Raw genomic sequence first — 57,671 nt, forward strand, 5'->3', positions numbered from 1 at the left:
GACTTCGGCCGCCCACCATCACCACGCTGGAAGAACGACGTCCGCAACGTCGCCTGGATCAGATGCAGGAACGAGCGCAAAATCCGGTCCTGGTCCAGGCTGGTGACCTCGTCGAGGTCCTCGTTGATCGCCGCGACCATCTTCTTCGACCACTCCGACCGCGCCGTCTCGGACAGCTGCAGCCGCGGGTCGAAGCGAGCCGTGAAGAGGTCCACGAGCTTCGCCGCGATCGAGGGATAGGCCAGCAGCGTCGTCTCCATGTAGTCCTGCGAGAACACCGTGCTGGCCTGGCGCAGGTACTTCGCGTAGGCCCGCAGGATGACGACCTCGCGCCAGGTGAACCTGGCCTTCAGCACGAGGGCGTTGAAGTTGTCGACCTCGGCCTCTCCGCGCCAGGTGGCGTAGAAGGCGTTCTCCAGATGGGGGCGGACCTCGAGGATCGCCCGCGAGCCGGCCGGCAGTTGCAGGCCGAAGTCGTAGAGGTAGACGGGGCCGTCGGAGCGGACGATCTCGTAGGGCCGCTCGTCGGTGACCCGCACGCCGAGGGAGTGCAGCACCGGCAGGACGGCGGAGAGGATCATCGGCTCGCGGTAGCGGAACACGTTGAACCGGATGTCGCTTTCGGCCTGGCGGCGGCGGTACACGTGCATCACGAGCTGGCCCCGCTCGTCCAGCAGCTCCAGCTTGGCGACGTCCTTCACCGCCTCGGTCGGCGTGTGCTCGTCCTTGTACGTCTCCGAGAGCGCGCCGCCGTAGCGCTGGTGGAGCTGCTTGGCCTGGTGCTCGTCGTTGAGGTTGCGCTCCAGCTCGAGGCGGAAGTCGTCGTCCCACAGCCGGGTGGCGTCGGCGAGGCGCTCGGTGAGGCGGTCGAGGTTGATGTCGCCGGGCGGGTTGCCGGGCTCGGTGCGCACGATGAAGTGCACGCGGGCGAACTTCGACTCGCTCACCCGGGTCGTGTAGTCCACCCCGACGCCGTTGAGCTCGGCGACCAGGATCTGCTGGATGCGCAGCCGGTTCGCGGTGGTGAACCGGTCCCGCGGGAGGTACACCAGGCAGGAGATGAACCGGCCGTACGCGTCACGGCGCAGGAACAGCCTGAGCTGCCGGCGGCCGGCCAGGCGCAGCACGCCCATGACGGCCTTGTAGAGCTCCTCGGTGCCGATCTGGAACAGCTCGTCGCGCGGATACGTCTCCAGCGTCTCCATCAGTTCCTTGCCGGAGTGGGAGCGCGGCGACAGCCCCGAGCGCTCGACCACCTCCGCGACCTTGCGCTTGATCACCGGCAGGTCACGGACGCTGGTGCGGTACGCCGCCGAGGAGAACAGCCCGAGGAAGCGCTTCTCCCCCACGACGTTGCCCTCGTGGTCGAACTGCTTGAAGCCGATGTAGTCCAGGTACGCCGAGCGGTGCACCGTGGCGCGGGAGTTCGCCTTCGTGATGATGAGCAGGCGTTTCTCCAGCGCCTTGGCGTAGGCCTCCGCGGTCATCGAGGACAGCACCCGCGGCTTGGCCTGGTCGGCGCGCAGGATGCCCAGGCCCGAGCCGAGCACCGCTTGCAGCAGTTCCTCCCCCTCGCTCCCCTTGGTCAACCGGTACTCCCGGTAGCCCAGGAACGTGAAGTGGTCGTCCACGAGCCAGCGCAGCAGCTCGACCGAGTCCGTGATGTCCTTGTCCGGCACCGGCAGCCGCTCGCGGCCGAGTTCGTCGGCCAGGACGAGCGCCCGCGTGCGCATCCTCGGCCAGTCCTCGACCGCCTCGCGCACGTCGTCGATCACCCGGGCCAGATCGTTGCGCAGCCCCTCGAGCTCGGCCCCGTCGCCGATACGGTCGACCTCGATGCGGATCCAGCTCTCGACGATGTCCCCCGGCCCGGCGTCCTCCGGCTCCAGGTCGACGAGGACCTCCTCCAGCGCGCCCAGCGGCGCCCGCCGCACGACGACGAGCGGGTGCACCAGCATGTTCACGTCGAGATCGCGCGCCTGCAGCGCACTCGTGACCGAGTCGACCAGGAACGGCATCTCGTCGGTGACGATCTCCACCGACGTACCGCCGGCGGCGCTCACGCCCAGGCGCAGCTTCAGCTCGCCGGGCAGCCGCTGCTGGGCCAGCTCCAGATGCGACTGTGTGGCGGCAACGATCCTCGCCACCGCGCAGCCGGCCAGCTCCTCGTCCGGCACGAGGCGCCAGTAGCGCGCGACCAGCTCGGGGTCGGCGTCCTGGGCGCTCGCCAGGGCCACCGCCTCCGCGACCAGACGCTCCGCATCGGGCACGTGTGGCTCCAGCCCGTCGTCCTCGACAGCGGGTTCGGCGGTGCCGTCGCGCATCCAGGAGGCCATGAGTCGGCTCATCGGTTGTTCTCCCCTCACCCACGAACGCTGAGGGTGGTCCAGCCTCTCTAGCCTCCCGATTACCCGGCCGGGGCCGGGTTATCGGCGGATCTTTGCGCTCAGGGCGAAGAACGTCGCCATCGCCGACGGGCGGTCAGCACCAGGTCGTTCGACCAGGCAGATGCCGCTGTTGCCGGGCGGCGGCCAGAGGGCCGCCGCCCGGTTGGCCATGGCTCAGCTCAACGCGAACTTCTGCGCCGCGCTGCCGTTGCAGTCCCAGATCTGCAGCCGCGTGCCGTTGCCCGTCGCGCCGCTCGGCGAGTCCAGGCATCGGCCCGACTGCGGGTTGCGCAGCGAGCCGTCGGCCTGCTGGACCCAGTTCTGGCCGCCGACCCCGTTGCAGTCCCACAGTTCGACCTGCGTGCCGTTCGCGGTGCCGTTGCCGATGATGTCCAGGCACCGGCCCAGCGTGCGCAGAGAACCGTTGGCGTTGTGGTACCAGTGCTGGTCCACGGCGTAGGACTGGCAGTCCCACAGCTGCACCGCCGTGCCGTTACCACCGTTGTCGTCGCCGGCGACGTCGACGCACTTGCCGCCGGGGCCGAGGATCGCGCCGCCGCCGTTGACGGCGAACTTCTGCGCCGCGCTGCCGTTGCAGTCCCAGATCTGCAGCCGCGTGCCGTTGCCCGTCGCGCCGCTCGGCGAGTCCAGGCATCGGCCCGACTGCGGGTTGCGCAGCGAGCCGTCGGCCTGCTGCACCCACTTCTGGCCGCCCACACCGTTGCAGTCCCACAACTCGACCTGCGTGCCGTTCGCGGTCCCGTTGCCGTTGATGTCCAGGCACCGGCCCAGCGTGCTCAGCGAGTTGTCGGCGTTGTGCGTCCAGTGCTGATCCACCGCGTTGGACTGGCAGTCCCACAGCTGCACCGCCGTGCCGTTACCACCGTTGTCGTCCCCCGCGACGTCGACGCACTTGCCACCGGGGCCCGCGATCGTGCCCGAGGTCGCCGGGCTGCCCGAGGAGCCCCCACCGGTGAACGAGGTGAGGATGATGCCGGCCGAGCGCGGGTCGCCGTCGTTGACGAGCGACTCGAAGTTGCCGACGTCGTCGAACGGGAAGGCATACGCCTTACCGTCGAGCATCTTCGAGTGGATGATCTTCGCGTACTGGTTGGTGGGGTTGTTCTGGTAGAATGCGGCCGCGTTGGTGCTCGGCTGGGTGTCGATCGTGCCCAGCGTCCCGCGGTTCAGGGCCGCGCAGAGCGTCCGGGCGATCGGCCCGACCACCAGATCGTTCGGCGCGGCGAGGTTGCCGGCGCAGCCCCACACGTCGCCGCTCGACGGCCTGCTGAACGAGGCGACCTGCTGGCCCGACCCGTTGGTGAACGTCATGACGGAGCCCGACGTGCGGCCGAAGTACTTCGTGTTCGGCTGATCGCCGAACGGCACCACGGTCAGCGTCTTGGACGCATACGCGTTCCAGGCGGACGTGATGTACGAGTCCAGGTAGGTGGTGCTCAGCTGCCCGGCGTCGGCGGCCTTGCCCGGCGACAGCACCCGCAGCACGGTGCCGTCCGAGCGGGTGTACACCGAACCGCTCCAGCCGGCCTGCGCCTTGATGCCGTTGATGATGGCGTCGCGCCCACCGGAGACGAGCTCCCCGGTGCGGCTCGTGACGCCGCTGCTGCCGGTCACGGTGACGACGTGCGGCACCGCGAACATGTCGACCTGGGAGCTGTTGAGCCACAGCCCGGCGTCGTTGTAGGTGAACTCGCTCCAGTCGAAGAGGATGTCGCGGTTGGCGTCGCCGGACGCCCACGGCGCGGGCTGGACCAGGCCGTCCGGGGTGAGGTAGAAGTTCAGCTTCTGACCGAGCGAGAAGTAGACCCGCCCGGACAGGCCCCGCGGAACCTGGAGGGTGACGGAGCCGCCGTTGCCGGGCCCGCCGATCGACACGTCCGGCGCGGGCGTGGGCGGAATCCCGCCGGCCGGCCAGGCGGTGAAGCCGCCGGCGGCGTTGACGTAGCCGAGCCGGCCGGTGCTCAGGTTGGTGCCGAGCACGTAGAGGTAGACGGCGCCGCTGCGGCCGGTGTTGTTGGTGACCGTCACGGGCAGCGTCGCCGGGCCGATCGCCAGCGCCGCCGTTGCCGCGACGGTCACGGCGGCGGTCGCGGCAACCGGGACGGCGACGGCGAGGGTGGCGGCCGCCGCCAGCAGTTTCATTCGGCTGCGCACGACCGCCAATGTGCGTTCGTGTTGATTCTTCACAGCGATTGGGCCCCTTCTCGAGCACGGGCGGGGAGGTGGGACACGCCCTGCTCATCCCCCACGCGGCGGACGTGAGAGCGCTTTCAGCATGGTCGCCGACTGTAAAGATAGTTGTCAATAGCAAACACTCGAGGGCGTTGATGTTGGAATACGTTGACCGCGCACAGCGCCGAAGGCCCTTCGCCGTGCGGCCGGCAGCGACCGCACGGAAGTCCTGCCCGCATGAGGGGGCCAAGACGGCCGCGCCGGCCGGGAGTACGTCATGCTTGGCCAGGACGGCACTGGAACGCGCACGTACCTCACTCGCGCCGACGGCGGAAGGTGGCAGATGTACCAGCGGAAGAACACCGCGGACGACGGCGTTTCGCGCGAGTTGGGGTCTTTGCTCGATGACGCATCCGTGCTGGAGACGCTGCGGGACCTGGCCGAGGAGTTCTCGCAGTTCATGCTGCACTACAAGTTCGGGCTGGCCGAGGTCGAGACGAAGGTGAAGATCCTCGCCGAGGAACTGGTGCACAAGGGCCGGGACAACCCGATCGAGTACGTCAGCCCGCGGCTGAAGACGCTGGCCAGCATCAGCGCGAAGGCGGCGCGCATCGGCTGTGCGATGACGGTCGAGGGGGTGCGCGCCAGCATCTACGACATCGCCGGCATCAGGATCGTGTGCAGCTTCGTCTCGGACGTCTACACGGTCGCGGACATGCTGACCCGGCAGTCGGACGTGCGCCTGCTGCAGACGAAGGACTACATCGCCGTACCGAAGCCCAACGGGTACCGCAGCCTCCACCTGATCGTGGAGATCCCGGTGTTCCTGTCCGACCGCGTCGTCGCGGTCCCGGTCGAGGTGCAGTTGCGCACGGTGGCGATGGACTTCTGGGCCAGCCTCGAACACAAGATCTACTACAAGTACGACCCGGACATCCCCGCCGCGCTGCGCGAGGAGCTCGTGGCCGCGGCCGGCGACGCGGCCCGGCTGGACGAGCGGATGGAGCGCCTCCATCGGGAGATTCACGGCCCGCACTGAGCCTCCCCGCTCTGTGCGCCGCGCGGGCGTGACAAATTGGACGGTACTGCGGATCGCAGCGCCGGCCGCCAGGAGGGTTCGACGCCTTACAGTCGACACGCCTGAACTCTCGCCTGGAGGCTCCGTGAGCGACTCGTACGCCGTCCCGCCCCGCGTTCTCGCCGATCTGGTGCCGGGTGCCCTCGCCCGCGACGCCGTGCTTGTCGGGCTCGGTGCCGCGCTGACCGGCGGCGCGGCGCAGATCGCCGTGTCCATCGAGCCGATCAGCCCGGTTCCGCTGACCGGGCAGACCCTCGCCGTGCTCCTGGTCGGGGCGGCGCTGGGCCCGGCTCGGGGCGTCGCCTCGATGCTGCTCTACCTCGCCGTGGGCGCGCTGGGCGTGCCGTGGTTCGCCGGCGGCACGAGCGGCGCCGGGTTCGTCTCCTTCGGGTACGTCATCGGCTTCGTCCTGGCCGGCGCCGTGGTCGGCGCGCTGGCCCAGCGCGGCGGTGACCGGACGCCGCTGCGGACCGCGGGCACGATGGTGGTCGGCAATCTGTGCATCTACGCGGTCGGCGTGTCGTACCTCGCGATCGCGGCACACCTGTCGCCGGCGCAGGCGCTCGACGCGGGGGTCGTGCCGTTCCTGGTCGGCGACGTGCTCAAGGTGCTGCTCGCGACGGCGTTGCTGCCGGCGGCGTGGGCCGTGGTGCGGCGCGTGCAGGACGACGGGCGCTGATCCCGCCGGTGCCGACGCTCAGCAGCTGCAGCTTCTCGTAGCTCTCGCTGCCCGGCTGCGCGGTGTGGACGACCAGCTGCTGCGACTGGTCCGGGTCGATCAGCCGCTGGCAGTGCAGGTCGATCGGCCCGACCTCCGGGTGCACGAGCCGGACCGGCCCGCAGTAGCGGCTCGCCACCGGATGCTCGCGCCAGAGCGCGGCGAACTCGGGACTTTCCTCGTGCAGGGCGCCGACCAGCGCGCCCGCACGGGAATCCCGGCCGTCGCGGATGTACGACTCGTGCAGGTCCGCGACGATGAGCGGCCCTTCGGCCGGCCGGAGCAGCCGCGTCGCCGGGTCGGTGAACCAGCGGTAGTGCAGGCTGCGCGCGAGACCGTTGTGGACGCTCTCGTCCCCGATCAGGGCCATGGACAGCGGCGTCTGCAGCAGCGTCTCGCCGAGCGGGCTCACCACCTGCGCCGCGGCATCGCGCAGACCGTCGAAGATGCGCATCATGCCGGGGTTGACGTGGTTGTCGGTGGCGCGGCGCGGGGTGGCGTACCCGGCGAGCCGGAAGAGATGGTCACGCTCCTCCATGGACAGGCGCAGCCCGCGGGCGAGCGCGGCGAGGATCTGCTCCGAGGGATGGGGACCGCGCGGCTGTTCGAGGCGGCTGTAGTAGTCGATCGACATGTCGCAGAGCACCGCGACCTCCTCGCGGCGCAGGCCGTGCGTGCGCCTGCGTCGCCCGCGGGGCAGGCCGACGTCCTCCGGTTGCAGGGCTTCACGACGGGTGCGCAGGTACCCGGCCAGCCGGGCGCGGTCCATGCTCACACCACGCTCACACGGCCGCGAACTGGAGGCCGGCGAGGCGCTGCGAGACGTCCCACAGTCTGGCGGCCGCGGCTTCGTCGCGTGCCGGGCGGTAGAGGTCCAGTTCGGCCGGGCCGCCGGTGAACTGGCCGAACCCGTCCGGTCCGTAGAAGCGGCCGCCCTCCGCCTGGTGGCTGGTGGCCGCGTACAGGGCCGGCAGCAGACCTCGTTCGACGCCCTGGACCAGCACGCCCCAGCTCGCCAGGCGCTTCATGACGGCCTCGATCGGCGAGGGCTTCTCCCGGCCCATGTTCGGCCCGGCGGCGTACAGGCCGGTCAGGGTCGTGCCCGGATGGGCGGCGTTGCTGACGATCCCCAACCCGGCCGCCCGCGAACGCCGGTCGAGCTCGAGCGCGAACATCAGGTTCGCGAGCTTCGACTGGTTGTACGCGCGGATCGGCGCGTACGCCCGCTCGCTCTGCAGGTCCGCCCAGTTCAGCTTGGCGTGCCGCGCCGCGCTGCTGGTCATGGTCGTCACCCGGGCCTCGCCGGCGCTCAGCAGCGCCAGCAGCCGGCCGGTGAGCGCGAAGTGCCCGATGTGGTTGGTCCCGAACTGCAGCTCGAGGCCGTCGGCGGTCGTGTGCCGCGTCGCCGGCGTCATCAGCCCGGCGTTGTTGATCAGGATGTGGATGGGGCGCCCCTCGGCGTTCAGGGTGTCCCCCAGCGCCTCCACCGACCGCAGCGAGGCCAGGTCGAGCCCGCGCAGCGATGCGGCGGCACCGGGCACCTCGGCGCGGATGCGACGCAGCGCGGCGGCGCCCTTGGCCTCGTCGCGGACCGGCAGGAGAACCTCGGCACCGGCCGCGGCCAGGCGGGTCGCCAGGCCGAGTCCGATGCCGCTGCTCGCCCCGGTCACGACGGCGAGCCGCCCGGTCAGGTCGGTGGTGTGCCGCATGGTTACCTTCTTCATGCCTCGACTCTGGCGCCGCGGCCCGTTCGCAGCCATGTATTGGCAGTACAAGCTCAGCGGCCGGGCCAGCCCCGCAGCTTCGCGGGATTCAGGACGATCCACAGGGTCGTGGCCCGGTCCTCGTGGCAGCTGACGGCGATCACGGCCACGGCGGTGCCGGCCCGGCGGATCGCGAGGCCCGCGCTGCCGTTGACGCTCTCGATCGTCAGGTCGTTCCCGGCCAGCAGGGCATGGAGCAGCCAGGCGACCCTGGCCGCTCCGTGCACCGGACGGGTCGCGGCGGGTGCGCGGCCGCCGCTGTCGCACACGGCGACGGCGTCCGGGTCGAGGGCAGCCTCGATCGCCACGATCTCGCCCGTCAGGCAGGCGGCGGCGAGCCGGCGTACGACATCGTCATGAACCCCCGGACGGCGAGCACGCCCGTTCAGCGGCAACCTCCGCTCCCACCGTCCGCAGTCAGGACAGGGCAGGCCCCTGTGTTGTGACAGCGGCCGATGCCGCGAGCTTCTCGGGATTCATCATCCACAGCACCTGGTCGATGCCGGACGCGGACGCGTTGATCGTCACCATGCCGAGCAGCTCGTCGCCGCGCTGCAGCACCGCGCTGGTCTGCCCGTTCGTCGTGACCCACCGCACGTCCACACCCTCCCAGTACCAGGTGGAGAAGGCCGCGATGTACTTCGCCACACGGGCCGCGCCCACGACCGCCTTGCGCGAAACCTGCCGCGCGCCGTTGCCGTCGGAGATGCTCGCCACATCGGCCGCGAACAGCTTCTCCAGCGCCTCCAGATCGCCGCCGCGGGCGGCATCGAGGAAGGCCGCCAGCAGCTGCCGCTGGGCGGTCTGCGGCACCGGGAGCTTGCGCTCACCGGCGACGTGTCTGCGCGCCCGGCTGACCAACTGGCGCACGGCCGGCTCGGTGGACTGCAGGATCGCGGCGATCTGCGCGTACGGGTAGTCGAACGCCTCCCGCAGCACGTACGCCGCCCGCTCGTGCGGCGTGAGCTTCTCCAGCAGCATCAGCACCGCGAGCTCCAGCGCCTCCCCGCGCTCGGCGCCCAGGAACGGGTCGGCGCTGGTGTCGACCGGCTCGGGCAGCCAGGGCCCGATGTACGTCTCGCGGCGCGCCCGGGCCGACTGCAGCTCGTTGATGGCCAGCCGCGTCGTGGTCGTCGCCAGGAACGCGCCCGGGTTGTTGACCACGCCGCGGTCGGTCATCTGCCAGCGCAGCCAGACCTCCTGCACCAGATCCTCGGCCTCGCTGACGCTGCCGAGCATGCGGTACGCGATGCCGAACAACCGTGGACGTACGCCGGCGAAGATCGATGCCGCCTCGTCGAGTTCCTCCGCCACTGTTCCCCCAAGGTGATTCGCGCCTCCCAGGCTAGCGAACCCGTGGGGCCGGCCGCGGCGACCGCGAGCAGCGCTCAGCCACGTCCGTCCCGGGAGTGGCCGTGCGGGGAGTCGCTCTCCAGCGCCTCCACCGCGCCGAGGAGGCTGCGGAGCCCGGCCTCCTCGCGCTGGGCGTCCGCCGGGTCGAACATCCACTCGCTGATCGGCCGGTCCGCCGCCTCTGCCGGGTGGCTCGACTCGACCATGGCCAGTTCCGCCTTGACCATGGACTCGAGCCCGTGCAGTGAGGAGTTGTCTCCGATTGGCGTGCTCATAGTTCCTCCGTACGTAGGTCCGCTCGCCAGTGAAGACAGGACAGCCCTCCGATCTGTGACAGCTCATCCGGTCGCCCCATCACCGACCGCGAGCACGGCGGCCAGCTGATCCCGGCCGGTCACCTCCAGTTGCCGGCAGATGCGGTCCAGGTGGGAGCCGACGGCCCGGTGCGAGATGAACAGGCGCTGGGCGATCTCCTGGTTGCTCATGCCCTGCGACGCCAGGATCGCGATCTGCAGCTCCTGCGCGGACAGCCGCTGGCCGATGGTCGGGTGCCGCCGGGCGCTGGGCTCGCCGGACTCCCGCAGTTGGACACGGGCCGCTTCGGCCCATGGCAGGGCGCCGAGCCGCTCGAACTCGTCGCGGGCGGTGCGCAGCAGGTCGCGGGCGTCGGGGTAGCGGAGCCGTGCACGCAGCCAGCGGCTGTGATGCAGGTGCAGGCGGGCGCGGACCAGCCGGCAGCCGGCCGGAAGCGCGGCCAGCGCGGCGTTGTAGCGCTGCTCCGCTTCGCCATCCGGGGCGAGCACGGCGCTGGTGTAGGCGTCCGCCATCGTCATCATCTCCGAGGGCAGCAGCCGGGCCAGCTCGGGCAGGTCGGCCAGCAGCTTCCGCGCCTGCTCGACGGTGCCCGCGGCAACCGCGGCGTCGGCCAGGTCCGGCGCCACCAGCCAGCGGCTCACCGAGTGGTGATGCGGGTCGGCCGGATCGAAGACGACCGCCAGCATGTCGTACGCGTCGGTGGCGCGACCGGCGAACAGCGCGAGCAGGCCGTCGATCTGCTGCGCCATCACGGTCGCGAACGGCATGTGGGGAAACAGGCTGCCGGCGCGCAGTTCCGCGCCGAGTCGCGCCGCGGCCGCCGTCTCGCCCCGCAGCGTGGCCACCAGTCCGGCCGTGGCCGTCAACCCCAGCAGGGCGATCGTCTCCCCGGTCTCCTTCGCCAGCAGATACCCCTCCTCGGACTCGGCGCGGGCCTGGTCGAGCTGACCCAGGTAGACGCGTGGCCACGAGCCGGCCAGTGCGCGGGCGAGCAGCCCGAGCCGCCCCTGCGATCGCCAGCTCGCGACCGCCCGGGCCAGATACCGGGTGCTGCGCGTGAAATCGCCGAGGACCATCGCGCCGGAGCCGAGGAAGTGCATGATCCTGCCGTCCTGCTGGTCCGGGGCGATGCCGTCGATGCGCGCCAGCACGTCGGCGCCGTGCCGGTACGGTTCGGTGTACGCCCGCACCGCCAGCACGTGCGCCGTGTCCGGGTCGGCGTCCCATCGATCCATCTCGGCGGCCGTCTCGGCCCGGGTCCGCGCGTCGCCGTCCTGGAAGAAGCACCGGGCCGCGGCCCGCCACAGCAGGTTCTCGGCGACGTCCCGGGCCCCGTCGTCGAATGCCCCGGCCGCCGCGCGCACCATGTCCAGGATCCGCCGGCGGGGCTCGTCCGGCTCGAACGCGGCGTTGTCGGACACGAGCAGGAGACGGGCCCGTTCGACCGGGCCCAGCACGCTGAGGTCCGCGCGGGCCAGCAGCATCCGGGTGTGGTGGCGGTCGTTGACGTCGCTGGACAACTCCGCCGCCCGGACCAGGATGCGGGTCCGGCGGCGGATGTCGGTGACCAGGCCCGCCGCCCGGCTCAGGGCCGGAACGGCCGCGGCGACCTTGCCCCGGGCCTGCGAGACGTCGGCGAAGCGTTCGAGCCGGCCGGCCAGCTGCTCGTCGGGGCCGAGGGTCGCCGCCACGAGGTGGGCGAGCTGGCGCTCGGGAACGTCGTCCAGCACCGAGGCCAGGGCGCGGTGAACGGCCAGCCGGTCGGCGAGCGTGGCACGCTCGTAGATGGCGGAGCGCATCAACGGATGACGAAACTCGGGCTTGTCCTCGACGAACGTGACCAGTCCCGCGCCGACGGCCTCGTGCAGCACGTCCGCGGTCACCGCCGAGCCGGCGAGCCGGCGCGACACCTCCAGCAGCCGGCTCAGCGGCGCGGTCGGCTCCGCGGCCACGACGAGGAGCAGGGCGCGGCAGGCGGGGCTCACCTCGTCGGTGCGGGCGGCGAAGGCCTCCTCCAGCCGCTGGGTCAGTGGCAGGTCGTGCGTCCTCTGCTGCGTCCCCCGCACCGCCTTGGGCAGTTCGACCAGGGCGAGCGGATTGCCCGCGGAGCGTTCCAGGATGAGCGCCCGTACCGACGGCGGCAGGCCCGGCGCGCCCGCGTCGAGCAGTTCGGCGGCGGCCGCGCGGCCGAGCGGTTCGAGGTGCAGTTCGGGCTGGGCCATCGCCGCGCGCCAGGCGGTGCCGTCGCTGCGTGCGGCGCCGGCCACCAGGATGGCGTGATCGCGGGCGCGCCTGGCGACGAAGTTCAGCACCTCCCGGCTTGGGGAGTCGAACCACTGCAGGTCGTCGCAGAGCAGCAGGATCGGCTGCCGGTCGGCGGCGTCGGCGAGCAGTTCCAGCACGGCGAAGGCGACCCGGTACGCGTCGGGCTGGCTCTCCACGCCGCCGAACGCACCCCGCAGGGCCAGCCGATGCGTCTCCGGCAGGTCGTCCACGTGGCGGGAGATCGGCTGCAGCAGCAGGTGCAGCGCGGCGAACGGAAACCATCGCTCGGTCTCCACGCCGGCTGTCGACAGGATGATGAAGCCGCGCTGCGCGGCGTCGGCGCCGACGGCACGCAGCAGCGCGGACTTGCCGACGCCGGGGGTGCCGTGGACCAGCAACGCGGACCCTCGCCCGGCCGTCGCGTCGGTGAGCAGCCGCCGCATGGCACGCAGTTCGGCGTCCCTCCCGACCATCACCGGTGCGGGTACCGCCGGCGTCGCCTTGCCGGCCGGTGGCTGGTCCGGCACGGACGGCGGGGAAGCGGCGGCGGTGGTTGTTGTGGTGGTGGTCTTTCCGGTGCGCTGGTGCAGGAGACGGTCGTACGCGTCGAGCAGCTCCGGACCGGGGCTGATGCCGAGTTCATCGCGGAGCCGCCGGCGCAGGTCCCCGAACAGATCGAAAGCCTCGGCCTGCCGTCCATCGGCCGCGAGCGCCAGCACGAGCCGGGCCTGCAGGGCCTCGTCCAGCGGATCCTGGCCGGCCGCCTGGCGCAGCGCCGGGATGACCATCCGCACCTGTCCGGTCCGCAGGGCGATGTCGGCGGCGTCCCGCACCGTGTGGGATCGCTCGGCGTCCATGGCGACGAATGTGGGATGGGTGCGTGAGGCCGGCTCGAGCCCGGCGGCGCACGGGCCCTGCCACAGCGACAAGGCGTCGAGGTACAGGTGCACCGCTCCGCCCGGCTCCGTCGCCTCCCTGGCCTGCGCCACCAGTTCACGGAAGCGCAGCAGGTCGAGCGAGTCCTCGGTGACCCGGAGCTGATACCCGCCCGCCTGCCGGGTGAGGAAGCGGCCGGTGGCCCGGACCGGCAGGGCAGGCTCGATCAGGCGGCGGAGCGCGCCGATGGATCGGTGTACGACGTTGACCGCGCTCGTCGGCGGATCCTCGTCCCAGATGGCGTCGACCAGTTCGGTCACGCTGACGACCGACCCCGTCCGGGCCAGCAGGAGGGCGAGGACGAGTCGCTGCTGGCGGCCGCCGATGTCGACGTCGGTCGTGCCCCGCTGCACTCGCACCGGGCCGAGGATCTTGAACTGCACGGCCGTCATGTGCACGCTGTCCTCCATTCTCCGCTTCGCAAGCCGAGACATGGTGGTGTGCCTGGTTGTGACAGCCTCCTACGTGACCCCGATCACATTCACAGCATGTGGCCAGAATGCCCCGCGCGGCAGCACGGCGGCGCCGGCCCGGCGAATCGCAGGCCGGCGAGCCCGTTGACGCGTCAGCTTTCGGGACCGTCCGCCGGCGTGCGTCGCTCGTCGCGGCTCATCGCCGCAACTCCGGTGCAACGTAGTCGAACGTCGGGCCGGCTACGGTGTCGTCGCCGTCGGGCATCAGCATGAGCTGCTGGGCCTGGGCCTTGAGGGCGTACATGGTGCCGGTCGCGACGGCGAGCATCTTCGGCCGGCCGTTGAACGCCTGCTCCAGCAGGTGCAGCAGGGCGCTGTAGGTGTGATTGAAGTCCTCCTGGGCGTTGCGGATCGGACTGCCCGGCGCGTGATCGGCCAGGCGCGGGTTGCGCCGCATCGGGTGGACGCCGCCGAGGTCAAGCGGGACCGCCTCGCCGGTCGGCCCGGACTGCGGGGTGTCACCGCGCTGGTATCGCCGGCCCAGCTTGAGCTCCTGGAACCGGTAGTAGTGCGCGACCTCGCCCCGGCCGGGATGGAAGACGTCCCGGTCACCGTCCCAGACCTCGCCTCGCGAGGTGCCCTCGCCCTGCTCGACGATCTCCTCCAGGGCGGCCAGCGCCGAATCGAGACCGTCGATCGCGGCCACCAGTCCCCCGCTGTGGCGGAAAGGTCCCGAGCCGACCTGGCGTGCGGGGTCACCGCAGAAGACCTCGCGTTCGCCGAGCGCGGCGCACAGGTGGTGCAGCCCTTCCTCGATCGCGGCGTAGAACTGCCCGATCGTCGCGTAGCTGTCACTCTCGGCCGGGGCGCCGGGCGGTGCCGGTTGTTCGAGGCGGAGGAACATCTCCAGTGCCTCGTCGCCGAAGGGCACCAGCGAGAGCCGCAGCGAGCGGTCGCCGTGGGGCAGGTGCCTCGGATAGCGCGGCAGCATCCGGGGCGTGTCCAGCCGGGGGTGCCCGCCGACGGCGTTGAGCAGGTTCGCGGCCAGCGCCAGGTGGATCATCTCTTCGACGAAGACGCTCCCCACCACCTGGACGGCTTCGGGGTTGCGCGACTCGTCGAGGGAGTACAGCGCGCAGAGGTACGGCGGCAGCGTGGCGTGTTCCAGTTCGATCGCCCATTGCAGGTGCCGGCGAAGACCGTCGAGCGTGTCGATGCGCGCGGCCGACGGGGCCGACGCGGTTCGCCGAGCTGGTGGATTCATGGGTGCCTCACTTTGTCGGCAGCGGGAAGCTGGGATGCGCCGGCGGGGGCGACGACGGCTGACCGCGTGGATCAGCCTGATCCGGACCGTGGTACAGGGCCCGGGCGAGATTCCCGCGACGTTGCGGGAACCTCACCCGGGAACCGGGGGGGTTACGCCGCGACCGCGTCCACGGCCTCGAGAATCGAGGCCGCCACCGCGCCCGGCTGCGAGACACCGAGCGCGTGGGACGCGCCGGGCACCTCGCGGATCCCCTTGGCGCCGGCCCGGTCCGCCATGAAGCGGTGCAGGGCGACCGGGATGTTCGCGTCCCGGTCGCTGAAGACGAACCACGACGGAATCGTCTTCCAGGCCGGGGCGTCCGTCGGTAGGCCGGCCGTGAGGGCGGCCTCCGTGACCGGCCGCTGCGTCGCGCACATCACGGCGGCCCGCGTGGGGGTGACGTCCGCCGCGAACTGGCGGTGGAAGGCGTCCGGCCGGATGGCGAACTCGGTACCGCCGGTCGTGACCGGATAGGCGGTCAGCGCCTCGCCGAGGGTGCTCCCCGGGAACCTGGTCGACAGCTCGAAGGCGGATTCGCCCTGCTCGGGTGCGAACGCGCAGACGTAGACGAGGGCGACGACCTTGTCGCTGCCGGCGGCGGCCTCGGTGATGACGAAGCCGCCGTACGAGTGGCCGACGAGCACCACGGGTCCGCTGATCGCGGCGATCACGTCGCGCAGGTAGGCGGCGTCGCCCGGCACGCTGCGCAGCGGGTTGGCCGCCGCGACGACGTCCGTGGAGCGCTCCTGCAGCCGCTCGACGACGCCTTCCCAGCTCGCGGACTCGGCGAAGGCGCCGTGGACGAGGACGACGGTTGGCTTCCGCTCGGACATGTGTTTCTCCTCTTTTGTAGGTCTGAAAGCGCCGTGCGGGCTACTCCCCCAGGTCGGGTGCCGCGGTGCTCAAGGGGGAGTCGATCTGCATTGCCATGACCGCGCCGAGAAGGCTGCGGAGCCCGGTCAGCTCGCGCTCGGCGTCCGCCCGGCTGAGCAGCCAGTCGGCGACCGGCACCCCGGTGGCGTCGCCGGGGCGGCTCGACTCGGCCATGAACAGCTCCGCCTTGACTCTGCGCTCGCGCTCGCGGAAGGAGTTCTTGTCGGGCAGTCTCATCTCTCTCCTCCAGACGGTGGCGGTACCGGCTAGCGGGTGAACGTGCGGCCGAGCCACTCGTCGAAGCGGGTCCCGGCGAGGCGGGCGCTGCCGTCGTCGGGCACGAGGCTGCGCTCCTCCAGCTCCTGCCCGAAGTAGGGCGCGTGCGGGTCGCTGATCACCGTGCGGGGGTCGTTGCGGGCGCGCAGGGCGATGCGCACGAGCTCGTCGAGCGGGAACCGCTCGGGCCCGGCGAACTCGGCGATGCCGTTCACCGGGGCCGCGACGGCGACCTCGCACACGGCGCCGGCGACGTCCTCGGCCGCCATCGGCTGGATGAGCGCGGGCGAGAGGCGGATCTTGTCGTCCTCGGTCGCCTCGGCGGCGATGCGGTCGACGAACTCGAAGAACTGCGTCACCCGGACGATCGAGTACGGGATGGTGGATTCCCCGATGAGGCGCTCCTGCGCGACCTTCGCCCGGAAGTACGCGTTGCCGGGCGGGCGCTCGATGCCCACGATCGACAGCGCGACGTGATGCGTGACGCCCGCGGCCGCCTCCGCGGCGAGCAGGTTGCGCGTCGAGGTGGTGAAGAACTCCATGACCGCCGTCTCCTCGAAGGACGGCGAGTTCGTCACGTCGACGACGACCTGCGCGCCCGTCAGGGCGGCGGCCAGGCCCTCGCCGGTGAGGGTGTTGACGCCGGACGCGGGGGAAGCGGCGACCACGTCGTGCCCGTGCTCGCGCAGCTTGTTCACGACCTTGCTGCCGATGAGCCCGCTGCCGCCGATCACCACGATCTTCTTCGCGGTCCGGGTGTGCAGCGCCTGGCGCAGCACCGCGATCGCCTGCGCGGTGGCGGCCTTGGCGGCGTTGGTGTCCTTCAGGGGGTTCAGCATCATGAAGTCGTGGCACGTACCGTCGTAGCGCACCGTGGTGATCGGCACTCCGGCGGCGCGCAGCTTGGCCGCGAAGGCCTCGCCCTCGTCGCGCAGCACGTCGGCCTCGTCCACGAGCAGGAAGGCCGGCGGCAGACCCGCGAGCTCCTCGGGCGTCGCCCGCAACGGTGACGCCGTGATCTCGGAGCGCACGGAGTGGTCCGGGGCGTAGCAGTCCCAGAACCACGCCATCGCCTTCGCCGTCAGGTGGGGCCCGTCGGCGAACTCGGCGTAGCTGGCGGTGTCCTGCCCGGCGTCGGTGACCGGGTAGTACATCGACTGGTGCACGAACCTGACGTCGCCGCGCTGCTTGGCCAGGAGCGTCACGGCGGCGGTCATGTTGCCGCCCACCGAGTCGCCCGCGATCGCCAGCCGGGAGACGTCCAGGCCGTACGACGCGCCGTCGGCCACGATCCATCGCGCCGCCGCGTAGATCTGCTCGATCGCCACCGGGTAGTGCGCCTCCGGGGACGGCGTGTACGCCACGAAGACCACGGCCACCCCGGCCCCGACGGCGATCTCCCGGACCAGCCGGTCGTGCGTGCCGGCGTTGCCCAGCACCCAGCCGCCACCGTGCACGTACAGCACCACCGGCAGCACGCCCGTGACACCCTGCGGCCGCACCACCCGTACGCGCACGTCACCGACGGCGGCCGAGACGGTCACCCACTGCTCGTCGACCGGCGGCGCCGCGACCGGCCCGGCCTGCACGTCGTCGAGGGCCTTGCGCGCCGCCTCCGGGGTGAGCTGGTACACGAACGGTGGTGCTGACGCGGCCTCGGCGAATTCCCGAGCGGCCGGCTCGAGCACAACATCGGACACGATGTGCCTCCTCAGTCGGTGTGTCTCTGTGCTCAGGAACGCTAGGGAGACCGAGTGAGGAAGCAGTGGCAAACGAGTGCGTGCGCGCCGTCACTGGCTTACCCACCCGCCGCACACTGCCCACAATGGACATACAGAGGCGATCAACTGCTTGCGCACTGCCCGCTCGTAGCGTCCACGGCCATGAATCCATCACGGGCCACCGGCGTGTGCGACACAGCCGCCGCAACCGAGTCACGGCCCCGGCGACGATCCTGTCCCGGCTCAACACGCTGCTGTGCCGCGCCGACACGGTCACCACCGCCACGGCCGTCATCGCGACGTACCGGCCGCGCACGGGCCGGCTGCGCTGGGCGCGCGCCGGACATCCACCGCCGCTGCTGGCGGACAGCCACCGGGTCACGTGCCTGCCGAACCCGCGGGGGCCGCTGCTGGGGGTGTTCCCGGCGGCGTCGTTCACGCAGCACTCACACCGGCTGCTCCCCGGGCACTCGGTGCTGTTCTACACCGACGGCCTGATCAAGCGGGGCGCCTTGGACGAGGGCATCGGACTGCTCGCCGAACGGATCACCGGCGGGCACCCGGCGGCCGTCCTCGACCGGCTCGACTTCGCCGCCGCCGGTGACGACGCCTGCGCACTCCTGGCGCAGCGCATCGCCTGACCGGCGCCCGGTCGCGCCGGGCCGCGGGGCGGGCGGCTCGGGTCGCGCGCCTGCCGCGGAGCTGTCAGCGGGCGGTGCCGAGCGTCGCGGCCTCGGTCAACGCCCGCAGCGCCGCCGTCGCCTGGCCGGTCGCGTCCGTGGACAGGCCGGCGAAGGCGCGGCGCTCCAGCTCCCGCATGGCGGCGCTGACCTCCGCCGCGGCCGCGACGCCATCGGCGGTCAGCGCGACGAGCTCCTCGTGTTCGCCGGTGCCAGCCTCGCGGGTGACGAGGCCGCGCATCTCCAGGCGTTCGAGGATGCTGGGCACCGCGGCCGGCCGGCACCCGATCGCCGCGCCGAGGGCCGAGGGGGTCGTCGCCGAGCCCGCCGCGGCGAGATTGCCCAGAGCGTTGAGCTCGAACGGGCTGAGCATGCTGAGGCCGTCGAGCTCGGTGGCGAGCCGGATCAGGACGGCGTGCGCGGCCCGCTGCAGGTCGAGGATCACGGCCCGGAGCATAAGCGCCTGAGCCGACCGGCCGCGCGACCGCCTGACGAATGCCAATGATCTGGACAATTCTCGGCGGGAGCAATTGTTTGGCCTGGCGTCTATGTGCTACCTGGCCGAAAGCCTTCTCGCATCAGGCGGGCGGACATTTCTTTTCACATCCCGCAGCACGGCGGCGGAATTGGCGGCGCCGCAAGTCGGCTCCGATTGTTCGGGGGTGTTCTTTGCCACGATGAGAAGCCCTCGGGCCTCGTTCGGGCGCAAAGGGCTATCGGTCGGCGGAGAACACAAAAAATAGGCGTTTCTGACCGCTGCCGACTATCCGCCGTACAGACGAGTGAAATTCAACCGGGCGCGCCAATACGATCGCCGAGCCCCATTCACATCGCGGGTCACCCCCCATTTCCGCAGGAGGCCAGGATTTGAACTCCCGGTTGCCCAGGTATGCCCTTTTCGCCGCGACCGCGGCGACGACTGTCGTGGCGGGCGCAGCGATCGCGCCACTGCCCGCGACGGCCGAAACGATCGGCCCCAAACTCAGCTACGTCGTCAACGCGGTGAGCAACGCTCGGACGGCTGACGCCGCCGCCGCTGTCACCGCGGCCGGCGGCACCGTGACGGTGTCCTACGCCCAGATCGGCGTGGTCATCGCGTATTCCACGAACCCCTCGTTCGTCCAGGCGGTGAAGGGCGCCGCACACGGCGACGCCGTCCTCTCGGTCGGCGCGACCCGGACCGCGGCCCTGCCGGCCATGGCCGAGGACACCGAGACCGTCGAGGACTACGCGCCGGACGCGATGGAGAACTCGACGCGTCAGAGCGACATGGTCCTCATCGGCGCGCGGGCGGCGCACGAGGTCAGCCTCGGCAGCGCCGCGGTCACGGTCGGCGTGCTCGACGACGGCATCGACGCCAACCATCAGGACCTCGCGCCGGTCGTCGACCAGTCGAAGTCCGTCAACTGCGTGGGCAACGGCGCTCCCGACACCACCCCGGGTGCGTGGCGGCCCACCAGCCTGACCGCCGACTACCACGGCACGCACGTGGCCGGCACCATCGCGTCGGCCAAGAACAGCGTCGGCATCGTCGGCGTCGCGCCCGGCGTGAAGCTGGCCTCCATCAAGGTGGTCAACTCCGACGGCTTCATCTACCCCGAGTACGCGATCTGCGGCTTCGTCTGGGCCGCGGAGCACGGCATCCAGGTCACGAACAACAGCTACTACATCGACCCCTGGCTGTACTGGTGCGAGAACCAGGCCGACCAGGCGCCGGTCGTCGAGGCGGTCCGCCGGGCGGTGGGCTACACCACCGCGAACGGCATCCTCAACGTCGCGGCGGCGGGCAACGAGAACCAGGACCTGGCCAACAAGACGGTGGACACGACGAGCCCCGACGACACCAACCCGGTGCGCCGCACGCTCGACCCGAGCTGCCTGGACCTGCCGAGCGAGCTGCCCGGCGTGGTGACGGTCTCCTCCACGACCCAGCCGACCGTCCCCGCGACGGCCGTCGGGCCGTGGGCGACGGGCCTGACCACGCAGCCGGCGCGGTCGTCCTTCTCGAGCTTCGGCCTCGGGGCCGTGGACGTGGCCGCACCCGGCTCGAGCATCTACTCCACCTCCCCCTCGACCGGGGTCAGCAGCTACCGCACGCTCTCGGGCACCTCGATGGCGTCGCCGCACGTGGCGGGCGTCGCCGCGCTGCTGGCGTCCAAGCACCCGGGCGCCACGCCCGACTACCTCGCGGAACTGCTGCGCAAGCAGGCGATCCCGCTTGCCTGCCCCACCTCCGGCACCGACTACACCCAGGGCCGGTGCAAGGTGGACCCCGCGAACCCGTCCGTGAACGGCTTCTTCGGGCACGGTCTGGTCAACGCCTACAAGGCCGTCACCGAGGCCGAGGACGTGACCGCGCCGACCGTGGCGGTCACGGGCGTCACCCAGGGCCAGCAGATCACGCTGGGCGTGGCTGTCACGCCCGGCTGCACGACCACCGACGCCGGCAGTGGCGTGGCGAAGGCCGCGGCCCTGTCCGTCACCGGCGGTCCGAAGGTCGGCTCCTTCACGGCCACCTGCACCGGCGGCCGCGACCGCGCCGGCAACACGGCGGCTCCGGTCAGCGTCACCTACCAGGTGGTGTACGGCTGGCACGACTTCGGCTCGCCGATCAACGTCGGCAAGCTCAACGTCGTGAAGGCCGGCAGCGCGGTTCCGGTGAAGTTCGGCCTCTCGGGCAACCAGGGCCTGAACATCTTCACCGGCGGCGCTCCGACGGTGCAGACGGTCGCGTGTGACACGTCGGCCCCGCAGGACCCGGTGGAGACGACGGTCACGGCCGGGTCGAGCTCGCTGAGCTACGACGCGGCGTCGGACCAGTACAGCTACGTCTGGAAGACGCAGAAGACCCAGGCGAAGACGTGCGCGCGGCTCTCCGTCAACCTGATCGACGGCACCACGCACACCGCGGACTTCATGTTCAACTGACGACCGCGTTCATCTGAAAGTCGCAGCACGCAGGGCCCCCGACGTGTCGGGGGCCCTGCCGTTTGCGCACCCGCCGCTCCTTGGTGACCGCCTGCATCGACACGACGGGCCGGATCGTCACCGGCTGGGGCGGCCGCACCGCCGCCGGGCAGGTCGAGGCACGGCAACGGCCAGCACCGCGGCCACCGCAGCGGCGCGGCCCGGGCGTGCGACAGGCGTGAGCACCTGGGTCACCGGAACACGAGGCGAGCGCCGGACGCAAGAGGCCGCCGGTGGGTGATCCCACCGGCGGCCCCGAGCGACTTGGATCAGTAGGTGACCGTGAAGGGCACCTCGACCCGGATCTTCGAATCTGCGCCGGCCAGCTGGATGCTGGTCGTGCTCGGCACCGCTGCGTTCCCCGGCACACTGAAGGACGCGGCGGAGACGATGCCGTCGGCGTTGGCGTGGACGGTCAGCGCGGCGAGGCCGTCGCCGAAGGTGATCGTGACCGTTTCGTTCCGCGCGAAGCCGGAGGCGTCGAGGGTCAGCGCCGTGCCGCGCGGGCCCTCGGTGGCCGACAGGGTGACCTGCGGCTGGGGGCCCGTGACCGTGACCGGGGCATCCAGCTCGATCGTGGCCGTGGCCGGTGCCTGCGAGGACGATCCCTCGGCGGTCACCGCGTAGAGGCCGGGTTCCGGCGCCGCGATCGTGGTGTGCACGGCGCCGGCCGAGGTGGCCTTGACCGTCACGTCGGACGCGGCGAGCTTGACCGTCACCTGCTCACCGGCGGTGAAGCCGGTGCCGTCGACGGCGATCGCGGCACCGCTTGCGGGCGTGGCCGAGATCGTGGGCTGCTTGGCGCCGCCCGCCACCGTCACGGTGAAGGTCAGCGTGGTGCTGGACCGGCTGTCCCAGACGGTGACGCGGGCGGTGTAGGTGCCCTTCAGCGCGTACGTGTGCTGCGCGCTGATCGCGCCGCCGGTGCCGACGGTGGCGTCCTGCGGGGCCGTGCCGTCGCCCCACTGCACGCGGGCGTGGTAGCCGGTGGCGTCGGGGACGCCGCCGGTGACCGTGCCGAGCGCGGCGTCGAACGCCTGGCCGGCGCTCGCCGTCTGGCTCTTCGGGGGCGTGGTGGCCAGCGCCGCCGACGGGGTGCCGTCGTCGGCGATGGCGAACACGTGGATCCGGCCCGCGGAGCCGGGGTCGCCGGTCTGCGTGGGCAGCTTCACCGAGACGAGCGTTTTGCCCGCCGGGATCTGGTACGGCGCGGTGGCGAACAGGAACGGCTGGGCGCCGTCCCGGCTCGTGCCCTGCAACCGGTATGCGGTCTTGGCGACCACGATGTTGCCGTAGGACGGCGTGCCGTTGGGGTTGCCGCCCAGCGTCCAGTCGCTGAACTGGATCGGGATGCTCGCCGTGGTGCCGTCGCTGAACGTCGCCGTGGCGGTCGTGCTCTGGTTGCCCTGCGTGCCGGCGCCGACGAACGAGATGCTCTTGGCGTCGGAGGGCAGGTTGAGCTCGATCGTCTTGCCGTTGCCGGTGGCGTTGTCCGGCTGACCGGCCGGGGTGGCCGGCAGCGTGAAGTGCAGCGCGGTGCCCGGCACATCGTGCGACTGGCCCTGGGTGACGCCGCCGGCCGCGAGCGCGGCCCGGGAGTACGCCCAGTTCTTGGCGTCGCAGTTGGCCGCGAGCACGCCCTCGTCGCCGATGCAGACGGTGTCGAAGGCGGCCGGCAGCGCCGTCGCCGGCGTGTAGGCCACGTCGATGCCGACGGTCGCGGCGTCCTGGCTGCTGCCGTCGGTCACCGTGACGGAGGCCTGGTAGTAGCCCGGCTGTGCGTAGGTGTGCGAACCGCCGACGTTGTAGACCGCCCGCGAGCTCAGGGTGATGGTGCCGGTGGTCGCCGGCGAGCCGTCACCCCAGTCCACGGTCGCCTGGTAGCCGGTCGCGGTGCCGCCCGTGACCGTGGCCAGCGGCACCGAGACCGCCACCCCGGACGTCGCGGGCACCGAGCCGGAGCCCACCGGGGTCACGGCGACGTCGCCGCCGCCGAGCTCGACGTCGCCGCCGCGCAGCAGCTCGATCTCGGCCAGGTTGGTCTGCGCGGCCCCGACGGTCTTGGTGACGACGAGGCGGAACTGCGTGAACTTCCCCGGGTGGCTGATCTGGAACGGCCGGGTCTGGTTGCGCCAGGTGAACACCTCGTCCTTGCGGGAGTCGACGGTGGTCCAGCTGACGCCGTCCTTGGAGCCCTGCAGCTTCCAGTCCGCGGGGTCACCGGGGTTGGCGCCCGAGGTGATGGTGTACCACGTCGGCTTCTGCTTGCCGCCCCGGTAGGCCCAGCTGATCTGCGGGGTGCCGGTGGCGAACGTCATCTGCGTGGCCGAGGTGTCGTCGAACAGCTTCGACGCGTCCTGCCCGCCGGTCGCGGCCGCGGTGCCGAGGCCCGGGCCGGTGGTGTCCTGCAGCGGCTGGGGCGCGTCGTCGCCCTTGGTCAGCGACGGCGGGGCGTCGTGCTTGCCGGTGCCCCACGACGACGGGTTCGACCCCATGTCGAAGTCGATGGTCCCGCCACGGGCGAGGACGGACGAGTCGACGGAGACGTCCTTGAGCTTCTTGCCGTTGACCTTGACGCCCTGGACGTACACATTCTTCGTGCTGTTGGCGGGCGCGTTGACGACGATGTCGCCGCTGGTGCGGTGCACGGTCATCTTGGTGAACTGCGGCGAGCCGATCGCCCAGTTGGACGAGCCGGCCTGCAGCGGGTAGAGGCCGAGCGAGCTCAGGACGTACCACGACGACATCTCGCCGTTGTCCTCGTCACCCAGGTAGCCCTGGCCGATCTCGCTGCCCACGTAGAGCCGCTGCAGCAGTTCCCGCACGATGGCCTGGGTCTTGGCCGGCGCGCCGACGTAGTTGTACATGTAGGGGATGTGGTGCGAGGGCTGGTTGCTCATGCCGAGCTGGCCCATGCGGACCGCCCGCGCCTCCAGCATCTCGTGGATCGTGCCGCCGTAGCCGCCCGGGTGGTCGGCCTTCTCGGGCGTGGCGAAGAACTCGTCGAGCTTCTGGCGCAGGGCGTCCTGCCCGCCGTACAGGTTGGCCAGGCCCTGCCCGTCCTGCTGGGCGGTGAAGGCGAAGTTCCAGCCGTTGGTCTCGGTGTAGACGCCGCCCCAGTCCAGCGGGTTGCCGTTGAGGAAGTTCCCGGCCGCGTCCCGGCCCTGGAAGAACTTGCTGGCGGGGTCGAACAGGTTGACGTAGTTGCGGGCGCGCTGCAGGAAATACTCCGACTCCTCCTTGAGCCGGTCCCGGTCGGCCTTCGGCGTGCGCGGGTCCTTGGCCAGCGCGGCGGCCATGTTGCCGATGCCGTAGTCGTTGATGTAGCCCTCGAGGGCCCACGACACCGACTCGCCGGTGGAGGTCGGCGTGTAGCCGAGGAACTGCGACCTCTGGATGCCCTTGCGGCCGACGCCGCTCTGGCCGGACACCACGGTCGCGTCCTTCAGCCCGGCGTTGTACGCGCTCATCGGGTCGGGCAGCGCCACCCCGTTGAGGTACGCCTCCGCAAGGGCCACGTCGGCGCTGGTGCCGGTCATCAGGTCGGCGTAGCCGGGCGAGGACCAGCGGGCGATCCAGCCGCCGTCGCGGTACTGCTGGACGAACCCGTCGGCGATCTTGGCCGCCACGTCCGGGTACAGCAGCGTGTAGGCGGGCCACACGGTGCGGTAGGTGTCCCAGAAGCCGTTGTTGACGTAGATCTGCCCGTCGACGAGCTTGGCGCCGGTGTTCGTCGGGGTCGAGGAGCCGGTCGGCGCCGAGACCGGGCTGGCGTACTGCCAGTGCGGCGCGGCGGCGGTGCCGGTGTTCTCCGACTGCGAGTTCGGGTACAGGTTCAGCCGGTACAGGTTGGAGTACAGCGACACCAGCTGGGTCTCGCTCGCGCCGCGGACCTCGATCCGGCCGAGCCGGTCGTTCCACGCCGCGGTCGCGGCCGCGCGCACCTGCTCGAAGCTGCGCCCGGTGACCTCCAGGTCGAGGTTCTTGCGGGCCTGGTCGAGCGAGATGAACGACGTCGCGATGCGCAGCGTCACCTGCGGGTTGGCCGAGGTGTCGAAGGTCGCCGACGTGGCCGCGGACGCGGTCGGCGCCCGGTCGAACGTGCCGGCCACGAACATCCGGCTGCGCCCGACCGACAGGCCGCTGCCGTTGTCGACCCAGCCCGTGTAGGTGCCGTCCGTGCCGATGGTGAACGTGCCGTTGTAGAACACGAGGCTGCCGGTCGCCTGCCCCGCGGGGAAGGTGAACTGCATGATGCCGCCGTGGTCGGTCGGCGACAGCTGCGCGGTCAGGCCGTTGCCGGTCTTGACCTGGTAGTAGTCCGGCCGCGCGATCTCGTCGGCGTGGCTGAACGACAGGGCCCGGGTGCTCGGCGCCCCGGTGAGGTTGCCGCCGGCCGCCACCGGCATGACCGACATCTGGTTGCGGTCACCCATCCACGGGCTCGGCTCGTGCGAGATCGCGAGGCCCTGCAGCGTGGGCAGGTTCGCCCCGTTGTTGGCCCGCTGGTACTCGTACTCCCACGAGTTCGACGTGGCGTTGGTGACCGGCGTGAAGAAGTTGAAGCCGTTCGGCACCGCGGCGAGGGGCAGGTTGTTGCCGCGCGAGAACGAGCCCGAGGCGTTGGTGCCCCGCCGGGTGTCGACGTAGTTGGTCAGGCTGGAGCCGTCGATCGCCGCCGGCGTGCCCGTCACGGTGACGTCGTCGATCCAGCCCTGAAACCGGGTCGCCGCGGTGGCCTGCGGGTCGTCGTAGGCCAGCAGGATGCGGTCGATGGTCTTGCCGTTCGCGACCGCGCCGATGTCGGACTGCACCGCGTTCCACTGGTCGGCGTAGAGCACCTTCGACGCGCCCTGGCCGGCCGCCGTCAGCGCGTACCCGTGCTGGTCGAGGGGCGAGCGGGCGCTGAGGTAGGTGCCGTCGGTGAAGTGCAGGTCGACGGCGGCGTAGGTGGACGGGTACTGCGCGTCCTGCCCGGTGTACTCCGGGAAGATCTTGTAGGCCAGGCGCGTCTTCGGCCCGACCGGGATGTTCACGTCGAACAGCTTGTTCGTCGCGAACGAGCGCCCGTCGGCCTCGGCTCCGCCCGAGTAGCGCAGCGACGCCAGGCCCGTGAACCCGGCGCTGGGCTTCATGTTGTACCCGCTGACGGGCCCGGCCCCGACGACGCTGACCATCGGGGTGGCCGGCGGGCGGGTGTCCGTGCCGTCGCTGACGTCCCAGTCGGCCAGCTGGACCAGCGAGTCACCCGAGTTGGCGGTGACGTTGAGCCGGTAGTAGCTGTACGCGGCCGTGTTGGTGAAGCTGTAGGTGTTGGTGGCGAACCGGCCGCTGAAGGTCTGGCCCGTGCGCCGGTCCAGATCGGTCCACTGGCTGCCGTCGTTGGACCCCTGCACCGTGAAGTCCTTGGGGTCGCGGCCCGGCGCGTCGTCCGCGGAGGTCAGCGAGTACTTCACCACCGCCGCGGGCGCCTTGAGCTGGTAGGCGACCCAGCCGGTCGGGTTGAACGCCAGCCACTTCGTCGACGGGTTGCCGTCGGCGAGCCGGGACGCGATCTCGTTCGGCGGGTTCTGCGCGCTGGCGGTCACGGCGGCGACCTGGCCGAGCACGCTGCCGGGCAGTCCGTTGGGGCTCGATCCGGAGAGGTTGCCCTGGATCGGCTGGCCGCTCGCGTTGGTCTCGACGGTGGTCGTGGCCGGCTGGGGGTCGATGGTCTCGAAGGAGGAGCCGAAGTCGCCGGGCGGCGTGGCCGCGCTCGCGGTGGTGGCGGCGACGAGCAGCCCGACGGGCAGCAGCAATGCGGCTGCCCCGGCTAGTCGCCGGCGGGTCCTGGGCACTTTCATTGGGGAACTCCAGGGGTGATCACGGGCGCAGGGGCACGCCCAGTGGCGAGCGTCAGCCTGGCGTCACCTGACAACGTTGTCAAGATCCATGCCTGCAATCGCGAATTTTGTGTCAACGTTGTCAAGGACGGCCGATGTCCGGCTATCGTCTGTCGCGTGACAAGCGAGTCGGGCCGCACCAGGCGGCCCACGATGGCGGACGTGGCCGCCCGGGCCGGGGTGAGCCTGAAGACCGTGTCGCGAGTCGTGAACGACGCTCCGTACGTCCAGCCCGAGCTCGCCGAGCGGGTGCTCGCCGCCGTGGCCGAGCTCGGCTTCCGGCGCAACCACCTGGCCAGCTCGCTGCGCTCCGGGCAGGCGACGGCCACCATCGGGCTGCTCATCGAGGAGATCGCCAACCCGTTCTACGCGACGATCGCGGGCACGGCCGCCGAGATCGCCCGCCAGCGCGACACCATGCTCATCATCGCCAGCTCCGAGGAGGACCCGGCGCGCGAGCAGCAGCTGCTGCGGGACCTGTGCGCCCGGCGGGTCGACGGGCTGCTCGTCGTGCCGGCCGGCAGCCCGACGGGGTGTGACCACTCCTTCCTGCGCGCCGAGGTCGAGCTCGGCACCTCCGTGGTCTTCCTCGACCGGCCGCCCGGGAACCTGCGCGCCGACACGGTGCTGCTGGACAACCGCGGGGGCGCCCGCGAGGGGGTGCGCCGCCTCGTCGCCGAAGGCCACCGCCGCATCGCCGTCCTGCTCGACTCGATCGGCGTCTACACCATGCGCGAGCGCCTCGACGGCGCGCAGGACGCGCTGGTGGAGGCCGGCGTGCCGTACGACGACCGGCTGGTCCGCGACGGGGTCCGCGATCCGGCGGCGGCCGGCCGGGTCGTCGCGGAGCTGCTCGACCAGCCGGACCCGCCGACGGCCTTCTTCAGCCTCAACAACCGGATCACCCTCGGCGTGATCGAGGAGCTCTACCGGCGGGGCAGCGACGCCGCCCTGCTCGCCTTCGACGACTTCGAGCTGGCGCGCCTGGTGCCGTACCCGCTGACGGTGATCGCCTACGACACCCGCGCGCTGGCCCGCACCGCCACCGAGCTGCTCTTCCGCCGCATCGACGGCGACCGGTCCTGGCCGCGCACGGTGGTGCTCCCCACCGAGCTGGTCGCGCGCGGCCTGCGTCTCTAGCCGGCGGGCGGCGCTCCCGGTTCGGTGGCGCCAGAGTCTTGCGACCGTCCCCGACGGTGCCGCGAAAGACGGGTGACCAACCGCGGACCTGGCAGCGTCGGCGCGCAGCGCCGAGCGGTGTCTGGCGGGAGCGACGGTCCGCACCACCGCGGACCCGAGTCATGCTCCGGCGCTCCCGCCCGACGCCCGCGATGGTCGGGTTGCCACTGTATTGACACGCGTCGAACGCCCTCGATTCAATGAGCCGCCGGAGTCACACCCCTGACGGAAGCGGGGCAGGGATGGCGGAACGCATCCCCATCGGGTTCACCGGTCCGCGGGGCGGCGAATGCGGGCTGAGCTGGGGCCAGACGGCGATCTGGCGCGCGATCCAGCGCCTCGTGCCCGACGATGCGAGCCTCAACATGAGCTGGGTGACCGCGCTCGAGGACGAGGGCATCTCCGTCGGCACGCCGCTGTCGCGCGTCACCGACACGGTCGCCTACGTCATGGCCCGCCACGAGTCGTTGCGCACGAGGGTCCGCCTCGACGAGGCCGGCGCGGCGCGGCAGACGGTGGCGCGCGACGGCGTCATCGCGCTGGAGGTCGTCGACGCGGAGCGGGACGGCGCCGCCGCCGCGGCCCGGCTCCTGCAGCGACGGCTCACCGAGCCGCCGTTCGACTACCCGGACGAGTGGCCGCTGCGGGTGGGCGCGGTGCGCGTCGGCGATGTCGTCACCCACGCCGTCTTCGCCATCTGCCACCTCGTCACCGACCGGGGCGGGCTCACCGCGCTCGTGCGCGACGTCCTGAGCAGCCTCGCCGGGCGCCCCACCCTCGACCCGCCCGACACGCAGCCGCTCGACCAGGCGCGGCACCAGCAGTCCGAGGCGGGGCGGCGGCAGAGCGAGAAGGCGCTGCGGTACTGGCAGCGCCACCTGCGCACCGTCCCCCGCAGCCGGTTCGGCGAACCCGACGGCGAGCCCCGGTTCATCAGCGCCACCCTCAGCTCACCCGCCGCCGACCAGGCGGTCAGCCTGCTCGCCGACCGCGAGCGGGTCAGCACGTCCGCGGTCATCCTCGCCGCCGCCGCGGTGCAGCTCGCCCGCCAGACCGGCGCGCGCGAGGCCGTGCTGCAGGTCATCGTCAGCAACCGGTTCCGCCCCGGCCTCGCCGACTCGGTCGGGCCCGCCTCCCAGGACGGGCTGTGCGTCATCGAGGTCGGCGACGACGGGCTCGGCCCCGTCATCGGCCGGGCCATGCGGGCCTCGATGCAGGCGTACCTGCACGCGCAGTACGACCCCGCGGCCCTCGACGCGCTCGTCGCGCAGCTCGGCGACGTCGACCTGTCCTGCTCGTTCAACGACCGCCGCTTCGACGTGCAGACCCCCGTCTCCGCCGCGGCGGCCGTCAGCGCCGACGGGCTGCGCGCCGCACTGCCGCGCACCGCGCTCACCTGGGAGCCGGTCGAGCACTACGGCGCTCGCTACTTCCTGCACGTCAACGCGGTGCCCGGCGCGCTCGACCTCACCCTCTTCGCCGACACCAGCGTCCTGCCCCGCGCGAAGGTCGAGGAGCACCTGCGCGGCATCGAGTCGCTGCTCGTGGCGGAGGCGATCGACGCCCTCACCGTGGCCGCCTAGCCGTTGGGCGCCTACGCTCACGCCACCTCCGTCGTCCCCGGCGGGACCCTGCGCTTCACGCTGCTCGACCCCGGCCCGGACACCGTCGAGGTCTACGACGCCACCGACGACCGCCTCCGGCTGACGGCCGCCGTCGACCATCCTGTGTGGACACTCGCCGTGCCCGGCGACTGGCCCAGCTCCCTCTACCGGGCGGTGTTCAAGAACAAGAACCATGAGGTGTACTTCGTGGTGCGCCGCCCGCCCGGGCGCCCCTCGGCCGCCATGCTCGTGTCGGTGCCGTTCGCGACCTGGCAGGCGTACAACCGCTCCGGCGTGCCCGGCGAGAGCCTCTACTACGCCGAGGAGCCGACCAGGGCGGCCCGGGTGTCGTTCGACCGCCCCGGCGGCGGGCCGCCCCCGGAGCGCTGGGAGGACGGGATGCTGCGCTGGCTCCGCCCGGCCGGCTACCGGGCCGACTTCTGCTCCAACCTCGACCTGCACGCCGAAGGCCCGGCCCTGCTGCGCGGATACCGCCTGCTCATCGTCAACGGCCACGACGAGTACTGGTCGAAGGAGATGCGCGACGCCGTCGAGTCCTTCACGGCGGCCGGCGGCAACGTCGCCTTCTTCGCCGCCAACACGGCGCTCTGGCAGGTCCGTTTCGAGGACGCCGGCCGCACCATGGTCTGCTACCGCGACCCGCTGCGCGACCCCGTCGCGGCGCTCGACCCGGCGCGGGCGACGGTCGAGTGGGCGTCGGCCCCGGTGCACCGCCCGGAGAACACGATGACCGGCGTCGGCTACCGGCACGGCGCCGGCGCATGGGGCGACTTCATGGACGTCATGCGGGAGACCGACTACACGGCCCGCTTCGCCGGGCACTGGGTGTTCGCCGGCACCGGTCTGCGCGACGGCGACCGGTTCGCGCTCGGCGCGGTCGGCTACGAGACGGATGCCGCGCTCTTCCGCGACGTCGACGGCGTCCCGCGCATCACCGGCGGCGACGGCACCCCGGCGTCGTTCGTCATCCTGGCGACGGCGGACCTGCGCCACTGGCGCCGATACGGCCAGGGCGGCCACGCGACGATGGGCGTGTTCCGGGCGGGGGCCGGCACCGTGTTCAACGCGGCCACGGTGAACTGGGGCAACACGCTCGCCGACCCGGTGGTCGACCGGATCACCCGCAACGTCCTGGACCGCCTCGCGGCACCGCCGGACCCGGCCCGCTGGGATGCGATCGGGCCGGCCCCGGACCTGGTCGCGCTCGTCGCCTGCGAGCACGCGTTCTGGGCGCTGACGCCGGACGGCACGCTGCTGGTCCGCGACGCCTGCGCCCAGAACCTCCGCTGGCGCCCGGTCGTGGATGCCGCCGGGGATCCGCCGGTGTGCCTCGCGGCGCCGCGCGAGGCCGTGCGCGGGATGGGGGTCGGGCTCTACGCCGTCACGCCGCGGGGACGGCTGCTGCACCGCGAGCCGGTCCGGGAGCCGGCGCCGTGGGAGCGCATCGGCACCGCACCGGAGGGGATCCGGGCGCTCGCGAGCGCCGACGGCACACTGTTCGGCATCACCGGAGACGACCGCATCCGGTGCCTGCCGCTGTCCCGGCTCGCCGAGGGCGACCACCGCTGGTCCGACGCCGGCAGCGCCGCGGGAGCGGTCGGCCTCACCGCGGCCGGCGGGCTGCTCCTCGCCGTCGGCCGCGACCGCCGGCTGCGCGTCCGGCCGCCGACGGCCACCGAGGCGGCGTGGTCGGACCTCGGCCCGGCCGGCGACCGCACCGTCATCGCCGGCTACGACGGGCGCCTGGCCGGAGCCGGGGACGACGGGCTGCTGCGGTGGCGCGACATCGCCCCGGGCCCGTGCCCCTGACGGGTCACCGGGCGGCGTCGGCGACGCGCAGGAGCTTGCGTTCGTACTCTCCCCCGAAGTCGATCCGCGTGATCTCGTCCAGGCGCCAGGCGCTGGGCTCCTTGAGCCATTCGGCCTTCGCGGTGAGCTCCAGCAGCATCAGCGTCTTGTCGTTGAAGCCCGCGACCCGGCCGACGAACACCACGTCGGGGTCGTCACGCTCGATGTAGATGCTCACCACCCGGTAGCGCTGGGCCGCGGTGATCAGGATGCGCCGCACCGACGTGAGGTCCACGTCCGCGGGCGGCGGGGGCGGCGGCCAGCTGTCGTCCAGGGCCAGGGAGCGGGCCGCGAACGCCTCGGGGCCGCCGCGCCGTTCGAGCGACGTGACGTCGTCGAGGCGCACGGCCGCGAAGCCGTCGAGGTAGATGTTGTCGTCGAGGACGTGCAGCGCGGCCCAGGTCTCGGCGACGGCGCCGACGTAGCCCTCGAAGGTCCCGTCGGACCAGAGCCGTCCGACGCGCAGCAGCTCATGCGAGTCTCTGGCCTTGCGCAGCGCTATGGCCGTCGTCCGCCGGGTCATGGTCCGTCACCCTATCGGCCGGGATGGCAGTCAGCGCTATGTCGATCGTGGCGTGCAGGGCCTCGCGGCTCACGCCGGCCGCCGCGTGCACCGCGTTGCCCTCGCTGACCACCATCACGTAGCGGGCCAGGGCGACCGGGTCGGTCCCGGGCGGCAGGTCGCCCTCGTCCACGGCCCGGGCCAGCCGCCCGGCCAGCGCCCCCTCGCCGGCCAGGCGGCCGGCCGCGAGAAACTGGGCGGCCCGGCCGTCGTCGCTGCCCGTGGCCAGGCCGCCCTGGATGGACAGGCAGCCGGCCGGCCGGTCGGCCCGGGTCAGCGCGTCGGCGTTGTCGCGCAGGAAGCGCTCGATGACGGCGTACGCCGTGGGCTCGGCCAGGGCCCGGCGGGCGTAGGCCATGTCGGCCTCGGCGTAGCGGGCGACCGCGCGGCGGAACAGCTCGTCCTTGTTGCCGTAGGCGGCGTAGAGGCTGGGGCGGTTGATGCCCATGGCTTCGGTGAGGTCGGCGAGCGAGGCACCCTCGTAACCGTGGCGCCAGAACACCTCGATCGCCCGGTCGAGCGCCGCGTCGGCGTCGAAGCCGCGCGGCCGGCCGGCCGCTGGGGTCATGGTGACTCACCTCATCCAACCGATCGGTACAGAAATATCTCCACGATGCTAGCGTTCCAGTTGTGTACCGAACGGTACAGAACTAGCTCAGGAGGAGACCATGTTCACCGGAAAGACCGCCCTCGTCACCGGAGCCACCTCGGGCATCGGCCTGGCCGCGGCCAGACGGCTGGCCACCGAGGGGGCGCACGTGTTCCTCACCGGCCGCCGCCAGGACGCGCTCGACGAGGCCGTGGCCGGGCTCGGCGGCAACGCCACGGGGATCCGCGCCGACGTCTCCGACCCGGACGACCTCGAGCGGGTGGCCGCCGCCGTCCGGGAGCGCGGCGCCGGGCTCGACATCCTGTTCGCCAACGCCGGGGGCGGCGAGTTCGCCGCGCTGGGCGACATCACCTGGCAGCACTACGCCGACACGTTCAACACCAACGTCGGCGGCACGCTGTTCACCGTCCAGGCCGTCCTGCCGCTGCTCAACCGGGGCGCGTCGATCGTGCTGACCGGCTCCAACATCGACGTCAAGGGGGCCGCGGCGTTCAGCGTCTACGCGGCCAGCAAGGCCGCCCTGCGCTCGTTCGCCCGCAGCTGGGCGGCCGAGCTGGTCGGCCGCGGCATCCGGGTCAACGCCGTCGCGCCCGGCCCGATCGAGACGCCCGGCCTCGCCGGACTGGCCGGCGACCCCGAGTCGGCCGAGCAACTACTGAAGAACCTCGCCGGCGGGGTGCCGATGAACCGGCTCGGCCGGCCCGAGGAGATCGCCGACGCCGTGGTCTTCCTCGCCTCGGACGCCAGCGCGTTCATGACGGGCGCCGAGATCTACGTGGACGGCGGCGCGAGCCAGATCTAGCGCTCGGCCGGCCGCCCGGGGAGCACGTGACGCCGCGGCCCGGCGGCGTCACGTGCGGGCCGGTCAGGGTCTCGCGCAGATCGCGTACGCGTGCAGGTGCCAGGTCCCCGAGACACCCGCCTCGTCCTCGTACGCCTTGATCGAGAACGAGGTCGGGGTGAAGGTGAGATCGTCGAGCACCACCGTGCCGAGGCCGCCGTCGATCTTGCCGCCCCCGCCGATGACCTTGTTGCCGGCGATCGCGCAGGTCGCCGTCTCCGTCGCCGAGCTCGCCGACTGGTCGGGGCCCTGCGCCGCGACGATCTCGTAGCCGGGCAGCGGGCCGGAGCAGATCGCGTACATGGTCAGGCTCCATTGGCCGGAGTAGCCGGTGCGGTCCTCGAACGCCCAGCCGGTCGCCCGGGTGGACGAGGTGGCCGTGACGTCGTCGATGCCGACCTCGCCGTTGCCGCCGTTGATGGCGAAGCCCATGCCCAGCAGGTTCTGGGTGCCGGGGCAGTCGGCGGCGACGGAGTTGTACTGGTCCGAGGTCGTGGTGCTGGTGCTCGGCACGATCTGGTACCCGGTCGGCTTGTCGGCACAGATGACCGTGGCGCCGACGCTCCACGTGTACGCGAAGCCGTCCTCGTCCTCGACCGCGTGGACGTAGAGGTGGTCGTCGTACGGGACGACCTGGTCGAAGCGGACCTGCCCCTCGCCGCCGGCCAGCGACGGGGCCGCCCCGATCAGCGTCGTGCCGTTCGGGCAGTCGACGCGGATGCCCTTGTTGGCGGACGTGTACGAGGTGAACTGGAAGTTGGTCGTGCGGCCGGGCACGGCGGCCGAGGCCGGTCCGGCGAGGAGCGGCGCGGCCACGGCGGCGGCGCACACGATGGTCGCGGCGGCCAGGCGGCCGATGAGCGGAGCACGGAACATGATGCGTTCCTCCGGTGCCAGGGCCCGTGGTCCGGGCCGGGTACCGGCAGCGTGCGCCCACCCCGCGAACGGCGTCCGCGCCCTTGTACGCACAACGCCGGTCGGGCGCCCGACAAGCGCCCGACCGGCAGCGCAGGTGTCAGGAGCCGGTCAGCTCGGACACCGCGTGCTTGCCCGCAGACCGCAGGCGCAGCCCGAAGCCGATCTCGCCGGCCCCGATCAGCAGCGCGCTGATGCCGGTCAGCAGGATCAGCGCCATGAGTGACGGGCCGGGCCACAGGATGAACACCAGGCCGGCCACGGCCGAGACGCCGCCGAGGACGCTGAGCCAGGTGCGGACCGGGCCGCTCGCGAGCATGGCGACCGTCAGCTGCACGAAGCCGCTCACGAGCCAGGACAGCCCGATGAGCGCGGCCAGCACGCGCTCGCCGCCCTCGGCGCTGCGCAGGCACGCGACTCCCGCCGCGATCAGCATCACCGCGACGACGGCGGCCAGCACCCGATGCGTCGTGCCGCGGTCCCGGTCGAACGCGGCGAACGCGCGGGTCGCGCCCGCGACGATGAGCCAGATTCCGGTGGCCAGCGCGAGCAGCCGCAGCGTCTCCCCCGGCCAGACGAGCACGACGATGCCGAAGCACACCGTGACGACTCCAAGGATCATCACCTGCCAGACGGGCTCGGCCGCGGTGGCGGAACCGGAGCGCCTCCAGGCGTGGCGCTGATACCAGTGCGTGGTCGTCATCGTCCACCTCCGAATGGATTCGGCCGCCTCACGCGCGCCGGACTACAAATCACCCTCCGCCGGGCGATGCGTGCCGCGCCTCACCCTCGCGGCATGGTTCGGCACCTCTTGACCGCAGGCGCAGTCGCAGGAGTAGTCGCCGACGAGTGGGTATTCCCGGGCGCAGCCAAGCACCGGGAATGGAGGCGACCCGCTCATGACCACCAGCTCGGCCGAGGAGACCGAGACCCGGCCCTTTCACGCGCTGTCGGTCGGCGACGCGCTCGCCGTGGAGCACGTCGAGCCGCGGGCCGGCTTGTCGAGCGCCGAGGTGTCGTCGCGGCGCGCCGAGCACGGCCCGAACCGGTTGGCTGAGTCGCGCAAGGAGCCGTGGTGGCGGGCGTTCCTGCGCCAGTACGCCGACCCGATGCAGATCGTGCTGCTGTGTGCGGGGATCGGCAGCCTGTACCCGCTCAAGCAGTTCGGCACGGGGCTGCTGCTGCTGGCGTTGACGTTGCTCAACGCGGTGCTCGGGCTGCGTCAGGAGGGCAAGGCCGCGGCCGCCGTCGGCGCGCTGCAGAAGATGATGATCGTCAAGGCCCGGGTCCGCCGCGACGGGCACCTGACCGAGCTCGCGGCCGAGGACCTGGTGCCGGGCGACGTCGTGCAGGTCGAGGCCGGCGATCTCGTCCCGGCCGACGGGCGGCTGGTCCGCTCCGCCGGGCTCGAGATCGACGAGTCGGCGCTGACCGGCGAGAGCCTCCCGGTCGCCAAGGACGCCGACACGGTGACCGAGGCCGGCGCGGCGCTCGGCGACCGGGTCGGCATGGCGTACATGAACACCCACGTCACCCGCGGCACCGGCGAGCTCGTGGTCACCGCCACCGGGATGGCGACCGAGGTCGGGCACGTCTCCAGCCTGCTGCAGGCCGAACGCGACGCCGAGACGCCGCTGACCCGGCAGCTGTCCCGCCTGACCAACCAGATCCTCGTCGTCGCCGGAGCCGCGCTGGCGCTGTCCATCGCACTGAACCTGGCCCGCGGCAACGCGTTCGACGTGGTGTTCCTCGCCGCGATCGCCTTCGCGATCTCGGCCATCCCCACCGGCCTGCCCGCCGTCGTGACCACGATCCTGTCGCTGGGCACCCAGCTGCTCGCCCGGGCGAACGCGATCGTCAAGCGGCTGCGCTCGACCGAGACGCTCGGGTGCACCTCGGCCGTCAACTCCGACAAGACCGGGACGCTGACGCTCAACCAGATGACCGCCGTCGAGCTGGCCATCCCCGGCCGGCGCTACGTCGTGTCGGGCAGCGGATACCGCACCGACGGCGACATCCGCCACGCCGCGGGCCAGCCCGACGTGCCGCTGGAGCCGTTCCTGCTGCCGATGGCACTGGCCGGCGACGCCGTGGTGCGCGACGGCGAACTGATCGGCGACCCCACCGAGGGCGCGCTGGTCGTGCTCGCCGAGAAAGGCCACCTCGACGTGGCCTCCACCCGGCAGCGGTATCCGCGCCTCGCCGAGGTGCCCTTCGACGCCGCGTACAAGCTGATGGCCACCTTCCACCGGATGACCGACGACACCGGCCGCGACGTCGTGCGCTGCTTCGTCAAGGGCGCCCCGGACCAGCTACTCGCCCGCGCGGTGTCGGTGATCGCTCCCGACGCGGCACCGATCCCGCTGGACGACGAGCTCCGCGCGCGGTACCGCGCCGAGAACGAACGGCTCGCCGCGCAGGGGCTACGCGTCATGGCCACGGCCCGCCAGGACTTCGACCCGGCAGTGTTCGACCCGGCAGTGTTCGACCCGCAGGCAGACCTGCTCGGCATGCTCGACGGGCTGACCCTGCTCGCCCTCGCCGGCATCGTCGACCCGCCACGGCCGCAGGCGAAGGCCGCGATCGCCACGGCGAAGGCCGCGGGGATGCGGGTCCGCATGATCACCGGCGATCACGCCGTCACCGCGGCCGCCATCGCCGGGCAGCTCGGCATCGACGGACGGGCCATCACCGGGGCCGAGTTCGCCGCGATGAGCGACGAGCAGCTGCTCCGCGAGATCGACGACATCGGGGTCATCGCACGGGTGACGCCCGAGCACAAGGTACGCCTCGTGGAGATCCTGCAGCGCGAGCGGCAGATCGTCGCGATGACCGGCGACGGCGTCAACGACGCACCAGCCCTCAAACGCGCCGACATCGGCATCGCGATGGGCATCACCGGCACGGAGGTCTCGAAGGAGGCCGCCGCGATGATCCTCACCGACGACGACTTCGCGACCATCGTCAAAGCCGTGGAGATCGGCCGGGCACTGTACGACAACCTCAAACGCTACGTCTTCTTCCAGATGGGCGTCCTCATCGGCTTCATCGCCACCTTCCTCGGCGCCAGCATCTTCAACATCGCCACCGGCGTGCCGTTCCTGCCACTGCAGACGCTCTGGGTCAACTTCACAACCCAGGTGTTCCAGGCCATCGGCCTCGGCTACGGCAAACCAGAGCCGGACATCATGCACCGCCCGCCCCGCCGCGCCGACGAGCCGCTGCTGTCCACACGCACCCTGCTCTGGCTCGCCGTCGTCGGCCTCGTACTCGGCGCCACCACCCTGGCCGTGATCACCGGCGCCGACCGCGCCTACGGAACCGCCGTGGCCCGCACCATGGGGCTGACCACATTCTCGATCCTCAACCTGGCACTCTCCTTCACAGTCCGCAGCGACACGCGCTCCGTGTTCAGCCTGGAGGTCTTCGAGGACCACCGGTTCCTCGTCACCAGCGGCATGTCCATCATCGCGATCGTCCTCGCCACCGAACTCGGCGTGCTGCAGCACATCCTGCACACCGTCAGCCTCAGCCTGACCCAATGGCTCATATGCCTGGCCGCCGGCGCGACGGTGATCGTGGCGACCGAACTGCGCAAGATAGTGCTGCGCCACCGCATCGCGGTGGCCGGCGCCCCGGTCCACTGACGCACGCGAGGACGGAGCACATCACCATGACCGACGAGGCCGCGAAGCGGATCGCCGAGCTGATCGCACCGTTGCGGGTCCCGCCCGGCACCAGGGTCCGGCTGCCGGGGCGCCACGATCCGGGCTACACGGCGCGGATGACCCGCCGGAGCGACGGCACCGAGCTGCTCCAGCGTGGGGTCTCGCTGCTGAGCGAGTACCAGGCGCGGCTGGCCGCCGAGGACCGGCACGGCCTGCTCGTCGTGCTCCAGGGACCGGACGCGGCCGGTAAGGACGGCACGATCCGTCACGTCATGAGCGGCGTCAACCCCCAGGGCGTCCACGTGCACAGCTTCAAGCAGCCGTCGGCCGAGGAACTCGACCACGACTATCTTTGGCGGTTCGCGCCGCGGCTGCCCGGCCGCGGCGAGATCGCCATCTTCAACCGCTCGCACTACGAGGAGGTCCTGGTCGTCCGGGTGCATCCGGAGCACCTGGAGCACGAGAAGCTGCCGGCGGCGGCGAGGGGCGGCGACGTGTGGAAGCGCCGGTACCGCGCCGTCAACGAGTGGGAGCGGCACCTGTCCGACAATGGCTTCCGCATCGTGAAGCTGTTCCTCAACCTCTCGAAGGAGGAACAGCGCGAGCGCCTGCTCAAGAGGATCGACCGGCCCGAGAAGAACTGGAAGTTCTCTGAGGCCGACCTGCGCGAACGGCAGAGCTGGGACGCCTACCAGTCGGCGTACTCCGAGATGCTGTCGCACACGAGCACGAGCTGGGCGCCCTGGCACGTCATCCCGGCCGACCACAAGTGGTTCGCCCGGATCGCCGCGGCGGCGGTGATCGCCGACGCGCTCATCCAGATCGACCCGCAGTTCCCCACGGTCGACCGCTCGGCGCGGCGTGCGCTGCTGCGCGCCCGGGCGGCCCTGGAGGCGGAGGCGCCCGGGCACGCGGGATGACCGTTTCATCTTCAAAGAAGGATGACCCGCGGCACCCGGCGTTCGACGCTGATGTCGTGGGGATTAGCCCGCGTCGCGTGAGCCGTCTGCGGGCCCGCGTAACCGGAGGGGGCGACAAAGATGTCGTTCGGTGAGATTGTGCTGTACACGCTGTGGTTCATGGTGATGTTCGCATGGATCTGGTTGATGATCTCCATGCTGAACGACCTGTACCGCGACCCGGACGTCAGCGGCTGGGGCAAGGCCGCCTGGACGGTGTTCCTCATCGTGCTGCCGTGGATCGGGGCGCTGGTGTACCTCGTCGCGCGGGGCCGGTCGATGAACGAGCGGGCCCGGCAGCGGGCGGAGCGTCGCGAGGCCGAGGTCCGCGAGTACGTCCGCGAGGTGGCCGGCTCGCCGAGCACGGCCGACGAGCTCGTCAAGCTCGCCGACCTGCAGCGGCGCGGCGTGCTGACCCAGTCGGAGTACGACCGGGCCAAGGCTTCGGCGCTGGCGTCGGACGGCGCCGACGCCATGCGGGCGCGCGGCTGACCGGCGAACGGGTCACCCCGCCGCAAGCCGGCGAGCTGGTCACTTGCTGTCGGACTTGCGGGTGCGGCCGGCCGCCACCTTCTCGTGCGGCTCGGCGTCACCGCTGTTGTGGTGTTCGAGCATGTCCACGATCCTCGGCGCGAGGACCGCGGCCAGCGCGGGCGCCAGCGCGTCGGCCAGGGCGCCCGCCAGCGCCTCGGCGAGCAGGACGCGCTCGAGCACCGATCCCCGTTCCCCGCCGCGCGCGGGCGTCGCCGACAGCATCGCGTCGAGCAGCGGCGCCGTGGACCTGGCGTGCGCGGCCCGGGGCGTGCCCGCCTCCTCGAGGATCTCCCGGATGGCGTCGTCGATCAGCGACTCGATCGGTTCGTGTGACTCGTGCGCGGGTTCTTCCTTCGGCCCTCTTTCGGCCATGATGACTCCTCAGCGATAGTCGGGACCCGAGTCGGATTCGGCGCGATCCGCCCTTCGGCCGCGGCCGAAGGGCGGATCGTGGGCCAGGCCGTCAGCGGCGGGCCAGCATGGCGGCGGCCAGGAGCGGGTGCTCGATGCCCTCGCCGCCGCCGCTCTCCTGCCGGTTGCGCATCATCGCGGCCACCAGGAGCGGGTGCTCGAAGATGTTCCGGCCCTCCTGCTTCCGGCTGGCCAGCGCAGCGAGCAGCAGCAGCGGGTGCTCGATGCCCTCCTCGCCGCCGCTCTCCTGCCGCTGACGCATCATCGCGGCCACCAGCAGCGGGTGCTCGAAGATGTTCCGGCCCTCCTGCCGCCGGCTGGCCAGCGCGGCCATCAGCAGCAGCGGGTGCTCGATGCCCTCCTCGCCGCCGCTCTCCTGCCGCTGACGCATCATCGCGGCGATGAACAGCGGGTGCTCGAAGATGTTGCGGCCCTCCTGCTTGCGGTTGGCCAGCGCGGCGAGCAGGAGCGGGTGCTCGATCAGGCCTTCGCCCTGCCGGTGACGGCGCGCCATCAACGCCGTCAGCAGGATCGGAAGCATGCTCTCCTCTCCCTCGCCTTCCTGGCCCTGGGCCTGCTGTCGGGTTCGTTCAGCGGTGCCTGCGGTCATGTGTGCCTCCGTTGCGCCCATGCGTGGATGTATGTCGCGAGGTCAACGCTGCTTGCTGCCGGACGTCCGTACGTCACCCGGCCGACATGATTCGCCGCGCCCGGGGAGCCGGTGAAAGTTTCGCGGTCTCGCGCCGCTGACCAGGCGACCGCGCCCCTGCGGCGAACTATCCGTAATCCGGGCGCCGGGTGAGGCATCTCTCGCACTGATCGAACCCCGCACCCGCTCTGGAGGTTCCCGTGCATCCACACATTCCGGCGCGGCGGCGCCGGCTCACCGTCCGGGCCGCCGGCATCGCCGCGGTGCTCCTGGCCGTGCCGCTCGCCGTGCTCGCCGTATCGGCGTGGCCGTCGGAGGCGGCCACCAGCCCCACGGCCGGCGGCGTCTACACCCTGGCCAGCGGCGCCAGCGGCAAGTGCGTCGACGTCGCCGGCGCCTCGAGCGCCAACAGCGCGCTGCTGGTCCAGATCGCCTGCAACAGCGCCGCGACCGATCAGCAGTTCACCGTGATCGCGCAGGGCAGCGCGTTCAACCTGGTGAACACCAACAGCGGCAAGTGCGTCGACGTGCCGTACTCGTCCACCACGACGGGCACCCAGCTGTGGCAGTACACCTGCGGCGTCTCCACCAATCAGCAGTGGACCTTCACGGCCTCGTCGGCGGCCGCGGGCAAGTTCGTCGTGAAGAGCGTCTCGTCCGGGCTCTGCCTGAGCGACAAGGACGGCTCCACGGCCGGCAACAATCCGATCGTGCAGGAGACCTGCTCGGACATCGCGCGCATGCAGTGGTCGTTCAACTACGTCGCCGGCGCGACGGCGACCGCGAGCCCGCCCCCGACGAGCGGCACGCCCACCGTCGCGGCGGACGGCACCGGCAAGTACAAGACCGTCCAGGCGGCCGTCAACGCGGTCCCGGCGAACAACACGAGCCGGGTCACCATCACCATCAAGCCCGGCACCTACCGGGAGATCGTCACCATCCCCGCGAACAAGCCCTACATCACGCTGCAGGGCCTCGGCTCCTCCCCCGGCAACACGACCATCGTCTACAACCACTGGGCCGGCGGCGGCTTCCCCGGGGGCAGCGCCACCATGTTCGTCAACGGCCACGACAGCGTGCTGACGAACCTGACCGTCAGCAACGACTTCGACGAGAGCACGCAGACCAGCGGCCAGCAGGCGGTGGCGCTGCAGCTGGACGCCGACCGCTCGATCCTGCGCAACGTCCGGCTCCTCGGCGACCAGGACACGTTCCAGATCAACGACAACGCCCGGCTGTACGTGACCGGCTCCTACATCGAGGGCACCGTCGACTTCATCTACAGCGGCGGCACCGCGGTCTTCAACGCCTGCTCCATCTTCGAGAAGCGCAGCACCGGCGGCCCGATCACGGCCGCCAGCACCGATCCCGCCAAGACGTACGGCTTCCTGTTCTACAAGTCGACCATCACCGGCGCGGCGAACAACGTCACGCAGCTGGGCCGGCCCTGGCGGCAGGGGGCGCAGGTGCTCTACCGCGAGTCGAGCCTCAGTGCCACCATCAAGACCGCCCAGCCGTGGACCGACATGGGCGACGCCACGTGGAAGAACGCGCGATTCTTCGAGTACCGCAACACCGGGGCGGGCGCCACCTTCAACAGCAACCGGCCGCAGATGAGCGACTCGCAGGCCGCGAACTACACGCCGCAGAAGTACCTGGCCGGCTCCGACGGCTGGAACCCGATGTAACCGCGCCGGCGCATCCGGCCCGCGGGGCCACGTAGGCTCGGCCGCATGGTCTCGCGGGCCCCGGATGACATCGGTCTCGGCACCTGGCGGCGCGAGCCGAGCACCGTGCTGCGCCGGGCCGTGCCGGTGCCGCCGGCCGGCCCGGCGCCGTCCGTCATCGTCGCCGAGTCGGAGGCGACCGGCGTGCCGACGGAGTGGGCGCCGCACTCGCATCCGGCGCACGAGCTGGTGTGGGTGCGGGGCGGGACGCTGACCTCGCGGGTCGGGAACCGGATCTTCACCGTGCCGGCCGGGTTCGGGCTGTGGATGCCCGCCGGCGTGGTGCACGGGGGCCGGCTCACGGCCGGGGCCGACTTCTTCGACGCCTTCTTCGAGCCCGGCGGGACGCCGGTCGCGTTCGCGGGGCCGACCTCGATCGCGATGACCCCGCTGCTGGAGTCGCTGCTGCTGCGCCTGGCCCGCCGGGATCTCGCGGCGGACGCGCGGGCGCGGACCGAGGCGGTCGTGTTCGACGTGCTCGAGCCCGCGGATCGGCAGTTCGCGCTCGCGCTGCCCGGGGACCCGCGCATCGACGCGATCGCCGAGGCGCTGCTCGCGGACCCCTCCGACGACCGCGGCCTGCGGGACTGGGCGGACCGGCTGGGCGTGAGCGAGCGGACCATCACCCGGGCGTTCCGGGGTGCGACGGGGCTGTCGTTCGCGCAGTGGCGGCAGGCGCTGCGCGTCCACGAGGCGATGGCGCTGCTGTCGGAGGGCGCCGACGTGCGGGGCGTGTCCGAGTCGCTCGGCTACGCCCAGCCGAGCACGTTCATCGCCGCGTTCCGGCGGGTGATGCGGGTCACGCCGGGCGCGCTCGGTGTCCGGAATCCCGTATCGCCTGTCCCGGATGCCGGATTGCCGACAGCTTGATCATCACCTAGCCTGCTTAGGCAAGGCAACCCTTACTAAATCGGTCGCCCCTGCGCGAAGGAGCCGGCCGTGACCATGCTGCGTGGTGAAGAGCTGCTGTGTGGTGAAGGGCTGCTTTTACGGTACGGCCGCACACCGGTCGTCCACGGCGTCTCGGTCGAGCTGCACGCCGGTCGGGTGACGGCGCTGGTCGGCCCGAACGGCAGCGGCAAGTCCACGCTGCTGCGGGCCCTGGCCCGGCTGCACCGCGTGAGCGAGGGCAGCATCGTGCTGGGCTCGCCGCCGCGCGCGGTGTCGCAGCTCAACGCGCGGCAGTTCGCGCGCGAGGTCACGCTGTTCTCGCAGTCGCGCCCGGCCCCGCACGGGCTGACGGTCAGCGAGGTCGTCGCCTTCGGCCGCCACCCGCACCGGCGCGGCTTCGCCGGCCCCTCCCCCGCCGACCGCGCCGCGATCGGCCGGGCCATGGCGCTCACCGGCGTGTCGGACATGGCCGATCGCACGGTCGGCGAGCTCTCCGGCGGCGAGGTGCAGCGCGTCTGGCTCGCCGCCTGCCTGGCCCAGGAGACCGGCGTCGTGCTGCTCGACGAGCCGACGAACCATCTGGACCTGCGTTACCAGGTCGAGACGCTCGACCTGGTCCGCGACCTCGCCGACGAGCACGGCGTGGCCGTCGGCCTCGTGCTGCACGACCTCGACCAGGCCGCCCGCGTCGCGGACACGCTCCTGCTCATGCACCACGGCCGCATCCACGCCGCGGGCGACCCGCTCGACGTGCTGACCGCCGAGCACATCGGCGCCGTCTACGACCTGCGCGTCGAAGTCGCCGTCGACCCGCGCACCGGCCACCTCCGCATCGACCCCGTCGGGCGGCACGCCGCCCGCACCCGGATCCCCTCAGGAGACCCCGCATGACCCGTATCACCCGCCTCGCGGCGCTCACCGCGGTCGCCGCGGCCCTCACGGCCTGCGGCACCACGAACGTCGACAGCGCCGCGGCCGGCCCCAGCGCGGCCGTCCCCGCGTCGGCGAGCTGCGCCGAGGACACCACGAAGACGGCGACCGGCCCGGTGTCGCTCACCGACGGCGTCGGGCGCAAGGTCGAGCTCGCCAAGCCCGCCGAGCGGGTCGCGGTCCTCGAGTGGCAGCAGACCGAGGACCTGCTCACGCTGTGCCGCACCCCGGTCGCGGTCGCCGACGCGAAGGGCTACGGCACCTACGTGAAGGCCGAGGCGCTGCCCCAGGGCGTCGTCTCCGTCGGCGAGCGCGGCCAGCCCGACCTCGACGCGCTCTTCGCGACCAAGCCGGACCTCATCATCATCGAGGCGTTCAAGGCCGACGACGAGCTGCTCACCAAGCTCGCCCAGCGCGGCGTCCCGGTGCTCGCGACCGTCGGGGCCGACGCCGGCGGGCAGATCGCGAACATGAAGAAGGTCTTCTCGATGATCGCGACGGCGGTCGGCCGGACCGAGCGCGCCGAGCAGGTGCTGCGGCGCTTCGACGAGCACCTCGCCGCGGGCCGGCAGAAGGTCGCCGACGCCCATGTGAAGACCACGAGCTTCCTGTTCTTCGACGGCTGGATCGAGGGCGGCAACGTCGTCATCCGGCCGTACGGCAAGGGCGCCCTGTTCACCGAGCTCGGCCAGCAGCTCGGCCTGACCCCGGCGTGGACGGACGAGATCGACAAGACCTACGGCAACGGCGGCGTCGACCCCGCCTACGGGCTCGCCCAGACCGACATCGAGGGCCTCACCGCCGTCGGCGGCGCGACCCTGTTCTACTCCGACGACCAGACGCCCGAGAGCTACGTCCCCGAGCTCAGGAAGAGCACGATCTGGACCTCGCTGCCGGCCGTCAAGGAGGGGCGCGCGTACGCCTTCCCGGCCGGGCTCTGGGGCGCCGGCGGACCGCTGTCGAACGAGCAGGCGATCGACGCCTACGTGAACATCCTGACCAAGGGGTGAGGCCCTGGGCTCGCGGCGTGAGCGGGGCGGCCGTCCTGGCCGTCCTGCTCCTCGCCGTCGTGGTGACCGGGTTGTGGCACGTGACGCAGGGCACCTCCGGGGTCGGGTTTCAGGACCTGCTGCGGTACCTGTCCGGCGCGCACGAGACCGTCGGCGGCGTCCCGATCGCCGACGTCGTGACCGGCTCGCGCCTGCCGCGCGTGCTCGCCGGGACCGCGGTCGGCGTGGCCCTGGGCGTCGCCGGGGCGCTGCTGCAGTCGGTCACCCGCAACGCGCTCGCCGCCCCGGACACCCTCGCGGTCACGGCCGGCGCCTACTTCGCGCTGTGCGCGGTCGCCGCGTTCGGTCTCGCGGTGCCGCTGTGGGCCTCGGGCGCGGTCGCCTTCGGCGGCGGGCTGCTCGCGGCCGGGATCGTGCTCGCCCTCGCCGGCAGCGCCGCGGGGATCGGCTCGACCCGGCTGATCCTGGCCGGCTCGGCGGTGGCCCTCGCGCTCGACGCGGCGACCGCGATGCTGCTGATCCTGTTCAAGGAGAGCACCACCGGGCTGTACGCCTGGGGCAGCGGTTCGCTCGCCCAGCTGAACCTCGACGCCGCCGGGCGCGCCGCCCCGGTCATCGCCGTCGTGCTCGGCGCCGGCCTGCTGCTGTCCCGGCGGCTGGACGTGCTCGGCCTCGGCGACGACGCGGCCGCCTCGCTCGGCGTGCCGGTCCGCTCGACCCGGCTCCTCGCGGTGCTCTGCGCGGTGCTGCTGACGAGCGTCTCGGTCACGCTCGCCGGTCCCATCGCCTTCATCGGCCTGGCCGCGCCCGTCGCCGTGCGCCTCGCCGCGAACCGGATCGGCGTGCTCGGCCGGCACGGCTTCCTCGTCCCGGCCTGCGGGCTCGCCGGCGCGCTGCTGGTCCTGCTCGCCGACGCGGTCCTGCGGGCCGTGCTCGGCGCCCAGGCGGCCGCCTCGATCCCGACCGGCATCGCGACCTCGCTGCTCGGCTCCGCCGTCATCGTGGTCCTCGCGCTGCGGCTGCGCGACGCCGGAGCCGTGCGCGAGGCACCGCAGGCCCGCGTCGCGACCCGCTCGCGGCGCCGCTTCCTCGCCGTCGTCGCCGTCGCCGCGGTGCTGCTGGCCGGGGCGGTGCTCGTCGGCCTGCTGGCCGGGAGCCTGTGGCTGCGCACCGGCGACGTCGCGCTCTGGCTGCGGGGCGCCGCGCCGGACCTGATCGGCCGGGCGCTCGACGACCGGCTCGCCCGGGTCGCGGCGGCCGTCGTCGCCGGCGCGGCGCTCGCCCTCGCCGGCACCGTCGTGCAGGGCACGGTCCGCAACCCCCTCGCGGAGCCGGGCGTGCTCGGCATCACGGCCGGCGCCGGGCTCGGCGCGGTGATCGTCGTGACCTCGGGGGCGGCGGGCGGGCGGCCGGCGCTCATCGTCGCCGCCGTCGCGACCGGGCTCGCCACCTTCGCGCTCATCGCCGGGCTGGCCTGGCGCGGCGGGCTGCTGCCGGACCGCTTCCTGCTCATCGGCATCGGCTGCGGCTACGCGCTCAGCGACGTCAGCACCTTCCTGCTGCTGCGCGCCGACCCGTGGGACACGCCGCGGATCCTCACCTGGCTCTCGGGCACGACCTACGGCCGCTCCCTCGCCGACGTGCTGCCCGCGGCCGTCGTGCTGCTCGTGGCCACCCCCGTGGTGCTGGGGATGCGCCGCCAGCTCGATCTCCTGGCGATCGACGAGGACACGCCGCGCGTCTTCGGCGTCCGGCGGGAGGGCGCGCGGCTGGCCCTGCTCGCGATCGCGGCGGTCGTGGCGGCGGTGAGCGTGATCCCGGTCGGCGTCGTCGGCTTCGTCGGGCTCGTCGCCCCGCACATCGCCCGCGCGCTGGCCGGCGTGCGGCACGGGCGCATCGTCCCGGTCGCCATGCTGCTCGGCGCGCTGCTCGTGTGCGTCGCGGACACCCTCGGCCGCACCGTCATCGCCCCGTCGCAGGTCCCCGCCGGGCTCATGATGGCCCTGATCGGCGCCCCCTACTTCGTCTGGCTGCTGCGGCGCTCCCGCGCCTGAAGGGACCGCACGAACTGCAGGATCAGGGTCGTCACCAGCTCGGGGCGCTCGGTGACCAGCAGGTGCGTGGTGCCCGGCACGATCGCCAGCTGCGCGCCGGGGATGGACCGGGCGATGAGCAGCGTGTGCTCCGGGCGGATGGTGTCGCGGTCGGCCGCCATCACCAGCACCGGCGCGGCGATGCGGGCCAGGTCGGCCGGGTCGAGGTTCGGTTCGCTGGTCCAGAGGCGCAGGAGCTTGGCCAGTACGACATCCGCGTGCTCCGGCCCGTCCGGCGAGAGCCGCTCGTAGTGCATGCGCTCGACGTCGGGCCGGTCCCCGTCCGGCTCGTCGCCGTCCGGTTCGTCCGCTGCGGGCTCCGCGAAGGCCGACGGGTCGAGGTTGGCGCTGATGGCGACCAGCGACCGCACCCGCTCGGGGTGGTCGAGGGCGAGCAGCAGGCCGATGATCGCGCCGTCGGAGAACCCGATCACGTGGGCCCGGTCGAGCCCGGCGGCGTCGAGGTAGGCGAGGGTGTCGGCGACGCCCCGGGCATAGGAGTACTCCCCGTCGATGTCCGCCGAGCGTCCGTGCCCGGGCCGCTCGAACGCGTGGACCCGGTGCCCGGCCGCCAGGGCGTCGGCCTGGGCCCGGAAGAACTCCAGCGAGCAGAAGCCGCCGTGCAGCAGCAGGACCGGCTCGCCCGCACCGGCGGCCTCGGCGTAGAGGTCGACGCCGCCGATGCGGTGATACGGCATCTGAGCCCTACCGGCTCTGGCCGGCCGAGACCGGGTCGTCCTCGAACGCGGGGACCACGACCTCCTCGGAGGAGTCGTAGGCGATGAAGAACATCGGGCGCCCCTGCGAGGCCGCGAAGATCCGCCCGACGTACTCGCCCAGCAGCCCGAGGCAGAGCAGCTGCACGGCGCCGAGGAAGAGCAGCACCACCGAGAGCGAGGCCCAGCCGGGGACGGTGACGCCGGCGAAGTACGCCACCAGCACCCACACGACGAGCCCGATGCACACGGCGAACCCGGCCAGGCCGAGCCAGGTGGCGATGCGCAGCGGGGCGGCCGAGAAGCTCGTCACGCTGTCCGCGGCCAGGCGCACCATCTTGGTGAGCGGGTACTTCGTCACGCCCACGGCGCGGCGCTCCCGGCTGTACTCCACGGTGCCGCTGGGGAAGCCGAGCCAGGGCACGAGCAGGCGGTACACCGGCTGCTGCTCCGGCAGGGCCCGCAACGCGTCGACCGTGACCCGGCTCAGCAGCCGGAAGTCGCCCGCGTTGTGCGGCATCCGGTTGCCCGCGATGCCGCGCATCATGCGGTAGTAGCCGACCGCCGTCCAGCGCTTGAACATCGTGTCGGTGCTGCGGTCGTTGCGCACGCCGTACACGATGTCGAGGTTCTGCGACCGGGCCATGTCCAGCATGTCCTTGATCAGCTCCGGCGGGTCCTGGAGGTCCGCATCGATGCTGACCACGTAGTCGCCGACCGAGCGGTGCAGGCCCGCGGTCAGGGCCGCCTGGTGGCCGCCGTTGCGCCGCAGCCGGATGACCCGCAGCTGCGGCCAGTAGCGGCGCAGCCCGACCAGCACGGCCGCGGTGGCGTCGGTGCTGCCGTCGTCGACCGCGACGACCTCGTAGGACACGTCCAGCCCGTCGAGCACCTTGCGCAACCGCTCGGCCATGATCGGGATGACGGCCTCCTCGTTGTACATCGGCACGACGACGGACAGCGTCGTCGTGTGCTCTGCGGTCGTGCTCATACCGAAAGCTCCCCGGTGTCCTCGGTGCGGAACGTCACGGTCTTACTCACGGGTCAGCGCTCGGACGTCCCACAGCCAGACGTCGTCGACCTGCCGGCCGGAGCCGAGCAGCGGATCCAGCGTCTCACGCAGCTGCGGCAGCGCCTCGACGCGGTAGACGACGACCGCGTCGGCCTGCCACTTGCGCAGCTCGGCCAGCATGTCGGCCTGCTGGGCGGAGGTGAGCTGGACGGCCTTGCCGGTCTTGGCGACATCGAGCAGCACCGAGGTGACCGGGCCGGGCGGCGGCTCGTTGGTGGCGATGTTGTCGGGGCCGAGGGGGCCCATGAAATACCCCTCCGGCATCCGGAAGTCCATCCCGGTCGCCATCTGCCAGGTCAGCGCGGTCATGTCGCCGGTGGCCTTCAGCGCCGGGACGGGGACGACCGTGTGGTTCTCCGCGATGTACTGCTTGTAGGCCCCCGAGGTGAAGAAGTGCGGCACCGGCGGGCGCCCGGTCGCGGGCAGCGGCAGCGGCACCAGCGGCACCAGGGCGGCGGCGAGGGCGGCCGCCCACACCAGGCGCAGCGGCACCCCGGCGCGCTTGACGCCGCCGTCGGCCGAGGCCTTGATGATCCGGTCGGTGGCCACGGCGAGCATCACGCCGAGCGCGACCACGGTCAGGAAGGTGAAGCGGCCCACGTTCATCGAGTCGAGGATCGGCAACTCCACGAACAGCTTCCACGGCCCCGGCACCCCGGTGCGCTCGAAGTACCAGCCGACGTCCGGGCCGAGGCTGAACGCGAGCCCGATCGCGCCGAGGACGGCCACGGTGCGCACGAGCCGGTCCCGCCACAGCCACAGCGCGAGCCCGGCGCCGAGGATGAGCAGCGCCCAGCCGAAGTAGCCGTTCTCCTCCGCGTAGTTGGTCGACGTCAGCGTGCCGCCGAGGTTGCCCACGGAGGTCGTGGAGTACTCGAAGAGCGTGTTGAGGTCGTTGGTGACGTACGCGAGGCCGCCCAGGCTGTCGTAGTGGCGCGGGCCGGCGAACTGCATCCACAGCGGGTAGGCCAGCAGCGGCAGCGACACCCCGACGGCGACGGCGATCCCGGTCAGGAACGGGCGGACCATCGTGCGCAGGTCGGGCAGCAGCGGGAACGCGTAGACGATCACGAACATCCCGAGCGCCATCGCCGTCATCAGCAGGATCTCCTCGCCGATGAGGGCCTGGTAGGCGATCAGCAGGCCCAGGATCACGCTGTCGCGGACCGGCCGCGTGGTGCGGAACAGGCGCAGCGCGAAGCGCACGATCCACGGCACCAGGAACATCGACACGAGGTTCAGGTGCGCGTTGCCGTGCGAGACGATCGTCGGCGCGAAGGCCGCGAACCCGCCGCCCAGCACCGCCGCGATCCGGTGCGCGCACAGGTGGCGGTGCAGCACCCAGTACCACCCGAAGGCGGTCAGCGCGAACCCGAGCGTGACCGCGAGCAGGAAGCTGACGCTCGGCCCGAACAGCAGCGTGATCGGCAGCAGCGGCAGGGCCAGGCCGAGCACGCTCGCGTTGCCCATGAGGTTCACGCCGACGGAGGCGTTCTGCAGGTCGGTGAAGAACGGGTTGTGCAGGTGCGTGATGTTGTAGGTGTCGACCGCCAGGAACCACTCGAACTGATAGTGGTCGTTGTAACTGTGCGCGAGGATGCGGTCGCCCGGGGACAGCCAGACTTGGGAGAACAGGTAGCCGCCAACGGCGACGAAACCAGCCAGGATGAGCAGATCGGTGCGCATCCGCCGAAAACGGGATGTTCCGTCGGGGGCGTTCGCCGGACTCTCCGGCTCCTCGGCAGTCACTCGCTCGCCGGCCTCTTGGTCGGCCCTGACGACGGACATGGCCAGGAGACTAGAGCATTACGCGTGACGAGGTGCCCCGAACGGTCCGGCCCGGCGGTTGTGCGCCCACGTCACGAAAACGTCATCTGTCCGGTTGCTCAGCGTGACCTGACGGCCGCGAAACCGCGCCGTCCGCCGGACTGCGGTTCACCCGGCAACGGTCGGATGTTCACACCCGGCCGGTCGCGCGGGATACTTGCGTTCATCGATATTTGCCGAGTTGATATTTTGGCGTACCGACGACCCGTGAAGGGGACGCATTGGAACCCAGGCATCGTCGTACCGCGTCGATGATCGTGGCCGGCCTGGCCGCACTCGTCGTCCTGCTGCCCGCGACGGCGGCCTTCGCCGACTCGCTGCCGAACCTGCCGCAGAACGCCGGCGGGTACGAGCAGTCGTTCTCCCCCGCCTACGACTACGACACCGACGGCTGCTACGCCGTGGCGGCCATCAGCCCCACCGGCACCCTGAACCCGGGGCTCAACCCGACCGGGGCGCTCAACGGCAACTGCCGGGACCAGTCCGACCTCGACCGCTCGCAGACCTACGCCCGCTCGAAGTGCAACAACGGCTGGTGCGCGATCGTCTACGCCAGCTACTTCGAGAAGGACCAGGCGCTGCCCGGCATCAGCCTCGGCGGCCACCGGCACGACTGGGAGCACGTCATCTCCTGGGTCAACCAGGCGACGAACCAGGTCGAGTACGTGACCACGACGCAGCACAGCAGCCAGGTGACCTACCCGCGCTCGCAGGTGCGCTTCGACGGCTCGCACCCGAAGACCGTCTACCACAAGGACGGCGCCTCGACCCACTTCTTCCGGCTCGCCAACGGCAACGACGAACCGCCGGAGAACCACTACCACACCTGGCGCTACCCGCCGCTGGTCGACTGGAACGGCTGGCCCAGCACGGCGCTGCGCGACCGGCTCATGACCGCCGACTTCGGCTCGGCCACCATCAAGATCAACGATGGCCGGTTCGTGCCGCTGCTCACCGCGTCCAAGCCCACCGGGATCCCGTTCGACCCGGCGGCCTGACCCGCACCCGCCGGCCGGCTCCGTCAGGAACGGGGCCGGCCCGCGGTCAGCGCCCGCAGCGCGTGCTCGGCGACGGCGATCAGCGTGTGCTTCACCGAGTCCCGCGAGCGGGCGTCGAACAGGGCGAGCGGCACGTGCCCGGCGATCGCCAGCGCCTGGCGCACTTCCTCGGCGTCGTAGCGCGGCGCACCCTCGAAGCAGTTGACCGCGGCCAGGTACGGCAGCCCCCGGTGCTCGAAGAAGTCGAGCGCGGCGAAGCTGTCCTCGATGCGGCGGGTGTCCACGATGACGACCGCGCCGAGGGCGCCCCGGGCGAGCTCGTCCCACATGAACCAGAAGCGGTTCTGGCCGGGGGTGCCGAAGAGGTACAGAATCAGGTCCTCGGCGATCGTGATCCGCCCGAAGTCCATCGCCACCGTCGTGGTGCTCTTCGCCGGCACGCCGCCGGTGTCGTCGACCCCCACGCCGGCCGCGGTCATGATCGCCTCGGTGGTGAGCGGGGTGATCTCCGAGATCGCGCCGACGAGCGTGGTCTTGCCGGCGCCGAACCCTCCGGCGATGAGGATCTTCACGGCGGTGATCCGGCTCGCGCCCGGGCGGCGCCGCTCAGAGGTTGCGGAGTCCAATGAGAACCCTTTCCAGGACGTGGATCCGCTCCTGCGAGTCGCCCGCCTCGAGCGGCTCGTGCAGGGTCAGGATCCCTTCGGTGATCATGTCGGCCACCAGCACCCGGGCGACGCCGAGCGGGACGCGCAGGCAGGCCGCGACCTCGGCCAGCGACTGCGGCCGGTCGATGCACAGGTCCGCGATGCGCTGCCAGTCCCGCCCGGCGTACCGGCTCGCCTCCACCCCCTGCCGCATCGTGAGCAGCACCGCCTCGATCGCGATCTCGCGCGTGGGCTCGGTCCGGCCGCGGGTCACCGCGTACGGACGCACCAGGGCTCCGCGCGGGTCCTCCTCGCCGCCCTGGACCATCTACGGGGCCACCGTCTCCCGCGGCGGTGACACCAGCGACTTGCCGACCCGCTCGACCAGCAGCGCCATCTCGTAGCCGACGTGGCCGACGTCGCAGTCGCGGGCCGCGAGCACCACGAGCGACGAGCCGTCGCTGATCGCCATGAGGATCAGGTAGCCGGCCTCCATGTGCACGATCGTCTGCCGCACCCGGCCGCCGTCGAAGTGCCGGCCGACGCCGTAGGTGAGGCTGACCAGCCCGGCCGTGATCGAGGCGAGCTGCTCGGCCCGGTCCGGCGGGAGGTCGCCGGTGGCGGCCAGCAGCAGGCCGTCGGCCGAGACGGCGATGACGTGCGCGACCCCGTTCAGGGGCTGGGCGAAGCTGTCCAGCAGCCAGCTCAGGCTCTCCAGTGCGCCGGACCCGCTCATCTGTGGTTCTCCTCCGCTGGCTGGGCGTGGTCCGTCGTGGCCGCGCCGGCCTGACGTCCGCGCTGGACTCCCCGTTGGTACGACGACAACAGCCCGCGCAGTTCCTCGGCGCTGGGCCGCTTGAGCTTGGCCGGGCGCGCGGGCACGCCGCCGGGCACGAGCTGGGCCTGCGGCGAGCGGATCGGCAGGCCGGAGCGGGTGCTGGCGTCGGTGTGCGGGTGCTGCGCCGCGGCGGCGGCCCGCCAGCCCTCGTCGGCCCGCGTCCGCCAGCCGCCCTTGGCCGCGCCGTTGGCGGGTGGCGCGGCGGGCGCGGGCGGCGGCGGTCCGGTGAGCGCGCTGTGGCCGCGCTCGTGGAACCAGGTGTCCTCGATCGCCCGGAAGATCGGCAGCTCCGTGGTGTCGTCCGCGGCCGAGGACCCGGCGGTTGCGCCCAGCGGGTCCAGCCGGCGCTCCTCCCGCCGCGGCACGGCGACCGGCGCCTGCGGCGGCGGGGCGGCCGGGCGCCGGGTCGGCAGCGCCGCGCGCCGCTCGACCGGCGTCCGCACGAGCGCACCGGCGGGCAGCACGACCTCGGCGACCGTCCCGCCGCCGGCGTTGTCGCCCAGCCGCACCGTGACGCGGTGCCGGGCGGCGAGCCGGCCGACGACCGCGATGCCCATGAGCCGGAACGCGCCGACGTCGACCGGCGCCGGCTCGGCCAGGCGGCGGTTGAAGTCGGTCAGCGCCGCGGGGTCGATGCCGAGGCCGCGGTCCTCGACGCGCACGATCGTGCGGTCGCCGATGCGCCGCCCGGAGACCAGGACCGGCGCGTGCGGGGGCGAGAATCGGGTCGCGTTGTCCAGCAGCTCGGCCAGCAGCCGCACCACGTCGTTGACGGCGGGCGCGGCGACGAGCACGTCCCCGTCGGTCTCGGCGAGCTCGACCCGCTCGTAGAGCTCGATCTCGGACTGGGCGGCCCGGATCACGTCGAGCAGCGGCGCGTCCTGGCGGCGCGGCGGCGCGGTGTCGGCGCCGGCCAGCACGAGCACGTTCTCGTCGTTGCGCCGCATCCGGGTGGCGAGGTGGTCGAGCTGGAACAGCTCGGCGAGCCGCTTCGGGTCGTCCTCGCCGCGCTCGATCCGGTCGAGCTGGCCGATCATCCGGTCGACGAGGGTCTGGCTGCGGCGGGCGACGCTGAGGAACATCGCCGAGACGCTGTCGCGCAGCACGGCCTGCTCCGCCGCGACCCGGACCGCCTCGCGGTGCACGGTGTCGAACGCGCGCACCACCTCGCCGATCTCGTCGCGGCGGTCGAGCCCGGCCGGGGTGCGGATCTCGGCGGCGATCTCCCGCGGCGAGCGCTCCTGCACCGTCCGCGCGTCGCGCAGCCGCAGGACGAGCTCGGGCAGGTCGTGCTCGGCCACGCCGAGCGCGGTCTGCCGCAGCCGCCGCAGCGAGCGGACCATCGAGCGGGCGGTGGCGAAGGCCAGGCCGGCCACGAGCGCGAGGACCGCGAAGAGCACCGCGGACTCGAGCACGACCTGGCGGCGCACCGCGGAGCCGACGGCCTTCGCGTCGCCGACGAGCTGGTCGTCGAGGCGCGCCTCGGTCCAGCGCATGAGGTCGTTGACGGCGCCGAAGACGGCCACCGCATCCTCGGCGCCGACCGTGCGCGGCTGGCCGGCCGTGCGCTGCAGGGTGCTCGTCAGGTCGTCGGCCATCTGGGTCGCGTCGCCGGCGATGGCGGACTCGACGATGCGGCGCTGGGGCACGCTGGCCGACAGCGAGAACGCGACGAAGGCCTCCTGCTGGCCGGTGAGCGTGGCCAGCAGCGCGGCAAGCTGGTGGGCGTCGAGGGAGCCGGACTTCAGGGCGGCGTAGGCGACCGCCTCCTGCTCGGCGACCCGCGCCTTGGCCTTGGAGAACGCCGCGGCCGCCCGCAGCTCGTCGGCGAGCGCCTGGTCGGTGCGGACCTGGGCGACGGCCTCGCGGTAGGAGACGAGGTCGTCGGCGACGACGCCGTAGCGCAGCAGCACCTCGGCGACCGACACGCCCCGGCGGCCGCCGACGTCCTTGCGGATCGCGGCCAGCACGTCGAGCTGGGCGTCGATGCGCTCCAGGCGGTCCCGCACGCCGGCCGGCACGGCGGCGCCGAGGGAGTCGCGGCGCTTGGTGTAGCCGGCGACGGCGGCGTCGGTGCGCACGATCTGGCGGTTGTACGCGTCCGGCTTCGCGTCGGCCGCGGAGAGCAGCGCCGCGGCGGCCATGCGCTCGAGGTGGACCTCCTGGGCGAGGCCGGAGACGTCGGCGGAGAGCCGGGTCAGGGCCCCGACCGTGTCGGCGTCGCTGGCCCGGGCGGCCGCGTCGTGCAGCCGCAGCGCGGCCAGCGTGACGATCGCCAGCAGCGGGATCAGCAGGATCAGGCCGAGCTTCGAGCGGATGCGGGCGTTGGCCAGCCGCGGCCGGCGGATGCGAAACCCACCACCGGCAGGCCTGTTCGATACGGGCATGCGCGAGTTCTCCGCGTACTCGTGGCCGCCAATGAGCGGGTGCCGGGGCGCAGGACACGGCATTCCACCACGAACGACACGATCTCGGAAACCCCGTCAGGCGCGCCGGGCGCATTTGTTGATCAAGCGAGCAATGTCGATCACAGGTGTAACCAGCGCATTTATTGCTACCACTAGGTAAGCGATGCCGGAGAAGTTAACACGGCGCATTTTGACCCACTTGACCGACCTCGCGCGAGTTGGCAAGGTGTGCATCCGAATGAACGGGGCTTCGATCGAGGGGAATCGACTTGCGGCGCGGGCGCTATGTTGCGGCGATGCTGGCGGTGGCCCTGATATCGACCAGTGCGTGCACGCCTGCCAATGCCAAGAACGAGGCCGACATCCTCGTCGCGGCGAGCCTCGAGCTGTCGGGCAGCGCGGCCGACGTCGGCGTGGCCTACCAGCGGGCGCTGGAGCTGCGGGCGGCCCAGATCAACGCGAGCGGGCTGCTCGGGCGGCGCCGGCTGACCGTGCGGATCAAGGACAACCGGGGCGACCCGGCGACCGCGCTCAGCCAGCTCACGGCCTTCACCGCGGACCCGGCCGTGACCGCGATCGTCACCGGGACCTGCGCCGACTGCACCGGCGGGGCGGCCCGGGCCATCGACGAGCGACGGGTGCCGACGATCGCGTTGTCGCCGGTCGCGGACGTCATCGCGCCGCCGGCCGAGCGGCGGTACATCTTCCGCCTCGCCCCCAGCGCCGACGACGACGCCGTCGTGCTGACGGGCGAGCTCGGCCGGGCCGGCCAGCGCAAGGTCGCGCTGCTGACCAGCGACGACGCCTACGGCCGGCACGGCGCCGACGCGACGGCCCGCGAGGCCGGCAAGATCGGCGCGAAGGTCGTCGGCCGGGCCCAGTTCGCGCCGGCCGACACCGACCTCGGCAAGGCCGCCCGCACGGCGCTGGCCGGCGGCCCGGACGCGGTCGTGATCTGGGGCTTTCCGCCCCAGGCGGCGCTCGCGCTCGGGGCGGTGCGCGACGCCGGCTACCACGGCCAGGTCTACCTCGACGCCGCCGCCGCGGGCGAGCTCTTCCTCGGCGCCCCGTTCGCCGGCGCCGACGCCACCGCCCTGGTCTTCACGCCGACGCTCGCCATCGACGACGTCATCGCGACCACACCCGCGAAGGCGGCCCGGCGGCAATGGTTTCAGGACTACACGTCCCGCTACGGCACCTACCACGGTCATGCCTCATTCGCGGCCGACGCCTTACAACTCATCGCGAATGCCGTGGTGCAGTCCGGATCGCTCGACGGGCCCACCCTGCGGGCCCGGCTGGAATCGGCGCAGATCGACGGGCTCAGCGGTTCCATTCGATTTACGCCCGACAATCATTCCGGGTTCACGCCGCAATCGCTGACCATGCTCGAGGCGCGCGGCGGCCGGTGGCGCCTGCTCGGCTAGATCAGTTTTCGAAAACTCAATTTGGGGGTCCAGGCAGTGAGGCGTTATCGCACATTGCTCGTGTCGGCGCTCGCCGTCATCATGATCGGCGCGGCGGGGTGCTCATCGGATTCGCAGCCGCAGCCCGCGGCGGCCGGCGCGGGAAAGCCGGCGGACAAGG

At 72.1% G+C, this 57,671-nt stretch carries 47 protein-coding genes (1 of these 47 running past the window's edge); 19 read left to right on the forward strand and 28 right to left on the reverse strand.

Annotated features, from left to right (window positions below; translation table 11 throughout):
* Both ABT369_RS41755 and ABT369_RS41760 read right to left on the reverse strand, forming a co-directional pair.
* A partial coding sequence (locus ABT369_RS41755) for an NAD-glutamate dehydrogenase domain-containing protein (protein ID WP_502891888.1) occupies nucleotides 1-2,348 on the reverse strand: 2,348 nt, incomplete at its 3' end.
* A gap of 213 nt (nucleotides 2,349-2,561) precedes the next feature.
* A complete protein-coding gene (locus ABT369_RS41760; protein WP_350621170.1) occupies nucleotides 2,562-4,562 on the reverse strand; it encodes a glycoside hydrolase family 64 protein in 2,001 nt (666 codons plus the stop codon).
* A 415-nt stretch (nucleotides 4,563-4,977) separates the two neighbouring features.
* On the opposite strand from ABT369_RS41760, the gene ABT369_RS41765 reads away from it, so the two are divergent.
* Both ABT369_RS41765 and ABT369_RS41770 read left to right on the forward strand, forming a co-directional pair.
* Nucleotides 4,978-5,619, forward strand: a complete 642-nt coding sequence (locus tag ABT369_RS41765; RefSeq protein ID WP_350621172.1) for a GTP pyrophosphokinase — start codon at nucleotides 4,978-4,980, stop codon at nucleotides 5,617-5,619.
* Nucleotides 5,620-5,743: 124 nt separating this feature from the next.
* The gene (locus ABT369_RS41770; protein WP_350621174.1) at nucleotides 5,744-6,337 is read left to right on the forward strand and encodes a biotin transporter BioY; all 594 of its coding nucleotides are present in this window, start codon (nucleotides 5,744-5,746) and stop codon (nucleotides 6,335-6,337) included.
* Here the strand turns inward: ABT369_RS41770 and ABT369_RS41775 are convergent.
* From ABT369_RS41775 to ABT369_RS41820, 10 genes are all read right to left on the reverse strand, one after another.
* Nucleotides 6,261-7,145 (reverse strand): helix-turn-helix transcriptional regulator, encoded by an 885-nt coding sequence (locus tag ABT369_RS41775; protein WP_350621176.1) that lies wholly within the window; start codon nucleotides 7,143-7,145, stop codon nucleotides 6,261-6,263. The genes ABT369_RS41770 and ABT369_RS41775 overlap by 77 nt on opposite strands.
* A 13-nt stretch (nucleotides 7,146-7,158) precedes the next feature.
* Complete coding sequence (locus tag ABT369_RS41780) at nucleotides 7,159-8,100, reverse strand: SDR family oxidoreductase (protein WP_350621178.1); 942 nt, start codon at nucleotides 8,098-8,100, stop codon at nucleotides 7,159-7,161.
* A 53-nt stretch (nucleotides 8,101-8,153) separates the two neighbouring features.
* On the reverse strand, nucleotides 8,154-8,447 hold the full coding sequence (locus tag ABT369_RS41785) for a sigma-70 family RNA polymerase sigma factor family protein (RefSeq protein WP_350621180.1): 294 nt from the start codon (nucleotides 8,445-8,447) through the stop codon (nucleotides 8,154-8,156).
* Nucleotides 8,448-8,556: 109 nt separating this feature from the next.
* A complete protein-coding gene (locus ABT369_RS41790) occupies nucleotides 8,557-9,453 on the reverse strand; it encodes an RNA polymerase sigma-70 factor (protein ID WP_350621182.1) in 897 nt (298 codons plus the stop codon).
* Between the two features lie 74 nt (nucleotides 9,454-9,527).
* Complete coding sequence (locus ABT369_RS41795; protein ID WP_350621184.1) at nucleotides 9,528-9,767, reverse strand: hypothetical protein; 240 nt, start codon at nucleotides 9,765-9,767, stop codon at nucleotides 9,528-9,530.
* Between the two features lie 63 nt (nucleotides 9,768-9,830).
* Nucleotides 9,831-13,400: an ATP-binding protein gene (locus tag ABT369_RS41800; protein WP_350621391.1), complete on the reverse strand. Its 3,570-nt coding sequence runs from the start codon at nucleotides 13,398-13,400 to the stop codon at nucleotides 9,831-9,833.
* A gap of 217 nt (nucleotides 13,401-13,617) precedes the next feature.
* Nucleotides 13,618-14,685, reverse strand: a complete 1,068-nt coding sequence (locus ABT369_RS41805; protein WP_350621186.1) for a ferritin-like domain-containing protein — start codon at nucleotides 14,683-14,685, stop codon at nucleotides 13,618-13,620.
* Between the two features lie 152 nt (nucleotides 14,686-14,837).
* Nucleotides 14,838-15,560, reverse strand: a complete 723-nt coding sequence (locus tag ABT369_RS41810; protein WP_350621188.1) for an alpha/beta fold hydrolase — start codon at nucleotides 15,558-15,560, stop codon at nucleotides 14,838-14,840.
* Between the two features lie 40 nt (nucleotides 15,561-15,600).
* Complete coding sequence (locus ABT369_RS41815; RefSeq protein WP_350621190.1) at nucleotides 15,601-15,837, reverse strand: hypothetical protein; 237 nt, start codon at nucleotides 15,835-15,837, stop codon at nucleotides 15,601-15,603.
* A 29-nt stretch (nucleotides 15,838-15,866) separates the two neighbouring features.
* Nucleotides 15,867-17,576 carry an alpha/beta hydrolase fold domain-containing protein gene (locus tag ABT369_RS41820; protein WP_350621192.1) on the reverse strand — a complete coding sequence of 570 codons (1,710 nt, stop codon included), beginning with the start codon at nucleotides 17,574-17,576 and terminating at the stop codon, nucleotides 15,867-15,869.
* Between the two features lie 209 nt (nucleotides 17,577-17,785).
* Here ABT369_RS41820 and ABT369_RS41825 point away from each other — a divergent pair, with 209 nt between their 5' ends.
* On the forward strand, nucleotides 17,786-18,238 hold the full coding sequence (locus tag ABT369_RS41825; RefSeq protein WP_350621194.1) for a PP2C family protein-serine/threonine phosphatase: 453 nt from the start codon (nucleotides 17,786-17,788) through the stop codon (nucleotides 18,236-18,238).
* Nucleotides 18,239-18,302: 64 nt separating this feature from the next.
* Here ABT369_RS41825 and ABT369_RS41830 read toward each other — a convergent pair whose 3' ends face one another.
* Nucleotides 18,303-18,722 (reverse strand): MarR family winged helix-turn-helix transcriptional regulator, encoded by a 420-nt coding sequence (locus ABT369_RS41830; protein ID WP_350621196.1) that lies wholly within the window; start codon nucleotides 18,720-18,722, stop codon nucleotides 18,303-18,305.
* A gap of 479 nt (nucleotides 18,723-19,201) precedes the next feature.
* Between ABT369_RS41830 and ABT369_RS41835 the strand changes: the two genes are divergently transcribed.
* Nucleotides 19,202-21,205, forward strand: coding sequence for a S8 family serine peptidase (locus ABT369_RS41835; RefSeq protein WP_350621198.1), 2,004 nt, complete (start codon nucleotides 19,202-19,204; stop codon nucleotides 21,203-21,205).
* Nucleotides 21,206-21,513: 308 nt separating this feature from the next.
* On the opposite strand, the gene ABT369_RS41840 is transcribed toward ABT369_RS41835, so the two are convergent.
* Nucleotides 21,514-27,042 carry a GH92 family glycosyl hydrolase gene (locus tag ABT369_RS41840; protein WP_350621199.1) on the reverse strand — a complete coding sequence of 1,843 codons (5,529 nt, stop codon included), beginning with the start codon at nucleotides 27,040-27,042 and terminating at the stop codon, nucleotides 21,514-21,516.
* A 237-nt stretch (nucleotides 27,043-27,279) separates the two neighbouring features.
* On the opposite strand from ABT369_RS41840, the gene ABT369_RS41845 reads away from it, so the two are divergent.
* The 3 genes from ABT369_RS41845 to ABT369_RS41855 all read left to right on the forward strand — a co-directional run bounded on the left by ABT369_RS41845 (nucleotide 27,280) and on the right by ABT369_RS41855 (nucleotide 31,739).
* Nucleotides 27,280-28,266, forward strand: coding sequence for a LacI family DNA-binding transcriptional regulator (locus tag ABT369_RS41845; protein WP_350621393.1), 987 nt, complete (start codon nucleotides 27,280-27,282; stop codon nucleotides 28,264-28,266).
* A gap of 281 nt (nucleotides 28,267-28,547) precedes the next feature.
* On the forward strand, nucleotides 28,548-29,888 hold the full coding sequence (locus ABT369_RS41850; RefSeq protein WP_350621200.1) for a condensation domain-containing protein: 1,341 nt from the start codon (nucleotides 28,548-28,550) through the stop codon (nucleotides 29,886-29,888).
* A 3-nt stretch (nucleotides 29,889-29,891) separates the two neighbouring features.
* Nucleotides 29,892-31,739, forward strand: coding sequence for a N,N-dimethylformamidase beta subunit family domain-containing protein (locus ABT369_RS41855; RefSeq protein ID WP_350621201.1), 1,848 nt, complete (start codon nucleotides 29,892-29,894; stop codon nucleotides 31,737-31,739).
* 4 nt (nucleotides 31,740-31,743) lie between these two features.
* Here the strand turns inward: ABT369_RS41855 and ABT369_RS41860 are convergent, their stop codons facing one another.
* Together ABT369_RS41860 and ABT369_RS41865 are read right to left on the reverse strand one after the other, a co-directional pair.
* Nucleotides 31,744-32,301 (reverse strand): hypothetical protein, encoded by a 558-nt coding sequence (locus ABT369_RS41860; protein WP_350621202.1) that lies wholly within the window; start codon nucleotides 32,299-32,301, stop codon nucleotides 31,744-31,746.
* Nucleotides 32,249-32,908: a TetR/AcrR family transcriptional regulator gene (locus tag ABT369_RS41865; protein ID WP_350621204.1), complete on the reverse strand. Its 660-nt coding sequence runs from the start codon at nucleotides 32,906-32,908 to the stop codon at nucleotides 32,249-32,251. The genes ABT369_RS41860 and ABT369_RS41865 overlap by 53 nt, the downstream gene beginning before the upstream one ends.
* Nucleotides 32,909-33,008: 100 nt before the next feature.
* On the opposite strand from ABT369_RS41865, the gene ABT369_RS41870 reads away from it, so the two are divergent.
* Nucleotides 33,009-33,752: an SDR family oxidoreductase gene (locus tag ABT369_RS41870; protein ID WP_350621206.1), complete on the forward strand. Its 744-nt coding sequence runs from the start codon at nucleotides 33,009-33,011 to the stop codon at nucleotides 33,750-33,752.
* 63 nt (nucleotides 33,753-33,815) lie between these two features.
* On the opposite strand, the gene ABT369_RS41875 is transcribed toward ABT369_RS41870, so the two are convergent.
* Both ABT369_RS41875 and ABT369_RS41880 read right to left on the reverse strand, forming a co-directional pair.
* A complete protein-coding gene (locus ABT369_RS41875; RefSeq protein WP_350621208.1) occupies nucleotides 33,816-34,667 on the reverse strand; it encodes a hypothetical protein in 852 nt (283 codons plus the stop codon).
* Between the two features lie 139 nt (nucleotides 34,668-34,806).
* Nucleotides 34,807-35,409 (reverse strand): HdeD family acid-resistance protein, encoded by a 603-nt coding sequence (locus ABT369_RS41880; protein WP_350621210.1) that lies wholly within the window; start codon nucleotides 35,407-35,409, stop codon nucleotides 34,807-34,809.
* 196 nt (nucleotides 35,410-35,605) lie between these two features.
* Here ABT369_RS41880 and ABT369_RS41885 point away from each other — a divergent pair, with 196 nt between their 5' ends.
* Entirely contained in the window at nucleotides 35,606-38,353 is a 2,748-nt protein-coding gene (locus ABT369_RS41885; protein ID WP_350621212.1) for a cation-translocating P-type ATPase, read from the forward strand.
* A 26-nt stretch (nucleotides 38,354-38,379) separates the two neighbouring features.
* On the forward strand, nucleotides 38,380-39,294 hold the full coding sequence (locus ABT369_RS41890) for a PPK2 family polyphosphate kinase (RefSeq protein WP_350621214.1): 915 nt from the start codon (nucleotides 38,380-38,382) through the stop codon (nucleotides 39,292-39,294).
* An 11-nt stretch (nucleotides 39,295-39,305) separates the two neighbouring features.
* On the opposite strand, the gene ABT369_RS41895 is transcribed toward ABT369_RS41890, so the two are convergent.
* Nucleotides 39,306-39,491, reverse strand: coding sequence for a hypothetical protein (locus ABT369_RS41895; protein ID WP_350621216.1), 186 nt, complete (start codon nucleotides 39,489-39,491; stop codon nucleotides 39,306-39,308).
* Between ABT369_RS41895 and ABT369_RS41900 the strand changes: the two genes are divergently transcribed.
* Nucleotides 39,481-39,825, forward strand: a complete 345-nt coding sequence (locus ABT369_RS41900) for an SHOCT domain-containing protein (RefSeq protein WP_350621218.1) — start codon at nucleotides 39,481-39,483, stop codon at nucleotides 39,823-39,825. The two genes, ABT369_RS41895 and ABT369_RS41900, sit on opposite strands and share 11 nt — an antisense overlap.
* Before the next feature lie 39 nt (nucleotides 39,826-39,864).
* Here the strand turns inward: ABT369_RS41900 and ABT369_RS41905 are convergent, their stop codons facing one another.
* Complete coding sequence (locus ABT369_RS41905; RefSeq protein ID WP_350621220.1) at nucleotides 39,865-40,239, reverse strand: hypothetical protein; 375 nt, start codon at nucleotides 40,237-40,239, stop codon at nucleotides 39,865-39,867.
* Between the two features lie 91 nt (nucleotides 40,240-40,330).
* On the reverse strand, nucleotides 40,331-40,819 hold the full coding sequence (locus tag ABT369_RS41910) for a hypothetical protein (protein ID WP_350621222.1): 489 nt from the start codon (nucleotides 40,817-40,819) through the stop codon (nucleotides 40,331-40,333).
* Between the two features lie 308 nt (nucleotides 40,820-41,127).
* Between ABT369_RS41910 and ABT369_RS41915 the strand changes: the two genes are divergently transcribed.
* The 5 genes from ABT369_RS41915 to ABT369_RS41935 all read left to right on the forward strand — a co-directional run bounded on the left by ABT369_RS41915 (nucleotide 41,128) and on the right by ABT369_RS41935 (nucleotide 47,539).
* The gene (locus ABT369_RS41915) at nucleotides 41,128-42,615 is read left to right on the forward strand and encodes a pectinesterase family protein (RefSeq protein ID WP_350621224.1); all 1,488 of its coding nucleotides are present in this window, start codon (nucleotides 41,128-41,130) and stop codon (nucleotides 42,613-42,615) included.
* 45 nt (nucleotides 42,616-42,660) lie between these two features.
* Nucleotides 42,661-43,524, forward strand: coding sequence for an AraC family transcriptional regulator (locus ABT369_RS41920; protein ID WP_350621226.1), 864 nt, complete (start codon nucleotides 42,661-42,663; stop codon nucleotides 43,522-43,524).
* Between the two features lie 75 nt (nucleotides 43,525-43,599).
* Complete coding sequence (locus ABT369_RS41925) at nucleotides 43,600-44,436, forward strand: ABC transporter ATP-binding protein (RefSeq protein ID WP_350621395.1); 837 nt, start codon at nucleotides 43,600-43,602, stop codon at nucleotides 44,434-44,436.
* Nucleotides 44,433-45,485: an iron-siderophore ABC transporter substrate-binding protein gene (locus tag ABT369_RS41930; protein ID WP_350621228.1), complete on the forward strand. Its 1,053-nt coding sequence runs from the start codon at nucleotides 44,433-44,435 to the stop codon at nucleotides 45,483-45,485. Before ABT369_RS41925 ends, ABT369_RS41930 begins: the two co-directional genes overlap by 4 nt.
* A gap of 17 nt (nucleotides 45,486-45,502) precedes the next feature.
* Entirely contained in the window at nucleotides 45,503-47,539 is a 2,037-nt protein-coding gene (locus ABT369_RS41935) for an iron ABC transporter permease (RefSeq protein ID WP_350621230.1), read from the forward strand.
* Here the strand turns inward: ABT369_RS41935 and ABT369_RS41940 are convergent.
* Genes ABT369_RS41940 through ABT369_RS41950 form a run of 3 tightly spaced genes read right to left on the reverse strand, consistent with a single transcriptional unit; the run spans nucleotide 47,503 to nucleotide 51,052 of the window.
* Nucleotides 47,503-48,276 carry an alpha/beta fold hydrolase gene (locus ABT369_RS41940; protein ID WP_350621232.1) on the reverse strand — a complete coding sequence of 258 codons (774 nt, stop codon included), beginning with the start codon at nucleotides 48,274-48,276 and terminating at the stop codon, nucleotides 47,503-47,505. The two genes, ABT369_RS41935 and ABT369_RS41940, sit on opposite strands and share 37 nt — an antisense overlap.
* Before the next feature lie 7 nt (nucleotides 48,277-48,283).
* On the reverse strand, nucleotides 48,284-49,285 hold the full coding sequence (locus tag ABT369_RS41945) for a glycosyltransferase family 2 protein (RefSeq protein WP_350621234.1): 1,002 nt from the start codon (nucleotides 49,283-49,285) through the stop codon (nucleotides 48,284-48,286).
* A 42-nt stretch (nucleotides 49,286-49,327) separates the two neighbouring features.
* A complete protein-coding gene (locus ABT369_RS41950; protein WP_350621236.1) occupies nucleotides 49,328-51,052 on the reverse strand; it encodes a glycosyl transferase in 1,725 nt (574 codons plus the stop codon).
* 362 nt (nucleotides 51,053-51,414) lie between these two features.
* On the opposite strand from ABT369_RS41950, the gene ABT369_RS41955 reads away from it, so the two are divergent.
* Nucleotides 51,415-52,191: an NPP1 family protein gene (locus ABT369_RS41955; protein ID WP_350621238.1), complete on the forward strand. Its 777-nt coding sequence runs from the start codon at nucleotides 51,415-51,417 to the stop codon at nucleotides 52,189-52,191.
* A 23-nt stretch (nucleotides 52,192-52,214) separates the two neighbouring features.
* Here the strand turns inward: ABT369_RS41955 and ABT369_RS41960 are convergent, their stop codons facing one another.
* The 4 genes from ABT369_RS41960 to ABT369_RS41975 are packed head-to-tail and all read right to left on the reverse strand — an operon-like array spanning nucleotide 52,215 to nucleotide 56,063.
* Nucleotides 52,215-52,817, reverse strand: coding sequence for a GTP-binding protein (locus tag ABT369_RS41960; RefSeq protein WP_350621240.1), 603 nt, complete (start codon nucleotides 52,815-52,817; stop codon nucleotides 52,215-52,217).
* On the reverse strand, nucleotides 52,798-53,166 hold the full coding sequence (locus ABT369_RS41965; RefSeq protein ID WP_350621242.1) for a DUF742 domain-containing protein: 369 nt from the start codon (nucleotides 53,164-53,166) through the stop codon (nucleotides 52,798-52,800). The genes ABT369_RS41960 and ABT369_RS41965 overlap by 20 nt, the downstream gene beginning before the upstream one ends.
* Nucleotides 53,167-53,574 (reverse strand): roadblock/LC7 domain-containing protein, encoded by a 408-nt coding sequence (locus ABT369_RS41970; RefSeq protein ID WP_350621244.1) that lies wholly within the window; start codon nucleotides 53,572-53,574, stop codon nucleotides 53,167-53,169.
* Entirely contained in the window at nucleotides 53,571-56,063 is a 2,493-nt protein-coding gene (locus ABT369_RS41975) for a sensor histidine kinase (protein ID WP_350621246.1), read from the reverse strand. Before ABT369_RS41975 ends, ABT369_RS41970 begins: the two co-directional genes overlap by 4 nt.
* Before the next feature lie 317 nt (nucleotides 56,064-56,380).
* Between ABT369_RS41975 and ABT369_RS41980 the strand changes: the two genes are divergently transcribed.
* Nucleotides 56,381-57,511, forward strand: a complete 1,131-nt coding sequence (locus tag ABT369_RS41980) for an ABC transporter substrate-binding protein (protein WP_350621248.1) — start codon at nucleotides 56,381-56,383, stop codon at nucleotides 57,509-57,511.
* A gap of 36 nt (nucleotides 57,512-57,547) precedes the next feature.
* Nucleotides 57,548-57,671, forward strand: the 5' end (the start) of a protein-coding gene (locus tag ABT369_RS41985; RefSeq protein ID WP_350621250.1) for an ABC transporter substrate-binding protein. The gene runs 896 nt beyond the window's last position; only the first 124 of its 1,020 coding nucleotides appear in the window; it begins with the start codon at nucleotides 57,548-57,550; the stop codon falls past the right edge of the window.

The organism is Dactylosporangium sp. NPDC000244, from assembly GCF_040300725.1.
In the GTDB taxonomy this organism is placed as follows: domain Bacteria; phylum Actinomycetota; class Actinomycetes; order Mycobacteriales; family Micromonosporaceae; genus Dactylosporangium.

Coding starts and splice junctions, on each gene's coding strand:
- ABT369_RS41775 (WP_350621176.1), bottom strand. CDS start 7,145: ATGGACCGCGCCCGGCTGGCCGGGTACCTGCGCACCCGTCGTGAAGCC.
- ABT369_RS41780 (WP_350621178.1), bottom strand. CDS start 8,100: ATGAAGAAGGTAACCATGCGGCACACCACCGACCTGACCGGGCGGCTC.
- ABT369_RS41795 (WP_350621184.1), bottom strand. CDS start 9,767: ATGAGCACGCCAATCGGAGACAACTCCTCACTGCACGGGCTCGAGTCC.
- ABT369_RS41800 (WP_350621391.1), bottom strand. CDS start 13,400: ATGACGGCCGTGCAGTTCAAGATCCTCGGCCCGGTGCGAGTGCAGCGG.
- ABT369_RS41805 (WP_350621186.1), bottom strand. CDS start 14,685: ATGAATCCACCAGCTCGGCGAACCGCGTCGGCCCCGTCGGCCGCGCGC.
- ABT369_RS41810 (WP_350621188.1), bottom strand. CDS start 15,560: ATGTCCGAGCGGAAGCCAACCGTCGTCCTCGTCCACGGCGCCTTCGCC.
- ABT369_RS41815 (WP_350621190.1), bottom strand. CDS start 15,837: ATGAGACTGCCCGACAAGAACTCCTTCCGCGAGCGCGAGCGCAGAGTC.
- ABT369_RS41845 (WP_350621393.1), top strand. CDS start 27,280: ATGGCGGACGTGGCCGCCCGGGCCGGGGTGAGCCTGAAGACCGTGTCG.
- ABT369_RS41850 (WP_350621200.1), top strand. CDS start 28,548: ATGGCGGAACGCATCCCCATCGGGTTCACCGGTCCGCGGGGCGGCGAA.
- ABT369_RS41860 (WP_350621202.1), bottom strand. CDS start 32,301: ATGACCCGGCGGACGACGGCCATAGCGCTGCGCAAGGCCAGAGACTCG.
- ABT369_RS41865 (WP_350621204.1), bottom strand. CDS start 32,908: ATGACCCCAGCGGCCGGCCGGCCGCGCGGCTTCGACGCCGACGCGGCG.
- ABT369_RS41870 (WP_350621206.1), top strand. CDS start 33,009: ATGTTCACCGGAAAGACCGCCCTCGTCACCGGAGCCACCTCGGGCATC.
- ABT369_RS41875 (WP_350621208.1), bottom strand. CDS start 34,667: ATGTTCCGTGCTCCGCTCATCGGCCGCCTGGCCGCCGCGACCATCGTG.
- ABT369_RS41880 (WP_350621210.1), bottom strand. CDS start 35,409: ATGACGACCACGCACTGGTATCAGCGCCACGCCTGGAGGCGCTCCGGT.
- ABT369_RS41885 (WP_350621212.1), top strand. CDS start 35,606: ATGACCACCAGCTCGGCCGAGGAGACCGAGACCCGGCCCTTTCACGCG.
- ABT369_RS41890 (WP_350621214.1), top strand. CDS start 38,380: ATGACCGACGAGGCCGCGAAGCGGATCGCCGAGCTGATCGCACCGTTG.
- ABT369_RS41900 (WP_350621218.1), top strand. CDS start 39,481: ATGATCTCCATGCTGAACGACCTGTACCGCGACCCGGACGTCAGCGGC.
- ABT369_RS41895 (WP_350621216.1), bottom strand. CDS start 39,491: ATGGAGATCATCAACCAGATCCATGCGAACATCACCATGAACCACAGC.
- ABT369_RS41905 (WP_350621220.1), bottom strand. CDS start 40,239: ATGGCCGAAAGAGGGCCGAAGGAAGAACCCGCGCACGAGTCACACGAA.
- ABT369_RS41910 (WP_350621222.1), bottom strand. CDS start 40,819: ATGCTTCCGATCCTGCTGACGGCGTTGATGGCGCGCCGTCACCGGCAG.
- ABT369_RS41920 (WP_350621226.1), top strand. CDS start 42,661: ATGGTCTCGCGGGCCCCGGATGACATCGGTCTCGGCACCTGGCGGCGC.
- ABT369_RS41925 (WP_350621395.1), top strand. CDS start 43,600: ATGCTGCGTGGTGAAGAGCTGCTGTGTGGTGAAGGGCTGCTTTTACGG.
- ABT369_RS41930 (WP_350621228.1), top strand. CDS start 44,433: ATGACCCGTATCACCCGCCTCGCGGCGCTCACCGCGGTCGCCGCGGCC.
- ABT369_RS41940 (WP_350621232.1), bottom strand. CDS start 48,276: ATGCCGTATCACCGCATCGGCGGCGTCGACCTCTACGCCGAGGCCGCC.
- ABT369_RS41945 (WP_350621234.1), bottom strand. CDS start 49,285: ATGAGCACGACCGCAGAGCACACGACGACGCTGTCCGTCGTCGTGCCG.
- ABT369_RS41950 (WP_350621236.1), bottom strand. CDS start 51,052: ATGCGCACCGATCTGCTCATCCTGGCTGGTTTCGTCGCCGTTGGCGGC.
- ABT369_RS41965 (WP_350621242.1), bottom strand. CDS start 53,166: ATGGTCCAGGGCGGCGAGGAGGACCCGCGCGGAGCCCTGGTGCGTCCG.
- ABT369_RS41970 (WP_350621244.1), bottom strand. CDS start 53,574: ATGAGCGGGTCCGGCGCACTGGAGAGCCTGAGCTGGCTGCTGGACAGC.
- ABT369_RS41975 (WP_350621246.1), bottom strand. CDS start 56,063: ATGCCCGTATCGAACAGGCCTGCCGGTGGTGGGTTTCGCATCCGCCGG.
- ABT369_RS41980 (WP_350621248.1), top strand. CDS start 56,381: ATGCTGGCGGTGGCCCTGATATCGACCAGTGCGTGCACGCCTGCCAAT.